Origin of the sequence: Streptomyces sp. CB00316, from assembly GCF_001905595.1 — a bacterium.
Classification (GTDB): Bacteria; Actinomycetota; Actinomycetes; order Streptomycetales; family Streptomycetaceae; genus Streptomyces.
Genome location: NZ_LIXI01000009.1, coordinates 111,960 through 166,812, shown reverse-complemented (window position 1 = coordinate 166,812; position 54,853 = coordinate 111,960). Strand labels below are relative to the sequence as shown.

At 72.2% G+C, this 54,853-nt stretch carries 54 protein-coding genes, 7 pseudogenes and 1 riboswitch (2 of these 62 only partly in view); of the genes and pseudogenes, 40 read left to right on the top strand and 21 right to left on the bottom strand.

The window, feature by feature from the left end; genetic code table 11:
- Positions 1–99: the 3' end of an NAD(P)/FAD-dependent oxidoreductase gene (locus AMK21_RS24600; RefSeq protein WP_073881349.1), read on the top strand. The gene continues 1,263 nt to the left of window position 1, outside the view; only the last 99 of its 1,362 coding nucleotides appear in the window; its start codon lies off the left edge, out of view; it ends in the stop codon at positions 97–99.
- 37 nt (positions 100–136) lie between these two features.
- On the opposite strand, the gene AMK21_RS24595 is transcribed toward AMK21_RS24600, so the two are convergent.
- Positions 137–1,672, bottom strand: a complete 1,536-nt coding sequence (locus AMK21_RS24595) for an ATP-dependent DNA ligase (RefSeq protein WP_073881348.1) — start codon at positions 1,670–1,672, stop codon at positions 137–139.
- A 56-nt stretch (positions 1,673–1,728) separates the two neighbouring features.
- A complete protein-coding gene (locus tag AMK21_RS24590; RefSeq protein ID WP_073881347.1) occupies positions 1,729–2,520 on the bottom strand; it encodes a metal-dependent hydrolase in 792 nt (263 codons plus the stop codon).
- Between the two features lie 77 nt (positions 2,521–2,597).
- Between AMK21_RS24590 and AMK21_RS24585 the strand changes: the two genes are divergently transcribed.
- The 6 genes from AMK21_RS24585 (at position 2,598) to AMK21_RS35170 (ending at position 13,112) form a co-directional block, all read left to right on the top strand.
- On the top strand, positions 2,598–5,171 hold the full coding sequence (locus AMK21_RS24585) for a DEAD/DEAH box helicase (RefSeq protein ID WP_199863279.1): 2,574 nt from the start codon (positions 2,598–2,600) through the stop codon (positions 5,169–5,171).
- Between the two features lie 34 nt (positions 5,172–5,205).
- On the top strand, positions 5,206–6,078 hold the full coding sequence (locus AMK21_RS24580; protein WP_073881346.1) for an acyl-CoA thioesterase: 873 nt from the start codon (positions 5,206–5,208) through the stop codon (positions 6,076–6,078).
- An 87-nt stretch (positions 6,079–6,165) separates the two neighbouring features.
- The gene (locus tag AMK21_RS24575) at positions 6,166–6,561 is read left to right on the top strand and encodes a CU044_2847 family protein (RefSeq protein WP_073881345.1); all 396 of its coding nucleotides are present in this window, start codon (positions 6,166–6,168) and stop codon (positions 6,559–6,561) included.
- A gap of 1 nt (position 6,562) precedes the next feature.
- Positions 6,563–8,734, top strand: coding sequence for a trypsin-like peptidase domain-containing protein (locus AMK21_RS24570; protein WP_073881344.1), 2,172 nt, complete (start codon positions 6,563–6,565; stop codon positions 8,732–8,734).
- On the top strand, positions 8,731–9,681 hold the full coding sequence (locus AMK21_RS24565) for an AAA family ATPase (protein WP_073881343.1): 951 nt from the start codon (positions 8,731–8,733) through the stop codon (positions 9,679–9,681). The genes AMK21_RS24570 and AMK21_RS24565 overlap by 4 nt, the downstream gene beginning before the upstream one ends.
- A gap of 2 nt (positions 9,682–9,683) precedes the next feature.
- The gene (locus AMK21_RS35170; RefSeq protein ID WP_073881342.1) at positions 9,684–13,112 is read left to right on the top strand and encodes an SAV_2336 N-terminal domain-related protein; all 3,429 of its coding nucleotides are present in this window, start codon (positions 9,684–9,686) and stop codon (positions 13,110–13,112) included.
- Between the two features lie 7 nt (positions 13,113–13,119).
- Here AMK21_RS35170 and AMK21_RS24555 read toward each other — a convergent pair whose 3' ends face one another.
- On the bottom strand, positions 13,120–13,368 hold the full coding sequence (locus AMK21_RS24555; RefSeq protein WP_107429984.1) for a DUF6011 domain-containing protein: 249 nt from the start codon (positions 13,366–13,368) through the stop codon (positions 13,120–13,122).
- A 199-nt stretch (positions 13,369–13,567) separates the two neighbouring features.
- On the opposite strand from AMK21_RS24555, the gene AMK21_RS24550 reads away from it, so the two are divergent.
- Together AMK21_RS24550 and AMK21_RS24545 are read left to right on the top strand one after the other, a co-directional pair.
- A complete protein-coding gene (locus AMK21_RS24550; protein WP_073881341.1) occupies positions 13,568–14,092 on the top strand; it encodes a GNAT family N-acetyltransferase in 525 nt (174 codons plus the stop codon).
- A 51-nt stretch (positions 14,093–14,143) separates the two neighbouring features.
- Positions 14,144–14,632, top strand: a complete 489-nt coding sequence (locus AMK21_RS24545; RefSeq protein ID WP_073881487.1) for a glutathione peroxidase — start codon at positions 14,144–14,146, stop codon at positions 14,630–14,632.
- A gap of 75 nt (positions 14,633–14,707) precedes the next feature.
- On the opposite strand, the gene AMK21_RS24540 is transcribed toward AMK21_RS24545, so the two are convergent.
- Complete coding sequence (locus AMK21_RS24540) at positions 14,708–15,934, bottom strand: acyl-CoA dehydrogenase family protein (protein WP_073881340.1); 1,227 nt, start codon at positions 15,932–15,934, stop codon at positions 14,708–14,710.
- 186 nt (positions 15,935–16,120) lie between these two features.
- Between AMK21_RS24540 and AMK21_RS24535 the strand changes: the two genes are divergently transcribed.
- On the top strand, positions 16,121–16,804 hold the full coding sequence (locus AMK21_RS24535; protein WP_073881339.1) for a TetR family transcriptional regulator: 684 nt from the start codon (positions 16,121–16,123) through the stop codon (positions 16,802–16,804).
- Here the strand turns inward: AMK21_RS24535 and def are convergent.
- A complete protein-coding gene (def, locus tag AMK21_RS24530; RefSeq protein WP_073881338.1) occupies positions 16,801–17,352 on the bottom strand; it encodes a peptide deformylase in 552 nt (183 codons plus the stop codon). The genes AMK21_RS24535 and def overlap by 4 nt on opposite strands.
- Before the next feature lie 114 nt (positions 17,353–17,466).
- Between def and AMK21_RS24525 the strand changes: the two genes are divergently transcribed.
- From AMK21_RS24525 to AMK21_RS24495, 7 genes are all read left to right on the top strand, one after another.
- Positions 17,467–18,705 carry a Mur ligase family protein gene (locus tag AMK21_RS24525; protein WP_073881337.1) on the top strand — a complete coding sequence of 413 codons (1,239 nt, stop codon included), beginning with the start codon at positions 17,467–17,469 and terminating at the stop codon, positions 18,703–18,705.
- 34 nt (positions 18,706–18,739) lie between these two features.
- Positions 18,740–19,468, top strand: coding sequence for a type 1 glutamine amidotransferase (locus AMK21_RS24520; RefSeq protein WP_073881336.1), 729 nt, complete (start codon positions 18,740–18,742; stop codon positions 19,466–19,468).
- A 143-nt stretch (positions 19,469–19,611) separates the two neighbouring features.
- Positions 19,612–20,637, top strand: a complete 1,026-nt coding sequence (locus tag AMK21_RS24515; RefSeq protein WP_073881335.1) for a 6-phosphofructokinase — start codon at positions 19,612–19,614, stop codon at positions 20,635–20,637.
- Positions 20,638–20,747: 110 nt separating this feature from the next.
- Complete coding sequence (locus tag AMK21_RS24510; protein ID WP_073881334.1) at positions 20,748–21,695, top strand: cytochrome c oxidase assembly protein; 948 nt, start codon at positions 20,748–20,750, stop codon at positions 21,693–21,695.
- Between the two features lie 66 nt (positions 21,696–21,761).
- Positions 21,762–21,920 carry a hypothetical protein gene (locus AMK21_RS35535; RefSeq protein ID WP_199863278.1) on the top strand — a complete coding sequence of 53 codons (159 nt, stop codon included), beginning with the start codon at positions 21,762–21,764 and terminating at the stop codon, positions 21,918–21,920.
- 172 nt (positions 21,921–22,092) lie between these two features.
- Positions 22,093–22,809: a lysophospholipid acyltransferase family protein gene (locus AMK21_RS24500; RefSeq protein WP_073881332.1), complete on the top strand. Its 717-nt coding sequence runs from the start codon at positions 22,093–22,095 to the stop codon at positions 22,807–22,809.
- An 86-nt stretch (positions 22,810–22,895) separates the two neighbouring features.
- Positions 22,896–23,927, top strand: coding sequence for an NAD-dependent epimerase/dehydratase family protein (locus AMK21_RS24495; protein ID WP_073881331.1), 1,032 nt, complete (start codon positions 22,896–22,898; stop codon positions 23,925–23,927).
- Between the two features lie 143 nt (positions 23,928–24,070).
- On the opposite strand, the gene AMK21_RS24490 is transcribed toward AMK21_RS24495, so the two are convergent.
- From AMK21_RS24490 to AMK21_RS24465, 6 genes are read right to left on the bottom strand one after another with little or no spacing between them, the layout of a single operon-like run.
- Positions 24,071–24,859 (bottom strand): urease accessory protein UreD, encoded by a 789-nt coding sequence (locus AMK21_RS24490; protein WP_073881330.1) that lies wholly within the window; start codon positions 24,857–24,859, stop codon positions 24,071–24,073.
- Positions 24,856–25,533 carry an urease accessory protein UreG gene (gene ureG / locus AMK21_RS24485; RefSeq protein ID WP_073881329.1) on the bottom strand — a complete coding sequence of 226 codons (678 nt, stop codon included), beginning with the start codon at positions 25,531–25,533 and terminating at the stop codon, positions 24,856–24,858. Before ureG ends, AMK21_RS24490 begins: the two co-directional genes overlap by 4 nt.
- A 34-nt stretch (positions 25,534–25,567) precedes the next feature.
- A complete protein-coding gene (locus tag AMK21_RS24480) occupies positions 25,568–26,230 on the bottom strand; it encodes an urease accessory protein UreF (RefSeq protein WP_073881328.1) in 663 nt (220 codons plus the stop codon).
- A 19-nt stretch (positions 26,231–26,249) separates the two neighbouring features.
- A complete protein-coding gene (locus AMK21_RS24475; RefSeq protein ID WP_073881327.1) occupies positions 26,250–27,971 on the bottom strand; it encodes an urease subunit alpha in 1,722 nt (573 codons plus the stop codon).
- Complete coding sequence (locus AMK21_RS24470) at positions 27,964–28,275, bottom strand: urease subunit beta (protein ID WP_073881326.1); 312 nt, start codon at positions 28,273–28,275, stop codon at positions 27,964–27,966. Before AMK21_RS24470 ends, AMK21_RS24475 begins: the two co-directional genes overlap by 8 nt.
- Positions 28,276–28,288: 13 nt before the next feature.
- Positions 28,289–28,591, bottom strand: coding sequence for an urease subunit gamma (locus AMK21_RS24465; protein WP_073881325.1), 303 nt, complete (start codon positions 28,589–28,591; stop codon positions 28,289–28,291).
- Positions 28,592–29,106: 515 nt separating this feature from the next.
- Between AMK21_RS24465 and AMK21_RS36930 the strand changes: the two genes are divergently transcribed.
- The gene (locus AMK21_RS36930; protein WP_073881324.1) at positions 29,107–29,370 is read left to right on the top strand and encodes a hypothetical protein; all 264 of its coding nucleotides are present in this window, start codon (positions 29,107–29,109) and stop codon (positions 29,368–29,370) included.
- A 64-nt stretch (positions 29,371–29,434) separates the two neighbouring features.
- On the opposite strand, the gene AMK21_RS24455 is transcribed toward AMK21_RS36930, so the two are convergent.
- The gene (locus AMK21_RS24455) at positions 29,435–29,728 is read right to left on the bottom strand and encodes a type II toxin-antitoxin system Phd/YefM family antitoxin (RefSeq protein WP_073881323.1); all 294 of its coding nucleotides are present in this window, start codon (positions 29,726–29,728) and stop codon (positions 29,435–29,437) included.
- Between the two features lie 202 nt (positions 29,729–29,930).
- Here AMK21_RS24455 and AMK21_RS24450 point away from each other — a divergent pair, with 202 nt between their 5' ends.
- The 4 genes from AMK21_RS24450 to AMK21_RS24435 all read left to right on the top strand — a co-directional run bounded on the left by AMK21_RS24450 (position 29,931) and on the right by AMK21_RS24435 (position 32,555).
- Positions 29,931–30,446 (top strand): excalibur calcium-binding domain-containing protein, encoded by a 516-nt coding sequence (locus AMK21_RS24450; protein ID WP_073881322.1) that lies wholly within the window; start codon positions 29,931–29,933, stop codon positions 30,444–30,446.
- Positions 30,447–30,592: 146 nt separating this feature from the next.
- Positions 30,593–31,228 carry an ATP-dependent Clp protease proteolytic subunit gene (locus tag AMK21_RS24445; protein WP_073881321.1) on the top strand — a complete coding sequence of 212 codons (636 nt, stop codon included), beginning with the start codon at positions 30,593–30,595 and terminating at the stop codon, positions 31,226–31,228.
- A 7-nt stretch (positions 31,229–31,235) separates the two neighbouring features.
- The gene (locus AMK21_RS24440) at positions 31,236–31,541 is read left to right on the top strand and encodes a hypothetical protein (protein ID WP_073881320.1); all 306 of its coding nucleotides are present in this window, start codon (positions 31,236–31,238) and stop codon (positions 31,539–31,541) included.
- Positions 31,542–31,894: 353 nt separating this feature from the next.
- A riboswitch (cyclic di-AMP (ydaO/yuaA leader) is annotated at positions 31,895–32,081 on the top strand.
- A 3-nt stretch (positions 32,082–32,084) separates the two neighbouring features.
- Entirely contained in the window at positions 32,085–32,555 is a 471-nt protein-coding gene (locus tag AMK21_RS24435) for a C40 family peptidase (RefSeq protein ID WP_073881319.1), read from the top strand.
- Positions 32,556–32,630: 75 nt separating this feature from the next.
- On the opposite strand, the pseudogene AMK21_RS24430 reads toward AMK21_RS24435, so the two are convergent.
- A pseudogene (locus tag AMK21_RS24430) lies at positions 32,631–32,825 on the bottom strand (LysE family transporter); the annotation flags it as partial.
- Between AMK21_RS24430 and AMK21_RS24425 the strand changes: the two are divergent.
- Positions 32,822–33,356 (top strand): annotated as a pseudogene (locus AMK21_RS24425) (LysR family transcriptional regulator substrate-binding protein); the annotation flags it as partial. The pseudogenes AMK21_RS24430 and AMK21_RS24425 overlap by 4 nt on opposite strands.
- 36 nt (positions 33,357–33,392) lie before the next feature.
- Here AMK21_RS24425 and AMK21_RS24420 read toward each other — a convergent pair.
- The gene (locus tag AMK21_RS24420; RefSeq protein ID WP_073881318.1) at positions 33,393–33,836 is read right to left on the bottom strand and encodes an ATP-binding protein; all 444 of its coding nucleotides are present in this window, start codon (positions 33,834–33,836) and stop codon (positions 33,393–33,395) included.
- 249 nt (positions 33,837–34,085) lie between these two features.
- On the opposite strand from AMK21_RS24420, the gene AMK21_RS24415 reads away from it, so the two are divergent.
- Positions 34,086–34,961, top strand: coding sequence for a helix-turn-helix domain-containing protein (locus tag AMK21_RS24415; protein WP_073881317.1), 876 nt, complete (start codon positions 34,086–34,088; stop codon positions 34,959–34,961).
- 27 nt (positions 34,962–34,988) lie between these two features.
- Positions 34,989–35,231 carry a DUF397 domain-containing protein gene (locus tag AMK21_RS24410; RefSeq protein ID WP_073881316.1) on the top strand — a complete coding sequence of 81 codons (243 nt, stop codon included), beginning with the start codon at positions 34,989–34,991 and terminating at the stop codon, positions 35,229–35,231.
- Here AMK21_RS24410 and AMK21_RS24405 read toward each other — a convergent pair.
- Positions 35,224–36,396, bottom strand: coding sequence for an 8-amino-7-oxononanoate synthase (locus AMK21_RS24405; RefSeq protein ID WP_073881315.1), 1,173 nt, complete (start codon positions 36,394–36,396; stop codon positions 35,224–35,226). The genes AMK21_RS24410 and AMK21_RS24405 overlap by 8 nt on opposite strands.
- A 144-nt stretch (positions 36,397–36,540) precedes the next feature.
- Here AMK21_RS24405 and bioB point away from each other — a divergent pair, with 144 nt between their 5' ends.
- The 4 genes from bioB (at position 36,541) to AMK21_RS24385 (ending at position 40,711) form a co-directional block, all read left to right on the top strand.
- Positions 36,541–37,809, top strand: coding sequence for a biotin synthase BioB (gene bioB, locus AMK21_RS24400; protein ID WP_073881314.1), 1,269 nt, complete (start codon positions 36,541–36,543; stop codon positions 37,807–37,809).
- Positions 37,802–39,145 carry an adenosylmethionine--8-amino-7-oxononanoate transaminase gene (locus tag AMK21_RS24395; RefSeq protein ID WP_073881313.1) on the top strand — a complete coding sequence of 448 codons (1,344 nt, stop codon included), beginning with the start codon at positions 37,802–37,804 and terminating at the stop codon, positions 39,143–39,145. The genes bioB and AMK21_RS24395 overlap by 8 nt, the downstream gene beginning before the upstream one ends.
- Position 39,146: 1 nt before the next feature.
- Positions 39,147–39,842 carry a dethiobiotin synthase gene (gene bioD, locus AMK21_RS24390; protein ID WP_073881312.1) on the top strand — a complete coding sequence of 232 codons (696 nt, stop codon included), beginning with the start codon at positions 39,147–39,149 and terminating at the stop codon, positions 39,840–39,842.
- A gap of 182 nt (positions 39,843–40,024) precedes the next feature.
- The gene (locus tag AMK21_RS24385; RefSeq protein ID WP_073881311.1) at positions 40,025–40,711 is read left to right on the top strand and encodes a class I SAM-dependent methyltransferase; all 687 of its coding nucleotides are present in this window, start codon (positions 40,025–40,027) and stop codon (positions 40,709–40,711) included.
- 16 nt (positions 40,712–40,727) lie between these two features.
- Here the strand turns inward: AMK21_RS24385 and AMK21_RS24380 are convergent, their stop codons facing one another.
- Positions 40,728–41,099: a fic family toxin-antitoxin system, toxin component gene (locus AMK21_RS24380; RefSeq protein WP_073881310.1), complete on the bottom strand. Its 372-nt coding sequence runs from the start codon at positions 41,097–41,099 to the stop codon at positions 40,728–40,730.
- Complete coding sequence (locus tag AMK21_RS24375) at positions 41,096–41,338, bottom strand: antitoxin (protein ID WP_073881309.1); 243 nt, start codon at positions 41,336–41,338, stop codon at positions 41,096–41,098. The genes AMK21_RS24380 and AMK21_RS24375 overlap by 4 nt, the downstream gene beginning before the upstream one ends.
- Positions 41,339–41,377: 39 nt before the next feature.
- Between AMK21_RS24375 and AMK21_RS24370 the strand changes: the two are divergent.
- From AMK21_RS24370 to mug, 6 genes and pseudogenes are all read left to right on the top strand, one after another.
- Positions 41,378–41,857 (top strand): annotated as a pseudogene (locus AMK21_RS24370) (GNAT family N-acetyltransferase); the annotation flags it as partial.
- Positions 41,858–42,025: 168 nt separating this feature from the next.
- The gene (locus AMK21_RS24365; protein WP_073881307.1) at positions 42,026–43,366 is read left to right on the top strand and encodes a hemolysin family protein; all 1,341 of its coding nucleotides are present in this window, start codon (positions 42,026–42,028) and stop codon (positions 43,364–43,366) included.
- Positions 43,363–44,382, top strand: coding sequence for a hemolysin family protein (locus tag AMK21_RS24360; RefSeq protein ID WP_073881306.1), 1,020 nt, complete (start codon positions 43,363–43,365; stop codon positions 44,380–44,382). Before AMK21_RS24365 ends, AMK21_RS24360 begins: the two co-directional genes overlap by 4 nt.
- 68 nt (positions 44,383–44,450) lie before the next feature.
- A complete protein-coding gene (locus tag AMK21_RS24355) occupies positions 44,451–45,314 on the top strand; it encodes an SGNH/GDSL hydrolase family protein (RefSeq protein ID WP_073881305.1) in 864 nt (287 codons plus the stop codon).
- Positions 45,315–45,386: 72 nt separating this feature from the next.
- Positions 45,387–46,829, top strand: coding sequence for an adenylosuccinate lyase (gene purB / locus AMK21_RS24350; RefSeq protein ID WP_199863277.1), 1,443 nt, complete (start codon positions 45,387–45,389; stop codon positions 46,827–46,829).
- Between the two features lie 19 nt (positions 46,830–46,848).
- Positions 46,849–47,406, top strand: a complete 558-nt coding sequence (gene mug, locus AMK21_RS24345; protein ID WP_073881303.1) for a G/U mismatch-specific DNA glycosylase — start codon at positions 46,849–46,851, stop codon at positions 47,404–47,406.
- Between the two features lie 34 nt (positions 47,407–47,440).
- On the opposite strand, the gene AMK21_RS24340 is transcribed toward mug, so the two are convergent.
- A complete protein-coding gene (locus tag AMK21_RS24340; protein WP_073881302.1) occupies positions 47,441–47,878 on the bottom strand; it encodes a hypothetical protein in 438 nt (145 codons plus the stop codon).
- A gap of 78 nt (positions 47,879–47,956) precedes the next feature.
- Here AMK21_RS24340 and AMK21_RS36270 point away from each other — a divergent pair.
- Positions 47,957–48,232, top strand: a pseudogene (locus tag AMK21_RS36270) (response regulator transcription factor); the annotation flags it as partial.
- Between the two features lie 100 nt (positions 48,233–48,332).
- Positions 48,333–49,490, top strand: a complete 1,158-nt coding sequence (locus tag AMK21_RS24330; protein ID WP_073881300.1) for an ROK family protein — start codon at positions 48,333–48,335, stop codon at positions 49,488–49,490.
- 200 nt (positions 49,491–49,690) lie between these two features.
- Here the strand turns inward: AMK21_RS24330 and AMK21_RS24325 are convergent, their stop codons facing one another.
- Both AMK21_RS24325 and AMK21_RS24320 read right to left on the bottom strand, forming a co-directional pair.
- On the bottom strand, positions 49,691–50,458 hold the full coding sequence (locus AMK21_RS24325) for a GntR family transcriptional regulator (RefSeq protein ID WP_073881299.1): 768 nt from the start codon (positions 50,456–50,458) through the stop codon (positions 49,691–49,693).
- 237 nt (positions 50,459–50,695) lie between these two features.
- Positions 50,696–51,329: pseudogene (locus tag AMK21_RS24320) on the bottom strand (sigma factor).
- Positions 51,330–51,451: 122 nt separating this feature from the next.
- On the opposite strand from AMK21_RS24320, the gene AMK21_RS24315 reads away from it, so the two are divergent.
- Positions 51,452–52,336 carry an alpha/beta fold hydrolase gene (locus AMK21_RS24315; protein WP_073881298.1) on the top strand — a complete coding sequence of 295 codons (885 nt, stop codon included), beginning with the start codon at positions 51,452–51,454 and terminating at the stop codon, positions 52,334–52,336.
- A 63-nt stretch (positions 52,337–52,399) separates the two neighbouring features.
- Here AMK21_RS24315 and AMK21_RS34905 read toward each other — a convergent pair.
- A pseudogene (locus AMK21_RS34905) lies at positions 52,400–52,594 on the bottom strand (EamA family transporter); the annotation flags it as partial.
- On the opposite strand from AMK21_RS34905, the pseudogene AMK21_RS24305 reads away from it, so the two are divergent.
- Positions 52,561–53,273 (top strand): annotated as a pseudogene (locus AMK21_RS24305) (hypothetical protein); the annotation flags it as partial. The pseudogenes AMK21_RS34905 and AMK21_RS24305 overlap by 34 nt on opposite strands.
- Before the next feature lie 164 nt (positions 53,274–53,437).
- Positions 53,438–54,853 carry the 5' portion of an alkaline phosphatase D family protein gene (locus tag AMK21_RS24300; RefSeq protein WP_073881295.1) on the top strand. Its footprint extends 177 nt past the window's final position, so 1,416 of the gene's 1,593 nt are visible here — the first part of the coding sequence; its start codon is at positions 53,438–53,440; the stop codon falls past the right edge of the window.

Genomic DNA, 54,853 nt, shown 5'->3' with positions numbered 1-54,853 from the left:
CGCAAACCGGCGACCCTGCGGGACTTCGAGTACACGGGCGCCTATCTGACGCCCGAGCAGATCAAGGAGCACACCGCGTCGGCGACGATCAGGCACTGACCGCCCGGTGAGCGCGCCCTGCTGCGACGGGGCGCGCTCAGCGCTGCCGTGAGAGGACCGTCTCCACCGTGTCCGCCTCCTGCGCGGTCTTGTCCTCGCGGTAGCGCAGGACCCGGGCGAACCGGAGGGTGACGCCCGCCGGGTAGCGGGTGGAACGCTGGAGCCCGTCGTAGGCGATCTCCACGACGAGTTCCGGGCGCACGGTCACGATGTGTCCGTCCTCGCCGGTCGTCAGCGCGCGCAGCTTCTCCGTCTGCCACTCCAGCAGGGCGTCGGTGAGCCCCTTGAAGGTCTTGCCGAGCATCGCGAACGTGCCGTCGGGGCGTCGGGCACCCAGGTGGAGGTTGGAGAGCTTGCCGGTGCGCCGTCCGCTCCCCCATTCGGCGGCCAGCACCACCAGGTCCAGGGTGTGCACCGGCTTGACCTTCAGCCAGGAGGCTCCCCGGCGGCCCGCGCTGTAGGCGGCGCCCAGGTCCTTGACGACGACCCCCTCGTGGCCGCGCTCCAGGGTCTCGGCGAGGAACGCCTCGGCGGCCCGGCGGGCACCGGCGTCCGCCGGGTCGGGCACGAGGGCGCGCCGGACCCGCAAGGCCTCGGGGACCAGCCGGGCCAGGGCCGCGTGGCGCTCGGCGAAGGGGAGGTCGAGCAGGTCCTCCCCGTCGGCGGAGAGGGCGTCGAAGAAGACGGGCACGATGGGTACGCCCGCGGCAGCGGCGGCCACGTCACGGCGCGAGCCCACCCGGGCGGCGGTGTCCTGGAAGGGGCGCGGCCTGCCGTCATCCCCCAGCGCGATCACCTCGCCGTCCAGGATGAAGCGCCCGGTCTCCAGGGCGGCCACGGCGGTGACCAGTTCGGGCAGCCGGTCGGTGATGTCGTCCAGGGTCCGGGTGTAGGCGCGGACCCGGTCACCGTCCCGGTGCACCTGCACGCGGATGCCGTCGAGCTTCTCCTCGACGGCGCAGGGGCCCAGCTTGTCCACGGCCTCGGTGACCGTGGCCGCGGTGTGGGCCAGCATCGGGTGGACGGGCCGCCCCACGGTGAGCCGGAAGGCGGCGAGCGCCCCGGGGCCGTCAGCGAGGAGGGTCCGGGCCACCTCCTGGAGCGATCCGGCGAGCATCACGGCCCGGCGGACGTCGGCGGGCGGTGCCTCGGCGGCCCGGGCCAGCGCGTCGGCGGCGACGGCTTCCAGGGCGCCCTGGCGGACCTCCCCGGTGAGCAGGGCCCGCAGGAAGTGCTGCTCATCGGCGGTGGCGGCGGCGAACAGGACGCGCAGCCGGTCCCGGCGCAGGGCCTGGGAGCCGGTGCCGGAGATCGCGGCCAGCGCGGTCAGCTCGGCGTCGACCCCGGTGACGGTGAGCGTGGGCTCGGCGGCGGGTTCCACCGGGTCCCCCAGGCTCCGCCAGCCGACGCCGATCCGGCCCTGGGGCAGCCGTCCGGCGAGGTACGGGATGACGACGGGGACGTCCTCGGGTCCGGCATCCCGGAAGAGTGCGGCGAGGAGCGCCACCTTCTTGGACCGGGCGGAGGTGGCGGCGACCTCCAGGGAGACCTGGGCGAGCTCGGCGAGCAGCATGCGGCCATGGTGCTACGGGCCCGGGCGGACCGCCCGTCCGCAACACGGGCGGTGCGTCATATGTAGTTGAGGGCGGCCGCCCCGCCCACTCCCCCGAGCACCATGAACGCGGGCATCAGCACCTTGATCTCCACCCAGCTGCCGGCCCGGAACCGCATGAACTTCGGAGGGCCGAGCGGGTACCAGCGCTTGCCGCCGATCGGCAGCGGCCACAGGACCGGGCAGCCGGAGACGGTCAGCGCGTCCCCGATGTCGTGGACCAGGGCGCCCAGCACGATGGGCAGCCCGAGCCACATGTACTCCTGTCCGGGGGCCTCGAAGAGCCAGCCGGCGCCGCTGCCGGGCTGGTCCAGGACACCGGCGAGGATCCAGGCGCTGGTGGCGCCGAGCAGCCAGACCAGGATGTCGCTGGAGACCCGGGCGGCGCGCCAGAGCAGGCCCTCGACGGCGAGCACCAGGTGGACGAAGAGGATCGCGAGGACTGCCCAGCGCCCGCCGGTGATGGCGGCGAAGGAGCAGCCGGCGCCCATCAGGACGGCGAAGAACCAGGTGTGGGTCAGTGTCCGGTGGCCGCCGGTGCGGCGGGGGTCGGCCTTGCTCCTGGTGGCCTTGTAGACGGCGTACGAGAGCTTGTCGGTGATCTCGCAGAGCCCCTTCGAGAGCGGGCCGAAGGCGCGCGAGATGGTGGCGGACTTGTGGTCGAGGTCGGGGGCGAGCGCGGCTCCCGCGCAGATCAGCGCCCCGACGACGAGGACGGGCCAGGGCATCGTGTGGCCGGTGGCGGCGGCCGCCGCGCCCACCCCCAGCCAGGCGGCTGCCCCTGACAGAGAGTGTGCCGGTCCCATCATGGCTTGTTCCGCCCCCAGAGCGTGGTGTGCCCATCACCGGTGCGGCGCGGGCTGGTTGAGTGCGCAGCGTATCGCCCATGATCTTCGTGATGTCCGCCGGTTCCCTCATCCGGGCGGAAGACAGGCAAGATGGGGGCGTGACCCTCATCGACCAGCTGCCCCAGACCGCCGACCCCGACGCCCTCTTCGAGGCCTTCTCGTCATGGACCGAGAGCCAGGGCATCACGCTTTATCCGGCTCAGGAGGAGGCGCTGATCGAGGTGGTGTCCGGGGCGAACGTGATCCTCTCCACCCCGACCGGCTCGGGCAAGAGCCTGGTGGCGGCGGCCGCGCACTTCACCGCGCTGGCCCAGGACAAGGTCACCTTCTACACCGCGCCGATCAAGGCGCTGGTCTCGGAGAAGTTCTTCGACCTGTGCAAGCTCTTCGGTACCGAGAACGTCGGCATGCTCACCGGTGACGCCTCGGTCAACGCGGACGCCCCGGTGATCTGCTGTACGGCCGAGGTCCTGGCCTCCATCGCGCTGCGTGACGGGAAGTACGCCGACATCGGCCAGGTCGTGATGGACGAGTTCCACTTCTACGCCGAGCCGGACCGCGGCTGGGCCTGGCAGATCCCGCTGCTGGAGCTGCCGCAGGCACAGTTCGTGCTGATGTCGGCGACGCTCGGCGACGTCGCGATGTTCGAGAAGGACCTGACCCGGCGCACCGGCCGCCCCACCTCCGTGGTGCGCTCGGCGACCCGCCCGGTGCCGCTGAGCTACGAGTACCGCTTCACGCCGATCACCGAGACGCTGACCGAGCTGCTGGACACCCGGCAGTCACCCGTCTACATCGTGCACTTCACACAGGCCGCGGCCGTGGAGCGGGCGCAGTCGCTGATGAGCATCAACATGTGCACGAAGGAGGAGAAGGAGAAGATCGCCGATCTGATCGGCAGCTTCCGCTTCACCACCAAGTTCGGCCAGAACCTCTCACGGTACGTGCGCCACGGCATCGGGGTGCACCACGCGGGGATGCTGCCCAAGTACCGCCGCCTGGTGGAGAAGCTGGCCCAGGCGGGTCTGCTGAAGGTGATCTGCGGTACGGACACGCTCGGCGTCGGCGTCAACGTACCCATCCGTACGGTGCTGTTCACGGCGCTGACCAAGTACGACGGGACCCGCGTGCGGACCCTGCGGGCGCGGGAGTTCCACCAGATCGCGGGACGCGCCGGGCGGGCCGGGTTCGACACGGCCGGATTCGTCGTGGCGCAGGCCCCCGAGCACGTCATCGAGAACGAGAAGGCCGTCAAGAAGGCGGGCGACGACCCGAAGAAGAAGCGCAAGGTGGTCCGCAAGAAGGCGCCCGAGGGGTTCGTCGCCTGGTCGGAGACCACGTTCGACAAGCTGATCCAGTCCGAGCCGGAGCCGCTGAGCTCCCGCTTCCGGGTCACGCACACGATGCTGCTCGCGGTCATCGCCCGTCCCGGTAACGCCTTCGAGGCGATGCGGCATCTGCTGGAGGACAACCACGAGCCGCGCCGGGCGCAGCTGCGCCACATCCGCCGGGCGATCGCCATCTACCGCTCGCTGCTGGACGGCGGGGTGGTGGAGCAGTTGGAGACGCCGGACGCCGAGGGCCGGATCGTGCGGCTGACGGTCGACCTCCAGCAGGACTTCGCGCTGAACCAGCCGCTGTCGACGTTCGCGCTGGCCGCGTTCGACCTGCTGGACGCCGAATCCCCGTCGTACGCGCTGGACATGGTCTCGGTGGTCGAGTCGACGCTGGACGATCCCCGGCAGATCCTGGCCGCCCAGCAGAACAAGGCGCGCGGCGAGGCCGTGGGGCAGATGAAGGCCGACGGGGTCGAGTACGAGGAGCGGATGGAGCGGCTCCAGGAGGTCACGTACCCCAAGCCGCTGAGCGAGCTGCTGTGGCACGCCTACGACGTGTACCGCACGAGCCATCCGTGGGTGAACGACCACCCGGTGTCGCCGAAGTCGGTGATCCGGGACATGTACGAACGGGCCATGACCTTCACGGAGTTCACCTCGCACTACGAGCTGGCCCGGACCGAGGGCATCGTGCTGCGGTATCTGGCGAGCGCCTACAAGGCGCTGGAGCACACGATCCCGGACGACGTGAAGTCGGAGGACCTCCAGGACCTGATCTCCTGGCTCGGCGAGATGGTGCGCCAGGTGGACTCCAGTCTGCTGGACGAGTGGGAGCAGCTGGCCAACCCCGAGGTGGAGACGGCCGAGCAGGCGCAGGAGAAGGCGGACGAGGTCAAACCGGTCACGGCGAACCCGCGCGCCTTCCGGGTGCTGGTGCGCAACGCGATGTTCCGGCGGGTGGAGCTGGCCGCGCTGGACCGGGCACGTGACCTGGGTGAGCTGGACGGCGACTCCGGGTGGGACGAGGACGCGTGGGGCGAGGCTCTGGACGCGTACTGGGACGCGCACGAGGAGATCGGCACCGGTCCTGACGCGCGCGGCCCGAAGCTGCTGAAGATCGAGGAGGACCCGGCGCACGGGCTGTGGCGGGTCTGGCAGGCGTTCGCCGACCCGGCGGACGACCACGACTGGGGCATCAAGGCCGAGGTGGACCTGGCCGCGTCCGACGAGGAGGGCCGGGCGGTCGTCCGGGTCACCGAGGTCGGCCAGCTGTGAGCGGATCCCTGACGCGGAAGTGGAGAGGTACGGCATGACGAACCCGGCCGAGCGCCTGGTCGACCTTCTCGACCTGGAGCGGATCGAGGTCAACATCTTCCGCGGCCGCAGCCCCGAGGAGTCCCTGCAACGGGTCTTCGGCGGGCAGGTCGCGGGCCAGGCGCTGGTGGCGGCGGGCCGGACGACCGACGGGGAGCGGCCGGTGCACTCGCTGCACGCCTACTTCCTGCGGCCGGGCCGCCCCGGCGTGCCGATCGTCTACCAGGTGGAGCGGGTCCGGGACGGCCGGTCCTTCACCACCCGGCGGGTCACGGCCGTCCAGGAGGGCCGGACGATCTTCAACCTGACGGCCTCCTTCCACCGCCCCGAGGAGGCGGGCTTCGAGCACCAGCTACCGCCGGCCCGGATCGTGCCGGACCCGGAGGAGCTGCCGACGGTGGCCGAGGAGGTGCGCGAGCACCTGGGCGAGCTGCCGGAGGCGCTGGAGCGGATGGCCCGGCGCCAGCCCTTCGACATCCGGTACGTCGACCGGCTGCGCTGGACGCAGGAGGAGATCAAGGACGCCGATCCGCGCAGCGCGGTGTGGATGCGGGCGGTGGGCCCGCTGGGCGACGACCCGCTGGTGCACACCTGCGCGCTGACGTACGCGAGCGACATGACGCTGCTGGACGCGGTGCGCATCCCGGTGGAGCCGCTGTGGGGCCCGCGGGGCTTCGACATGGCGTCGCTGGATCACGCTATGTGGTTCCACCGGCCGTTCCGGGCGGACGAGTGGTTCCTGTACGACCAGGAGTCGCCCATCGCGACGGGCGGGCGCGGTCTGGCCCGGGGCCGGATCTACGACCGTTCGGGGCAGCTGCTGGTGTCGGTGGTGCAGGAAGGGCTGTTCCGGCGACTGAACGGATGATTCCGCCCCACCCCACAACAGCATCTTCCTGCCGGGGAGTTGGGTGTATCCACTGACCGGCGGACGATTCCCCGGCACACTGTGGGGGTGTCGAACTATGCGGAGCTACTCCTGGCCGACGGTACGGCGGTCCGCTTCGAGCTGACCGCCCCGGAGGAGTCCCGGCCGGACCCGTCCGAAGGGTCCGGCGAGCCGGTGGACGATCTTCCCGAGGGGATGGGGCGCAGCGTTCCGGTGGCCCGGGGGCGCCGTCGCGCGGCCGTACTCGCGGCGGGCGCGCTGCGCACCGCGCTGCAGCCGCTCGGACCGCTGATCCAGGAGGTCCACGACGCCGTGCTGTCCGCGGACCGGCCGCCGCAGGAGGTCAACGTCACCTTCGGCATCCAGGTGGGCGGCGACCTGAAGCTCGGCGTCGTGACCTCCGCCGGGCAGGCCCATCTCACCGTCTCCGCCACCTGGCAGCCGGCCGGGCCCACGGGCTGACGTGGGCTGGTTCACCGCGCCCGGCCCGTCCGACTCGGCCGATCCGCAGCGCTTCGTGGTTTCGCTGCTGCGCGCCGACGACGGGAGGACGGCGGGCGCCGGTGTGATGCTGGCCGCCGGTCATCTGCTGACCTGCGCCCACGTGGTCAACGACGCGCTGGGCCGGGACATGTTCGCGGCCGGGCTGCCGGCCCGCGGGACGGTGATGGTCGTGGTGCACGGTGCCAACAGCACCCGCAGGTACGCCGGACGGGTCACCCACTGGGTGGCGCCGCGCCGGCTGGACGGGCGGGGTCCGGTCCGCGAGGACCGGGACCAGGAGTGGCTCGGCGACCTCGCGGTGCTGCGATTGGAGGTCCCGGGGTCCGAGCAGGTAGCGGTGCCCCAGCGGCGGCGGATGGCGGAGGGCCAGTCGCTGCGTGCGTGGCACGCCACCAATCTGCGGAGCTCGTTCGCCGACGTCCGGGTGAAGACCTGTGACGACGTGATCGGGTACGTGGACGGCGAGCCGATGGGCATGCCGATCGGCCCCGCCTACAGTGGCGGACCGGTCTGGTGGGGTGCGGAGCGTGCCGTCGTGGGCATCGTCGCGGCGCACATCATGCCGCCGGCCGACCCCGCCACCGGGCGCCCGTACGCCTTCAGCACCCAGGACATCGCGCGGCGGAGCTGGTGCATCCCGTGGCAGCGGGTGGAGGACGAGCTGCGGGCGGCCGGGGCCGGCCACCTGTTCGACCCCGTGGCGGGGGCGCCCGACGACGACCCGGCGGTGGAACTGCTGACGGACCTGATCGAGGCGGCCCTGCCCTCACCCGTGCTGCGCGCCGACACGGGCCGTGCGGTGGCGGAGCGTTTCGGCCTCTCCACCCCTCAGGACGGTTCGGCTCCCACGCCCGCGGAGTTCGCCCGGCAGCTGGTGGGCGAACCACGCGCGATCGCCGCGCTCACCGAGGTGCTGCGGCAGGACCCGGGCGTCGTCGCGCATCTGCTCACGGTCGGGCCGCTCTCCCCCACGTACCGCTTCCTCTCGCCACGGGAGTACCGCAAGCTGCACACGCTCCTGGACGCGCTGCCGGAGCAGCAGCTGGACCGGCTGCCGGAGACGGTCAGGGCCGCGCTGCCGCTGGCCGCGCCGCTGCCGGTGGAACCGGGTTCGGTGGGGGTCGACGCCCTTCTGGACGCCCTGGAGTGTCTGCAGGGCGACAGCCGCACCAGCGCCGACGGCGAGGACGTGCGGGTGCCCGCGCTGCTGCGGGTGGTGGAGTACGTCGCCGTGCTGGGGTCGCCCGCGCAGCGCGCCGAGCTCCGGCTGTGGAACGACGGCGTGGCCGCCCGGCTGGGGATACCGAGGTCCGCGCTGGGCGAACGGCGCTCGGACGCCGGGGACTGGGCTGCGGCGGTCGCCTCGACGGGCGGACCCGCCCGGCTGCTGGCCCATGTCGTGCGGGCCGACGGCGACCGGTTCCGGCTGCGCGTCTGGTGCGACGAGGGGGCGGGGCACCGGCAAATGCCGTCGGACGGCGGAGCCACCTATTCCGGGACGGAGGCCGCGGGCGAACTGCTGCGGGTCCTCGCATCCTTGTACCGCAACGATCAGGAGGGCCGTCGGCCGCTGGTGGAGGTCCTCGTCGACCGGGCCGGGCTCAACCTGCCGATCGACGAGTGGGAGTGCTTCGGGCCGGACGGGGTGGTGCCGGGCGTCCTGGGGGCGGAGTACCCGGTGGTCGTCAACTGCCCGGAACTCCTGCGCCGCAACGAACGTTTCCTCCCTGACTGGCGGCGCCGCTGGCGTCAGCTGGACACGGGCACGTCGCTGCGGTTCGACGACGCGGCGGCCCAGCCCCGCGAGGTCTACGGCACCCTGCTGGACCGGCTCGACGCGGTCCGGGTGTCCGTCGACGTTCCCCCTCGCCCGCGCGACGAGATCGTTCAGGTGTGTCTGGCCATGGGGGTGCCGGTCGTGGTGTGGGACAGGAGCGGGAGCGGCGGGTCCGCCGCCGTCGAGCACATCTCCCGGGTGGCGACCCGGCGGCTTCCCGAGGGCGTGCGGTCCTACCGCGCCAAGACCGTGCACGGACCCGAGCAGTTCCCCGGCCGCCCGGTGCTGGCCTGGGCCGACGCCGACCGGACCGTTCCGCAGCTTCAGCTGTCCGAACCACAGGAGACCCGATGAGCACACCGACGGCCGGGGACTGGCGGATCTTCCGGGGTGACGGCGTCCGGCGGGAGGTGGCGATGCCCGGCGCGCCGCCGTGGCGCCGGTTCGGCACGCCGGAGCTGGCCCGCGGGCCCCTTCCGTACCTCATCTCCGCCGAGCACGCCGACGTGGTCAACGCCGCCCTGCACCTGCGGCGCCCCCTGCTGGTGACCGGCCCGGCCGGCACCGGCAAGTCGTCCCTGGCGCGGGCGGTCGCCCATGAGCTGAGCCTGGGGACGCTGCTGCGCTGGCCCGTCAACAGCCGCTCCAACGTGCAGGACGCGCTCTACCAGTACGACGCGATCGGGCGGCTGCGGGAGACCACGCTGAGCCGCGACCGGGGCGAGGCGGAGCCCTCCATCGGCAGCTTCATCCGCCTCGGTCCGCTGGGTACGGCGCTGGTGCCAGGCTCCTCGCCGCGCGCCCTGCTCGTGGACGAGATGGACAAGGGCGATGTCGACCTCCCCAACGACCTGCTGACCGTCTTCGAGGAGGGCGTCTTCGACATACCCGAGCTGATCCGGCTGCCCGAGGAGCAGGCGACCGTGGAGGTGCTGACGGCCGACGGGGACGGGACCGCGACGGTGGAGCGCGGCAGGGTGCACTGCACGGAGTTCCCGGTGGTCATCATCACCAGCAACGGTGAGCGGGACTTCCCGGCGGCGTTCCTGCGCCGCTGCGTCCGTCTTGATCTGCCGGTGCCCGACGAGGAGCAGCTGCGGGCCATCGTCGCCGCGCACCTGGGCGAGGAGGCGCTGCGGGAGATCGACGACCTGCTCCAGACCTTCCTGCGGCGCCGGGCCCCGGGTGAGCTGGCCACCGACCAGTTGCTCAACGCCGTGTTCCTGCGCGGCAGCGGGGTCGACCTGGACGCCGAGGGGCTGCTGAACGCGGTGCTGCACCAGTTGTCGGGGACCGTCTGACCATGACCGGGGAGGGGATGGCCGACGGACCGGCACGGGAGGAGGACGCCGACAAACTGGCGTCCGTCCTGCGGGTGTTACGGGACGCCGGGCACGACCTCGACCCGCAGCAGGTCCTCGACGTCCTGTGGCTGGCCGGGCGGCTGCCGGCGGGCCCGGAACTTCCGCTGGCCCGGACCCTGGCCGTGGAGCGGTCCGGGTCCGCCCCCTGCGGGGAGAGGGCCGCGGCCGCCGAGCCCGCCCCGGACGGCCCGCCGGGCCCGCCGGCCGCGGAGACCGAGCAGGCGGACCGGGCCGCGCCCGAGCTGTTCGCCGCGCCGCTGCGTACGGCCGCCCGCCCGCAGCCGCCACCACCCCGGTTCGAGGCGGCCGGGTCCCGCTCCCGTGAACGGTCCGCCCTGCCCTTGCGCGTACCGGAGTTCAAGGGGCTGGCCGACGAGCTGGCCCTGGGCCGGGCGCTGCGCCCGCTGAAGCAGAAGCGGCCGAGCCGGTGGCGCCGGCAACTGGACGAGGCGGCGACCGCGGCCCTGCTGGCGGAGACGGGGCTGCCGGACGTCGTGATGCGGCCGGCCCGGGAGCGCTGGCTCGATCTGGTGCTCGTGGTCGACGACGGCCTCTCCATGTTGCTGTGGCACCGGCTGGCGGCCGAGCTGCGGACCATGATGCAGCGGCTGGGCGCGTTCCGTTCCGTGCGCTTCTTCGGCCTGGACACCCGGGGTGCCGGTCCTCCGCTGCTGACCGGCCGCCCCTTCGATCCCGGCAGCGGCCGGATGTCCGCGACGGTCGTCACCGACCCCTCGGGACAGACCCTGATCATGGTGGTCAGCGACGGGATGGGGGCGGCCTGGCGCCAGGGCTCCATGCACGATGTGCTCCAGGGCTGGGCGGAGGCCGGTCCGGTGGCCCTCGTCCACGCGCTGCCCCCGCACCTCTGGGAGGGGTCGGGGATCCAGGCGGAGCGCTGGCAGGCGACGACGCACCGGCCGGGCGGCGCGAGTGCCGCGTGGGAGATCACCGACCGGGTGCTACCCGCCGGTCTCGCGGACTTCACCGGGGTCCCCGTCCCGGTGCTCGAGCCCTCTCCGGCGGCGGCCCGGGACTGGGCCCGGCTGCTGACCTCACCGGGGACGACGGTGGAGCTGCCCCTGCTGGCGCGGCCGAGGCTCCACGCGGCGGTCGGCCTGGCCCGCACCGCGGGCGAGGTGCAGTCGTTCCGGGACGCGGCGACCCCCGGGGCGTACCGCCTCGCCGCCCATCTGGCCGCCGTCTCCCCGGTCTCCGTACCGGTCATGCGCCTGGTGCAGTCGGCCGTCCCGTGGCGGGCCGGGACGGGGGACCTGGCCGAGGTGTTCCTCGGCGGACTGCTCCGGCAGGTGGAGGCCCCGGTGACGGGGCCGCTCCCCGCCCAGCACCGGGTCTTCGACTTCGACGAGGAGGTCAGGGGGTCCTTGCTGGACACCGTGCCGCGCGCCGAGCTGCTGCGCACCAGCCGGGACATCGGGCGCTCGCTGGAGCGGCTCGCGGGACGTTCACCGGACTTCCCGGCCTGGCTGGCGCATCCGGACGGCGTGGAGCGGCTCCCCGCCGCCTTCCGCTCCTTCACGGTCGTGGAGCGGCGGCTGCTGGCCCGTTTCGGGGTGACCCTGCCGCGCCGGGCCGACCCGTCCCCGGCCCTCGGGGAGGAGCCGGCGGTGGAGGCGTCCGGGCCCGGGGACTGGGGGCCGACGCTGCCCTCCGACCCCGAACGGCTGGGCCCCTACCGGCTGCTGGGCCGGCGGCCGGGCAGCCGGACGGTGGTCTACCTCGGCCGGGACGACCAGGGCGGGACCGCGGCCGTGCGGGTGGCCCGGCCGGAGCTGCCGGCGGCCACGGCCCAGCTCCTGACGACGGAGGCGGAGGCGCTGCGGCGGCTGAACGGCCGCTACGCGCCCGCGCTGCTGGCCACCGGGCTCACGGACCGGCCCGCCTGGATCGCGGTGCAGCTGGTGGCGCCCGGCTCCGGTCAGGCGAAACCGCCGCTGCTGCGGGAGCTGGTCCGAGCGGTGCCGCCCGGACGCCAGTCCGCGCTGGACATCCTGGGCAGCCTGACGCTGGGCTGGCATCTGGCCGGCGCCCTCAGCCTGTGCCATCTGCAGGGGCTCGTGCCGGCCCGGCTCACCGCCGACACGGTGATCGTCACCGGCCGCTCGGTGCTGCTGGCCGGGCTCTCGGACTGTGCCGTGGACGGTGAGTACGCCGGCAGCGGACCGGCGCCGACGCAGGCCGACAGCGTGCGGGAGCTGGGTGAGCTGCTGCGGCTGATCAGCACCAAGAGGACGCCGGCGCTCCACACTTCGCAGGACATGCAGCTCTGGCAGGGCGATTCCTGGCAGCCGCTGCGGGACCAGGTGTTGCGCTGCCTGGATCCCGATCCCGCCCGGCGGCCCTCCGCCAGTGAGACGGCCGGTGTGCTGGCCCGCTATGTCTCCGTCGTCTCGCAGCGCATGCCCGATTCCGGCGCCACGGTTGCCGGGACGGTGGGCGCGCGCGGTGCGGCGCGCCGGCCGCCGGTCCACGAGGAGGCGTCCGCGGCGCGGTCGTCACCGCGGGCGGCCGCGCGGGCGCTCGGGCTTCCGGCACTCCGCCGCCGGGGGGAGACCCAGGAGATGCTGGAGCGCGCGGGCAGGTCCCTCACGTACAGCCGGCGGGTCACGGTCGTCGGGGCGCACCACTCCTGCGGGCGGATCACGACGACCCATGTGCTCGGCTCCGTCCTCGCCGCCGTGCGCGGCCGGCCGGTGCTGGCGCTCGACGGCGCCCCGGCCGCTGGTGAGGTGTACGCCAGGCTGGCGCGCAGGAACCCGGCCACGGTCCGCGACCTCACGACGCTTCCGGTCGACGCGCCCTACGAGGCGGTGCGGCGGTTCACCACGCCACTCCCCTCGGGCCTGGAGGTGCTGGCGCACAGCGCGTCCCATTCGAGCGCCAGTCCCGCGTACCCGGACGAGTACCGCCGTGTGCTGGACATCGCCGACCGCCACTACCCCGTCGTCCTGACGGACTGGGCCCCGGCCCGTCTGGAGGAGTCGGCGCAGGTCGTGCTGGACGCGACGGACCGGCTGGTCCTCTGCTGCACGACCGGCGCCGACTCCTTGACGGCCGCGCGCGCCACGCTGGACACCGTGGAGGAGCTGGGATATCCGGCGCTGAGCCGGAACACCGTCGTCGTAGCCACCCGGCTCAGCGGTATGGAGGCGGTGATCGCCCGGGACGGGGAGGTCAGGATGCGGTTCCCCAACGCGGGCGGCCCCGTCTTCGTGCCCTTCGATCCCCATCTGTCGAGCAGCGGTGTGGTCGATGTGGGGCGGTTGCGCTCCCGCTCGGTCAAGGCCTTCCTGGAGCTCGCCGCGCGAGTGGTGGACGAGGTGCCCGAGGACGGCCCGGACGGCTGAGCGCCGTTCAGGTGCCGGGCAGCGGGTCCTGCTCGACCTCGTGGCGGCGGGTGCGGATGTCCGGCGGCGCGGGGTGCAGTTTGGCGTCGCAGGACGGGCCGAGACCGGTGCGGCGGGAGTCCGCGCCGGTGAGGGGGCGGCCGCAGAGGCGGCAGCGGATCAGGCGGCGGAGCGGGGCGTCCTCGGCCGCCGTGTCCTGTGCGGCGGCCCCGTCGGCCCCGGGCAGCGGTTCGGGGAAGGCATCGGGAGTATCCACGCCCCGATCCTCCCAGTACGGCCCCGTGGCCGCCCGAGGGGGCGGCGGTGGCGTGGACACCTCTCCCCTGTCGACGCCTCCCGCATATCGGGGACACCATGCGGATAGGAGAGATACGGCTCAGGAGCCGGATCACGTCGGCGTCCGGCCCCGACTCCGTACCCCTCCCGACCGTTCCGCTGTGAAAGGACCCTTGCGCATGACCGAGATCGTCCACGTGTCCGGCCCCGAGCTGGTCACGTACGCCGATGAGATGGCCGAGCTGCTCGTGGAGACCGTCGAGGAGGGCTCCTCGGTGGGCTTCCTGGCCCCGCTGGACCGGGAGAAGGCCGCCGCCTGGTGGCGGGAGCGCGCGGGCGCCGTGGAGTCCGGGGAGGTCTCCATCTGGATCGCCCGGGAGGGCGGCCGGGTCGCCGGAACGATCGCCCTGATCCGGGCGCCGCTGCCGAACGCCCGCCACCGCGCCGAGGTCGCCAAGCTGATGGTCCGCCCCGCCGCCCGCGGGCAGGGGCTCGGGCGGGGCCTGCTGGACGCCGTGGAGGCGTACGCGCGGGTCGAGGGCATCAGCCTGCTGATCCTGGACACCGAGAGCGGCAGCCTGGCCGAGCAGGTCTACTGCAAGGCGGGCTGGACGGAAGTGGGCTCCGTGCCGGGATACGCGGCCGACCCGGCGGGCAGCCTCAAGCCGACCACCTTCTACTACAAGGAGCTCGCCGCCCTATGAGCGGCGGGCGGCACAATGGGCACCACGCACGCGATGATCAGGGAGAGCTTCATGACGCTGCACGACATTCCGCTGCACACCCTCGCCGGTGAGCCGACCACCCTGGGCGCCTGGAGCGGCCGGACCGTCCTGTTGGTGAACGTGGCGTCCAAGTGCGGGCTCACTCCGCAGTACGAGGGCCTGGAGCGGCTGCAGCAGACGTACGGGGACCGGGGCCTGACCGTGCTCGGTGTACCGTGCAACCAGTTCGCCGGGCAGGAGCCGGGGAGCGCCGAGGAGATCGAGACCTTCTGCTCGACGACGTACGGCGTCACCTTCCCGCTCCTGGAGAAGATCGAGGTCAACGGGGCCGGTCGGCACCCGCTGTACGCGGAGCTGACGAAGCTGGCGGACGCGGACGGGGAGGCCGGGGACGTCCAGTGGAACTTCGAGAAGTTCGTGATCTCGCCGGCCGGTGAGCCGGTGGCCCGGATCCGCCCGCGCAGCGAGCCGGAGTCGACGGAGGTCGTGGCGGCGGTCGAGGCGCAGCTGCCCGGCTGAGCGGTGGCGTGAAGGGGGGCCGTCCCAGGACGGCCCCCCTTTTTTGCGGCCTGTCCGCTTCTTGTGGCCTGTCCGCTAGCGGATCGGCATGCCCGACAGCGTGCGGGCGATCACCAGGCGCTGGATCTCGCTGGTGCCCTCGAAGATGGTGTAGATCGCGGCGTCCCGGTGCATCCGCTCCACCGGGTACTCCCGGGTGAAGCCGTTGCCGCCGAGGATCTGGATGGCCTGCGCGGTGACCTTCTTGGCTGTCTCGCTGGCGTAGAGCTTCGACATGGAGCCCTCCGCGGAGGTGAACGGCTTCCCGGTGGTCGCCATCCAGGAGGCGCGCCAGACCAGCAGCCGGGCCGCGTCGATCTGGGTGCGCATGTCGGCGAGCTGGAAGGCGATGCCCTGGTTGTCGATGATCGGGCGGCCGAACTGGCTGCGCGTCCTGGCGTAGTCGAGGGCGACCTCGTACGCCGCTCGGGCGGTGCCCACCGCCATGGCGCCGACGGCCGGGCGGGAGGCCTCGAAGGTGGCCATCGCCGCGTTCTTGACCCGCTCGCCGCCGGACTTGGCGCGCTCCCGGGCGCGGGCGAGCCGCTCGTCGAGTTTCTCCTTGCCGCCGAGCAGGCAGTGGCCGGGTACACGGACGTCCTCCAGGACCACCTCGGCGGTGTGCGAGGCCCGGATGCCGTGCTTCTTGAACTTCTGGCCCTGGGAGAGGCCGGGGGTGTCGGGCGGCACGATGAAGGAGGCGTGGCCCTTGGAGCCCAGGTCCGCGTCGACGACGGCGACCACCACGTGGACGTTGGCTATGCCGCCGTTGGTCGCCCAGGTCTTGGTCCCGTTGAGGACCCACTCGTCCTTGGCCTCGTCGTAGACCGCGCGCGTACGCATCGAGGCGACGTCGGATCCTGCGTCGGGCTCGGAGGAGCAGAAGGCGGCGACCTTCACGTCGTTCGCGTCGCCGTACATCTGCGGGATCCAGGTGCCGATCTGCTCCTCGGTGCCGTTGGCGAGGACGCCGACGGCCGCCAGGCCCGTACCGACGATGGAGAGGGCGATACCCGCGTCACCCCAGAAGAGCTCTTCCATGGCCATGGGGATGCCGAGACCCGTAGGGTCGAAGAACTGCTGGGCGTAGAAATCGAGGGAGTAGATGCCGACCTTGGCCGCCTCCTGGATGACGGGCCAGGGCGTTTCCTCACGCTCGTCCCATTCCGAGGCCGCGGGGCGGATCACATCCGCCGCGAAGCCGTGAAGCCAGTCACGGACCTGCTTCTGGTCGTCGTTGAGATCGAGCGTGAACTGGGCCATGTTCCCCTCCATGCACTGCCGTGAAAAGCATGCGTTACTTGCGGTAACCGCAGTCTGTTACCGGACAGTAGCCGCTGTCAACCGCTCCGGAGCTGATCGACAAGGGCGCCGGGCGTGGTGTTACGTTGCGCAGGCGCGAAGAAGCAGACGTGAAGAAATTGCACGGCCAGGGGTGGGAGAGACGACATGGAGAGCACACGCGGCGCCGAGCGACAGCGGACAGCGGCCGAGGCCCGCCGCCGCGAACTGCTCGAAGCAGCGGACCGGGTGGTGCTCAGGGACGGCCCGCAGGCGTCGATGAACGCGATCGCCGCCGAGGCCGGGATCACCAAGCCCATCCTCTACCGCCACTTCGGGGACAAGGGCGGCCTCTACCGCGCGCTGGCCAAACGCCACACCGACGCCCTCCTCAGCGCCCTGCGCGCGGCCCTGGACGCCCCCGCCGAGCGCCGCGCACGGGTAGAGGCCACGCTCGACACCTATCTCGCCGCGATCGAGGCCCGCCCCCAGGTCTACCGCTTCCTGATGCATCCCGCCGACGGAGCGGCCGACTCCGCCACCTCCGTGGAGGCCGCCCTCTCCACCGAGCAGGGCTTCGACGTCGGCCGCCACTCCGCCCCGCTGCTGCGCCGCCTCGGCGAGGAGCTGGGCCAGGTGATCGTCGAACGGGTGGACCTGGGGCCGGACGGCGAGCAGATGGCGCGCATCTGGGGCCACGGCATCGTCGGCATGATGCACGCGGCGGGCGACTGGTGGCTCGCCGACCGGCCCTGCTCCCGCGAGCGGCTGGTGCGCAGCCTCGCCGACCTGCTGTGGGGTCGGCTGGCGGAGGCCGGCGACCGCGACCTCAAGGGCGGCCCGGGGTTCTAGGGGGTGCCCCTGCGGGCCCACGGCGCCCGGCGCGCCGCCCGCAGCGCCCGGGACCTCCGCAGTCCGGTCAGCCGGTCGGTGTAGACCACCCCCTCCAGGTGGTCGCACTCGTGCTGGAGACACCGGGCGAACCATCCCGCCCCCACGATCCGCACCGGCTCACCCGTCATCGTGAAGCCTTCGACCACCGCGTGGTCGAAGCGTTCCGTGCCCGCTTCCAGACCCGGAAGTGACAGACAGCCCTCCGGTCCGCGTACGGTGAGTCCGTCCGCCTCGACGAGTTCGGGGTTGACGACGTGTCCCAGATGACGGATGTCGTCGTCGTCCGGGCAGTCGTAGACGAACACTCTGAGCGGGACGCCGATCTGGTTGGCGGCGAGCCCGACACCCTGCGCGGCGTACATCGTGGCGAACATGTCCTCGACCAGTCTCGCGAGCGAAGGCCCGAACTCCGTGACGTCCTCACAGGCACGGTGGAGCAACGGGTCGCCGAGCAGACTCATCTCACGGACGAGTCCGGAACTGCCGGGGATCGGGCGGTTTCGCATGGCGGCAAGCGTACGTTCCGCCACGGCCGGTGAGTTCCCGTGGTGCCGCGGTGCGGTCGCCGCGCCGGACATCGATAGGCTGGGCGCGGACCGATGCAAGGAGGATCTAGGACGATGGCAGGCAACACGGAGCCGTTGTCGCCGCGGGCCAAGCTGGCCGTGACGGCGGGCAAGGCCGCGGCGGCGGTGTCACGCGCCGCGGGGCGGGGCAGCGGATCGGTGATCGGCGGCCGGGTGGCGCTCAAACTCGACCCCGACCTGCTGGGGCGGCTGGCGCAGCACCTGGACGTGATCCTCGTGTCGGCGACGAACGGCAAGACGACGACGACCCGGCTGATCGCCGAGGCACTGGGGGCCGCGGGGCCCGTCGTGTCGAACGCGCTCGGCGCGAACATGCCGGCGGGCATCACCTCGGCGCTGGCCGGCGGCTCGGACGCGAAGTTCGGCGTGATCGAGGTCGACGAGAAGTATCTCGCCGGCGTCGCCCGGGACACCACCCCCAAGGCGATCGCGCTGCTCAACCTCTCCCGCGACCAGCTGGACCGCGCGGCGGAGACCCGGATGATGGCCGAGCACTGGCGCGAGGGCCTCTCCGGCTCCAAGGCCGTGATCATCGCCAACGCGGACGACCCGCTGGTCGTCTGGGCGGCCTCCTCCTCGCCCAACGTGGTGTGGGTGGCGGCCGGTCAGGCGTGGAAGGACGACGCCTGGTCCTGCCCGTCCTGCGGCGGTGTGATGCAGCGCCCCGGCGAGGACTGGTTCTGCGGGCAGTGCGGCTTCCGCCGCCCCGCCCCGAGCTGGGCGCTCAACGGCGACTACGTCCTCGACCCGCACGGCTCGGCCTGGCCGATCCACCTCCAGCTGCCCGGCCGTGCCAACAAGGCGAACGCCACCAGTTCGGCCGCCGTCGCCGCCGTCTTCGGTGTGCCGCCGCAGGTCGCGCTGGAGCGCATGTACCAGGTGCAGGCCGTTGCCGGACGGTACGACGTCGTCACCTTCCACAACCGCGAGCTGCGCCTGCTGCTGGCGAAGAACCCGGCCGGCTGGCTGGAGACCTTCTCGCTGATCGACCCGCCGCCGACGCCGGTGATCCTCTCCGTCAACGCCCGTGGCGCGGACGGCACGGACACGTCCTGGCTCTGGGACGTGGACTACACCCAGCTGGCCGGTCACCCCATCTTCGTACTCGGCGACCGCAAGCTGGACCTCGCGGTCCGCCTCGAAGTGGCGGGGCTCGACTTCCGGGTCTGCGAAACGCTCGACGAGGCCGTGCAGTACTCCCCGCCCGGCCGCATCGAGGTCATCGCCAACTACACCGCCTTCCAGGATCTGCGCCGTCGTGTCGGCAACTGACCCCGGCCCCGGCCACCTCCGGAGAGGACGAAGCATGAGCAACAACGGTCTGCGTCTGGTCTGGGTCTACCCCGACCTGCTCAGCACCTACGGCGACCAGGGCAACGCCCTGGTCGTGGAGCGGCGGGCCCGGCAGCGCGGTCTGGACGTGCAGCGCGTCGACGTGCGCAGCGACCAGCCGGTGCCGACGTCCGGTGACATCTATCTAATCGGCGGCGGGGAGGACCGGCCCCAGCGCCTCGCGGCGGAGCGGCTGCGCCGCGACGGCGGGCTGAGCCGGGCCGCGTCCAACGGCGCGATCATCTTCTCGGTCTGCGCGGGATACCAGATCCTCGGCCACGAGTTCGTCAACGACCTCGGTGAGCGCGAGCAGGGTCTCGGCCTCCTCGACGTGGTCTCGACCCGCGGCGAAGGCGCCCGGTGCGTCGGCGACGTACTGGCGGACATCGACCCGCACCTCGGTCTGGAGGCGCTGACCGGGTTCGAGAACCACCAGGGCGTCACCCATCTCGGCCCGACGGCACGGCCGTTCGCCCGGGTGCGGTTCGGGCGGGGCAACGGGACGGGGGACGGCACGGAGGGCGCGTACAACGACACGGTCTTCGGGACGTACATGCACGGCCCCGTTATGGCCCGCAACCCGCAGATCGCCGACCACCTGCTGAAGCTGGCGCTCGATGTGAACGCGCTGCCGCCCACGGACGACCGCTGGTACGAGGCGCTGCGCGCGGAGCGGATCGCCTCGGCGACGCAGCCCGCCTGATGAGGGGTTTTCCGCTCGGTTGAGCGGAGTCCAGCAGGCGGACGCACGGTTCGGTCCCGCCACCCTGCGCCGGTAGGGTGGCGGGGATCCAACCGGACGACGTGGTCCGGTCGTCGACTCAACGTTGCAAAGGTTTCCGGGCCATGCGCATTGGCGTACTCACCTCCGGCGGCGACTGCCCCGGCCTCAACGCCGTCATCCGTTCCGTCGTGCACCGCGCGGTGGTGGACCACGGCGACGAGGTCATCGGCTTCCACGACGGGTGGAAGGGCCTGCTGGAGGCCGACTACCGCAAGCTCGACCTCGACGCGGTCGGCGGCATCCTGGCCCGCGGCGGCACGATCCTCGGCTCCTCCCGAGTCCAGCCCGCGCATCTGCGCGACGGTGTGGAGCGGGCCCGCGGCCATGTCGCCGACCTCGGCCTGGACGCCATCATCCCGATCGGCGGCGAGGGCACGCTGAAGGCGGCCAACCTCCTCTCCGAGGCGGGGCTGCCCATCGTCGGCGTCCCCAAGACCATCGACAACGACATCGCCTCCACCGACGTCACCTTCGGCTTCGACACCGCCGTGGGTGTCGCGACCGAGGCACTGGACCGCCTCAAGACCACCGCCGAATCGCACCAGCGCGTGCTGATCGTCGAGGTCATGGGCCGTCACACCGGCTGGATCGCCCTGCACTCCGGTATGGCGGCCGGCGCCCACGCGATCGTGGTGCCCGAGCGCCCCTTCGACATCGACGAGCTGACCGAGCTGGTCGGCAAGCGCTTCTCGGCGGGCAAGAAGTTCGCCATCGTGGTGGTCGCCGAGGGCGCCAAGCCGCGTGCGGGCTCCATGCAGTTCGAGCAGGGCGTCAAGGACATCTACGGCCACGAGCGGTTCGCCGGGGTGGCCACGCAGCTCTCCGGTGAGCTGGAGCAGCGGCTCGGCAAGGAGGCCCGCCCGGTCATCCTCGGCCACGTCCAGCGCGGCGGCACGCCGACCGCGTACGACCGCGTCCTGGCTACCCGGTTCGGCTGGCACGCGGTGGAGGCGGCGCACCGGGGCGAGTTCGGGATGCTGACCGCGCTGCGCGGCACCGACATCGTGATGGTCCCGCTGGCTGAGGCCGTCGAGACGCTGAAGACGGTCCCGGCCGAGCGGTACGCCGAGGCGGAGTGCGTGCTCTAGAGACACGTCGTCGAGAACTGCCCCCGGCCGCAACCGCGGCCGGGGGCAGTTCTACGCTGTACCGGACAACCGGCACGAAACGGGGACGTGTCCCCATCGGGAGTGGACAGATGGATCACAGCGGGCACGGCATGAACATGGATCTGCCGCCGTTCACGCTGGGACGGGGGCTGGAGCTCTCGCCCGACCCGTTCTTCCTGACCGGCTGCGTCCTGGCGCTCGCCCTGTACGGGTACGGCGTGGCGCGGCTGCGTCGCCGCGGGGACGGCTGGCCGGTCAACCGGATCGTCTTCTTCACCGTGGGCGTGCTGAGCGTCGCCCTGGTGATGTGCACCAAGCTCAACGACTACGGCATGGTCATGTTCAGCGTGCACATGGTGCAGCACATGGTGATCAGCATGCTGTCGCCGATCCTGCTGCTGCTGGGCGCCCCGGTGACGCTGGCGCTGCGCGCGCTGCCGCCCGCCGCCCGCGGCCGGACCGGACCACGCGAGCTGCTCCTGAAGCTGCTGCACAGCCGGTACATGAAGATCATCACGCATCCGGCGTTCACGATTCCCCTCTTCATCGCGAGCCTGTACGCGCTGTACTTCACGCCGGTCTTCGACTTCCTCATGGGCTCCAAGCCCGGCCACATCGGGATGATGGTGCACTTCCTCGCCGTCGGCCTGGTCTTCTTCTGGCCGATCATGGGCGTCGACCCGGGCCCGCACCGGCCCGGCTACGTGATGCGGATGCTGGAGCTGTTCGCCGGAATGCCGTTCCACGCGTTCTTCGGGATCGCCCTGATGATGGCGAGCACGCCGATGGTCAGGACGTACGAGAACCCGCCCGCGTCCCTCGGCATCGACGCCCTCAGCGACCAGAACTGGGCCGGCGGCATCGCGTGGGCGTTCAGCGAGATCCCCTCGGTACTGGTGCTGATCGCGCTGGTCTACCAGTGGTACCGCTCCGAGCAGCGCACGGCCAAGCGCTCGGACCGCGCCGCCGACCGCGACGGCGACAAGGAGCTGGCGGCGTACAACGCCTATCTGGCGTCATTGCAGGCGCGACAGTAGCGCCAGGGGTGCTGTCGGGGTGACCATGGGGTGAACGGCCGCGCGGCCGACGAGGAGGGTACGCGCATGTCCGGATCGACGAAGACCATGGGATATCTGACCATCGGGGCGCTGGTCACGGTGACGGCCTACACGGTGGCCCTGGGCAGCAGTGGCTGGCTCTGGTTCGGCTGGGTGGTGCTGGGGCTCTGCACCCTCGGCATGCTGGCCACCCAGGACACCTGACCGTCGCGGCGGACACGCCTGACGGGCCCGGCGGCGGGGTACGAGGCGGGTGACCGGTTCGCCACGGTCGCACGGCGATACCGGGGACCTACACTGACGGTCCCCGGCACGACCATGACCTGGCAGAACGCAGCCCTGACGCCGGCCCGGCAGAGCGAGGTGCACCCACAAGGTGTTCTACTACATCCTGAAATATGTCGTGCTGGGGCCCGTGCTGCGGGTGCTGTTCCGCCCTCGGATCGAAGGGCTGGAGAACATCCCGGAGGACGGCGCGGCGATCGTCGCGGGAAACCATCTCTCCTTCTCCGACCACTTCCTCATGCCCGCCATCATCAAGCGGCGCATCACCTTCCTCGCGAAGGCCGAATACTTCACCGGCCCGGGAATCAAGGGCAGGCTCACCGCCACGTTCTTCCGCAGCGCGGGCCAGATCCCGGTGGACCGCTCGGGCAAGGACGTCGGCCAGGCGGCCATCCGCGAGGGCCTGGGTGTGCTGGGCAAGGGCGAGCTGCTGGGGATCTACCCCGAGGGCACCCGCTCGCATGACGGCCGGCTCTACAAGGGCAAGGTCGGGGTGGCGGTCATGGCGATCACCGCACAGGTGCCGGTGATCCCGTGCGCCATGCTCGGTACGTTCGAGATCCAGCCGCCCGGCCAGAGGCTCCCGAAGGTCAAGCAGGTCGCGATCCGGTTCGGTGAGCCGCTGGACTTCTCGCGCTACGCGGGCATGGAGAACCAGAAGGCCGCGATCCGGGCCGTGACGGACGAGATCATGTACGCGATCCTCGAGCTCTCCGGCCAGGAGTACGTCGACGAGTACGCGGCGAAGGCGAAGGCCGCCGAGCAGGAGGCCGCGCCGCCGAGGAAGTTCCCCAAGCTGCGACGCTGACGGCGGATTCGCCACCGGCAGAGCGGGCTGGTCCCCTCCGGCCCGCTCCCCCTAGCGTCGTCACCATGAACCAGGGACACGCGTGGGTGCTGGGAGCGTCGGGACAGATCGGGCGGGCCGCGGTGAGCGCGCTCGCCGGGGACGGCTGGGAGGTGACCGCCGTATCGCGCGGCGGCGGCCGGGACGAGCGGTGGGGTGACGGGGTCCGCACCCTGGCCCTCGACCGGGACGAGGAGGGCGCGCTGGAGAAGGCGCTCGGCGAGGGCTGCGACGTCCTGGTCGACATGGTGGCGTTCGACGGGACGCACGCACGGCAGTTGGCTTCGCTCACCGGGCGGGTCGGTTCGGCGGTCGTGATCTCCAGCGGCGCGGTGTACGAGGACGACCGGGGCCGCAGCTTCGACACCCAGGAACAGCCCGACGGCTTCCCCCGCTATCCGGTGCCGCTGCCGGAGAGCCAGCGCACGGTGGAGCCGGGCGAGACGACGTACGGGACCCGGAAGGTGCTGCTGGAGCGTGAGCTGCTGGCGGCGGGTGACGCGCTGCCGGTGACCCTGCTGCGGGCGGGCGCGATCCACGGCCCGTACTGCCGCACACCGCGCGAGCTGTACTTCGTGAAGCGACTGCTGGACGGGCGCCGGCGGCGCGTGCTCGCGTACGGCGGCGAGAGCCGCTTCCACCCGGTCCACGTCGCGAACGCGGCCGAGCTGATCCGGCTGGCCGCCCGCCGCCCCGGCTCACGGGTGCTCAACGCGGCGGACCCGCAGGCCCCCACGGCCGCCGAGATCGGGACGGCGATCGACGCGGTGCTCGGCCGGGGGACGGAGACGGTCCTGGTCGACGGTCCGGCGCCCGAGGGGCACGTGGGCGAGACACCGTGGAGCGGGACGCATCCCGTCGTGTACGACATGACGGCGGCAAAGCGGGCGCTCGGGTACCGGCCGGTGACGGGGTACGTGGAGTCGCTGCCGGAGACCGTCGAGTGGCTCGCCGGGGAGCTGGCGGGGCGGGACTGGCGGGAGGCCTTCCCGAAGATGGCGCGGAACTACGGGGAGGTGCTTTTCGACTATGCGGCGGAGGACGCGTGGCTGGAGGCGTACGACCGGGGCGGTCGCTGATCGCGGGCCCCGGCCGTGCGCCACATCGGTGTCCTACGGCTTCCGCGTGGGATGCGGGGGTGCACGTCACATCGCGCCGGTCGGTCTTCCCGGTGAGCAGTAGGTGTCCACCCGCTCGTTGACGCAGGGGGCGCTGAGCGGACTCAGCCGTTGCCGGCGTCCGCTTCGAGGCCGCCCAGCAGCTCGTGCATCGCCTCGTCCAGGATCTCGCGCAGCAGGCGGGCGTCGGCGGCCACCGCTGTGACGAGGACTGCGGGACCGGCGAGCGGAGTGAGGGCGGCGGTCGGTCCGAGGATGCGGGCGGGGAGCGGGGCGTCCTCGAAGGACGGTTCGGCCAGGAGGAGTTGGCCGACCGCTCGGTGGCCGCCGAGGACGGCCGGGCCGTCCCAGCCGCCGGGGGCGCCGGGTCCGTAGGCGAGTTGCTGATCCAGGAGCGGGCGGCCCGCGCGGCGGACGGTGAGGCGGGTGGTGAGGGCTCCGGTGGGTTCGTCGTGGCGGCCGAGGATCTGTTCCTCGCGGAGCAACAGGCGTGCTGCGGGGGCCAGTTCGACGTGGGTGGTCTGGTGGAGGTCGCTGCCGTGGGCGGAGATGAGCTGTTCGGGGAGCCAGCGCAGGGTGGCCTCCTCCCCCACGCTCAGGTTCACGGTGTACGTCGACGGCTCGCCACCGGTCCGCGCGCCCGGCAGCGCCACGGTGGCCGCCGCCGCGTCGACGGTGAGGTGTGCGCCGTCGGCGGCCTCCGCCTCCAGGGTCAGCCTGTCGCCGTTGAGGGGCGCGCTCATGGCGCCGACGACGGTGGCCCGGGCGTATCCGGGGAGCGGTGAGCGGGTGCGGCGAAGGGCGAGGGGTCCGGCGCTCTCCAGGAGGGGCAGGGCCGTCCCGCCGCGGCCGTCGGGGACGGCGCGGAGGCGGGCGGTGGCGCGGACGCTCATGCGGTCCAGGCGGCGAGCTGCGCCCGCACCCAGTCGGCGACCGGTCCGACGCCTTCGGCTGAGGTCAACGAGGTGAAGAGTACGGGGAGTTCGCCGCGCTGCTCCTTGGCGTCCCGGGCCATCCGCTGGAGGTCGGAGCCGACGTAGGGGGCGAGGTCGGTCTTGTTGATGACGAGGAGATCGGCGGTGGTGACGCCGGGACCGCCCTTGCGCGGGATGTCGTCGCCGCCCGCCACGTCGATGACGAAGACCTGGGCGTCGACGAGGCCCTTGGAGAAGGTGGCGGTGAGGTTGTCGCCGCCGGACTCCACCAGGACCAGGTCGAGCGGGCCCACCGCGTCCTCCAGGTCCTCGACGGCTTCGAGGTTGGCGGAGATGTCGTCACGGATCGCGGTGTGCGGGCAGGCGCCGGTCTCGACGGCCTGGATCCGCTCGGGCGGCAGGACGGCGTTGGTCAGGAGGAAGTCGGCGTCCTCGCGGGTGTAGATGTCGTTGGTGACGACGGCGATGGACAGCCGGTCGCGCAGCTCGCGGCAGAGGGCGGCGACGGTGGCCGTCTTGCCGGAGCCGACGGGGCCGCCGAGGCCGATGCGCAGGGCGCGCCGGGTGCCGTCGGGGCGGGTGGCGTCGGCGCCGACTGCGGCGGGACCGTCGTGGGTGTGGCCGAGGTGCATGGTGCTTCTCCTGTTTCTTCGGGCGGTGAGGGGGTCAGGAGGCGAAGAGGCGGACCGGCCAGGCGGCGTGCGCCTCGGCGGTGATGTCGAGGAGCGGGGCGGAGGCGGCGGGCAGGGCGTCGATGCCGTGCCGGGCGGAGGTGGCAGCCTGTGCGGCCACCTCGTCCAGCTCGGGGGCGAGGCGGGCGAGTACGGCGGTGGCGTGGAAGGGGTCGAGGGAGAGCAGCCGGACCACGGCGGTGGCCGGTCCGCTGACCGTCTCGTACGCCACGCAGTGCGCGGCGTCCTCGGGCCCCAGCCCCGCCGCCCGGGCGGTGAGGCCGAGGACGACGGGCTGGTGGGCGCCGCGCGGCCGGGCGGTGGCGAGCGCGTCGAGCTCCGGGCTCGGCCAGGTGGCGCGGGCGGCCCGCATCATCTGCCGCCCCAGCTTGCGGGCGGTGGCCCGCAAGGCGGGTGAGGGCGTACGGGCGTCGGCGGCCTCGTCGAGGGCGAGGGGGTCGAGCCCGTGGGCGGCCGCCGCGGCAAGGGCGGCGGCCGTGAGCCCGGCGGTGTGCAGGCGGCCCCGGCAGAAGGCGGCGAGGTCGTCGGCGTTGCGGATACGCCCCTGGGTGACGGCCGGTTCGGCCCCGCCGGAGTGGGCGTGGCCGCCGGCGGGGAACCGGCCGTCGGCGAGGACGAGCAGGGCTGCGCGTGACATGACTGGTGGTCCGCCCGGCTCAGAAGAGGAAGTATCGCTGGGCCATGGGCAGTTCCGCCGCCGGTGCCGGTTCGACCGGTTCGCCGTCGATGGTGACGGCGAAGCTGTCGGAGTCGACGTGGACGTGCGGCATCGCGTCGTTCTCCCGCATGTCCGCCTTGGTCACCCCCCGGGTGCTGGTGATCGGTACGAACGGCTTGTCCAGGCCGAATCGTTCGGGCAGGCCGTCCTCGATCGCCGTTTCGGTGACGAAGTTGAAGGAAGCGCGTGCGGCCGCCCGGCCCAGGGCGCCGAACATCGGCCGGGGCATGACCGGTTGGGGCGTCGGGATGGAGGCGTTGGCGTCGCCCATCTGCGCGTACGCGATCTGGCCGCCCTTGATGACCATTTGCGGCTTCACGCCGAAGAACGCCGGGTCCCAGAGCACGAGGTCGGCGAGCTTTCCGCTTTCCACCGAGCCGATCTCCCGGTCCAGGCCCTGGGCGACGGCCGGGTTGATGGTGTATTTGGCGACATAGCGACGGACCCGGTGGTTGTCGGCAGCCCCGTCCCCGGGAAGCGCTCCGCGCCGCACCTTCATGACGTGGGCGGTCTGCCAGGTCCGCAGGATCACCTCGCCGATCCGGCCCATCGCCTGCGAGTCCGACGAGATGATCGAGATGGCTCCGAGGTCGTGCAGGATGTCCTCGGCCGCGATGGTGGAGGGCCGGATCCGGGACTCCGCGAAGGCCAGGTCCTCCGGGACGGCCGGGTTGAGGTGGTGGCAGACCATCAGCATGTCGAGGTGTTCCTCGATGGTGTTGACGGTGTGCGGCCGGGTCGGGTTGGTGGAGCTCGGCAGGACGTACGGCTCCGAGACCACGGTGATGATGTCGGGCGCGTGCCCGCCGCCCGCACCCTCGGTGTGGTAGGCGTGGATGGAGCGCCCGGCGATGGCGGCGAGGGTGTCGGCGACGAACCCGGCCTCGTTGAGGGTGTCGGTGTGGATGGCGAGCTGGGCGCCGGTCTCCTCGCAGACGGTGAGACAGGCGTCGATGGCGGCCGGGGTGGCGCCCCAGTCCTCGTGGATCTTGAACCCCAGCGCACCGCCGCGCAGTTGGGAGTACATGGCGTCGCGGGAGGTGGTGTTGCCCTTGCCGAGCAGCCCGATGTTGACCGGGAAGGTCTCCAGGGCCTCGAACATCCGGGCCAGGTGCCAGGGGCCCGGGGTGATCGTGGTGGCCTTGGTGCCTTCGGCGGGTCCGGTGCCGCCGCCGACGAGGGTGGTGATGCCGCTGGAGAGCGCCTGGTCCACGAGTGTCGGTGAGATGAAGTGGACGTGCGCGTCGACCGCTCCGGCTGTCAGGAACTTGCCGTTGCCCGCGATGATCTCGGTCTCGGGTCCGATCACCAGGTCGGGGTGGACCCCATCCATGATGTCGGGGTTCCCGGCCTTGCCGATGCCGGCGATGCGGCCGTCACGGATGCCGATGTCGGCCTTGACGATGCCCCAGTGGTCGATGAGGACCGCGCCGGTGATGACGGTGTCGGGTGCGCCCTCGGCCCGGGTGGTACGGGCCTGGCCCATGGACTCCCGGATCACCTTGCCGCCGCCGAAGACCGCCTCGTCGCCCGCGTGGCCGGGGCCGCCGGAGCGGTCCTCCTCGATCTCGACGAAGAGGCTGGTGTCGGCGAGGCGGATGCGGTCGCCGGTGGTGGGCCCGAAGAGGTCCGCGTACACGGCCCTGTTGAGGTCAGGCATCGAGGGCACCTCCCATCTCGCCGCGCAGGCCGGGGACGATGCGGCGGCCGGCGAGGGGGACGAGTTCGACGTCGACGGGGATGCCGGGTTCGAAGCGGACCGCCGTACCGGCCGCGATGTGCAGCCGCAGCCCGTGGGCGGCCTGCCGGTCGAAGCGCAGCCCGGGGTTGGCCTCGGCGAAGTGGTAGTGGGAGCCGACCTGGACGGGACGGTCGGCGGCGTTGAGGACGGTGAGGCGGGTGACGGGGCGCCCCTCGTTGAGGGCGATGCCCCCGTCCCCGTACAGGATCTCTCCGGGAACCATCGGCGTGGCCCCGTCAGACGATCGGGTCGTGGACGGTGACGAGCTTGGTGCCGTCCGGGAAGGTGGCCTCGACCTGGACGTCGTGGAGCATCTCCGGGATGCCCTCCATGACGTCGTCCCGGGTGAGCACCTTGCGGCCGGAGGCCATGAGTTCGGCAACGGTACGGCCGTCGCGGGCGCCTTCGAGCAGATGGGCGGTGATCAGGGCGACGGACTCGGGGTGATTGAGCTTCAGCCCGCGCGCCCGGCGCTTCTCGGCCACGTCTGCGGCCACATGGATGAGCAGGCGTTCCTGCTCGTGCGGGGTCAGTTGCACGCTTCCACCTCATCGTCTACCACCCGGTACCGGCCTCCGGGCGCAGCGGAACCCTATCCCCGTTCAACAGTTCGTTGAACGACGGACCCGGCTCTCGCGACCAGGTACTGCACGTTAGGGCGGAAGTTTTTCCGTTGCGTTAACCGGCCTTTTGCGGACCCATGGACATCAGCCCGCGCAAGCCGTTCTCCGGCACCTCACGCCGTACGTCCCCCGAGCAGCGCCTCCCGCACGATGAAGCCGTGGGCCGTGGGCCGTGGGCCGTGGCGCGGACAGCGAGCGAGGACCGGGTCGTATACGGGGCTGTCGTCGCCGGACCGGAGGGCCCGCACGTGCTCAGCGCGACGGTCGCGAGCCCCGTGGTTCGCCCAGCCGCTGCGTGAGGCGCTGACACCGGTGGCACCGGAGGGCGCCCGAGTCCGATTCGCCGATGCGGCGGCCGCGCGCTCCGGGGACCGCGCGGCGGCGCACTCGGCGCGTGCTGCCGCCGGGACTGCGCGGGGTGCGGGCGGGCGGTGCTGACACCGGCCGGATCGGCCGCACCGGTGGGCCTCGCCGCCGCGGCCGTGGCGCACAGCGGGCTCGGCGTCGTCACCCTGCTGAAGATCCTGCTGGGCGACCCCCTCTCCGGGGTCGCCAGCGCCCCGCAGCTACTCCCCGAGCCGGTCGGTGCGCTCGGGCAGTGGCTGCCGCCGGGTGCGGGCGGCTCACTGCTGCGCTCCGTCGCGTTCTTCGACGGCGGCGCGGCGGGTGGCCCAGCCCGCACGCTCATGCTCTGACCGGCGCTCGGCCTGGCGGTGGTGCTGGTCGCGCGGCGCGTACGACCACCGCACCGGCCGGTGATCAGGCGCCCGGGTCGCCCTGACCTCGGTACTCGGCCGCGATCCCGAACCGCTGACGTTCGCCGGGGGCCGGGGCGGCGGAGCGGATCGAGGAGACCGAGCTGATCACCTGCTCCTCGGCCGCGTCCCCGTCCCCGTCGAGCCCTTCGAGCCGTTCCAGGTCGGCGGCGGAGACCAGCGCGACGAGCGGCTTGCCGTGCCGCGTCACAACGACCCGCTCACCGCCGTAGACGACGCGGTTGATCAGGTCGGCGAGCTCCGCCCGTGCTTGCGTCACCGGAATCTCGTAAGCCATGGCCCCAGCTTAAGGCGCGGGCGCAACCGCCGCGGAGCCTCGCGACAGCCGCGATGCCCGGCTTCCGGGAGACCGGCGGCGGGGACACGACCACCATTCCCCCGCACTATGGTCACAACTCCATCACCAACGGAACATCCTGCTCCCGCGGGTGCACCTGACTCACCAGCGTCATCCCTCCACGAACCACCTCGGGGGACACGTGAATTGGAACGACCCGCAGCACCTGTCACGGCAAGCGGACTGGGGGCCGGGTGTCACCGCCCCGCCGCCGAGCCCTTCCACCGGTCCGCGTTGGGCCCGTAAGCGCGTCGTCATCCCCGCCGCCGGCGTGCTGTTCCTGCTCGGCATCGGGATCGGCGCCACCGGCGAGGAGCCGGAGACCGTACAGACGGCGTCGGTGAAGGCGGAGCCGTGGCCGACGGTGACCGTCACCGTGACGGAGACGGCGAAGGTCACCGTGACGGCCGCCCCGGAGCCGGCCCCGACGGTCACGAAGATCAAGAAGGTGCGGGTGACGGTCACCGCTCCGCCGCCGGATCCCGCCGCCGAGGCGCCCGATCCGGTCTACGACGATGCCGACGACTCGGGCGGAAAATCCACGTACTACAAGAACTGCGCCGCCGCCCGTGCCGCGGGCGCCGCTCCCGTCAGGAGAGGCGACCCCGGGTACGCCTCCCACCTCGACCGCGACGGTGACGGAGTCGGCTGCGAATAGGCGTTTACCGCCCTCTCCTGGATCTCGCGAACGCGGAAGCCCTTCCTCTCTTCTGTACGTCCTGTACATTTTTGACAGGGCGTGAGCGCAGGGCGGACCTGCGCCGCCCATGCGTTCCGCCACGCACCCAGGAGAGAGGCTCCGCCGTGATCCGACCCGACTCCCGTCACGTACTGCCCGAATTCACCGAGCGCACCACGACCGGGCCCCGGACCCAGGACCCGTACTCCAAGCTCCTGTCCGAGCGGATCGTCTTCCTCGGAAGTCCGATCGACGACACCGCGGCGAGCGATCTGATCGCGCAGCTCATGTACGTGGAGCACGCCGCCCCAAACCGGCCCCTGTCGCTCTACATCAACTGCCCCGGAGGCTCGTTCGGGGCGATGGCAGCGGTCTACGACACGATGCGGTTTCTGACATGCGAGGTGGAGACCTTCTGTCTGGGGCAGGCCGGCTCCTACGCGGCCGCCCTTCTGGCGGCCGGGGCTCCGGGGCGGCGACATGCCCTGCCCGGCGCGCGGGTAGTCATTCAGCAACCCGCACTGACCGAGCCGTTGCGGGGCCAGCCGTCCGACCTGGAGATCCACGCGCGCGAACTGGTGCGCACCCGCGAGCTGTTCACGGACATGCTCGTCCGGCACACGGGCCGGACCGCCGAGCGGGTCACCGCCGACATCGAGCGCGACACCATCCTCGACGCGGCGGCCGCTCGCGCCTACGGGCTGGTGGACCACATCGTGGAGAACCGCACGCTCTCCCAGCCGCCGCACGACGTGAGGTGAACCGCCCATGGAACCCCCGGAGTTCCCACCCCTGCCCGCACTGACCCGCGCCGAGGGTGAAGTCATCGACTGCTACCTGGCGGTCCTCGACCAGGTGGGCCGCATCAACCCGGCTCACGGCAGCGACACCTACAGCGCCCTGAGAGCCGCGCAGGCCCTGGTCTCCCGGGCCACGGCCCTTCGCGACGCCCTGGCCCTGATGCACGAGCGCGGCGAGCGGCAGATCCACGCGGCGACGCTGGCGCGGGCCCTGCGAGTGCTGGACGGCGAACGGCGGGCGGGCCGGGTCGCCGTGCCGCCGACCCCGAACTGAGCCGCTCCACGCGCCCGGAGCGCATTACGGGAGCGGGCCGGTCGTCCTGCCGTGCGACACGCCCGGTCCCGCGATCAATTTTCCTCGCTCGTTCGGCGTAGGCGATCACCCGCGCGAGCGACGGCTCAACTTGCGTTCGACGCGCGCCCCGTACTCGAATTGCACCCTTTCGTCGCTGGTGCGAGGGCATGCGCCGGGCTCGTCGACGGGCGCGAATTGGTCCCGTCCACCCGAACGGTTCAGTGGTGAGGAGACTCACAAATCCTTGTTTCGGCTCGGAAGTCCGGCACTTCGTGAGTCAAGATCCCTGGGACGACAAGCCCCCGCCACCGCGGCGGGGCGGTCCGGGTGGACGCCGAGTCCTGCCGCTTCCCGGATGACTGGTCGACAGGAGTGGATCGGCAGGAGTGGAGGACCCGAGCACAACGGGCCGACCGGGAGACCGGGAAGCCCTCGGGGTGAAGCCGCGTCAAGCGGCCGGGCAACTTCGCCAGCCCGAACCCGACAGGTCATCCTTCACAGGCGGCTGACGAAGGGTTGCGCATGTCTGCGCAGGTTCATGTCCCGTCTCTGTTCGCCCGGGTCGGTACGGCCTCCGTACTCACCCTGGCCGTGACGTCCTCGATGCTCGCGCCAGGTCTGGTCGACGATGCCGAGGCCGCCACCCATTCGACCAAGGCGCTCAAGATCGCCGCGTCGAAGAAGGGGGCTCCTTACAAGTACGGGGCCGCGGGTCCCAGCCGGTTCGACTGCTCGGGGCTGACTCTCTACTCGTTCAAGAAGGCCGGGAAGAAACTTCCCCGCACAGCACAGCAGCAGTACAACAAGACCAGCCGTATCTCCTCGTCGAAGCGGAAACCCGGCGACCTGGTCTTCTTCCATTCCGGCCGCAGCGTCTACCACGTGGGCATCTACGCCGGGGGCGGGAAGATCTGGCACTCCCCCAAATCCGGGGATGTGGTGCGCAAGGCGAAAATCTGGTCCAAGAGCGTCTGGTACGGACGGGTCCGCTGACCCACCTGCCGGACGCTCTTCCCCTGCGGGCGGATGATCTTCCCCTGCGGGCGGCACGGGCCCCCTCGGCGCACCTCAGCGCAGGAGGGGCCCGGTCACCAGCGCCAGTCCCAGTCCGGTGAGCGCCACGCCGCTGCCGCCCTCGATCGCCCGGGCGGTACGCGGCCGGCGCAGCCACCGCCCCAGCCGGTCCGCGAGCAGGGCGAGGGCCGCGAACCAGACGAGGGCGAAGGCGACCACGAGGGCGGCGAGCAGGAGGGGCCTGGGCAGCGACCGAGTACGGGCCGCCGGGCGGGATCGCGGCGGTCACCGCGGGCGAGGTGGACCTGGCTCTGACCCACACCTACGAACCGGCGGTGGCCGACCCGCCGCCGCCCGGCGTCACCGTCGAGCCCCTGCTGGTGGAGGAGCTGGTGCTGGCGACCGCGGTCGGGCACCGGCTCGCCGAAGGGTCCGGACGGCTGCCGGTCGCCGAGCTGGCGGGCCGGCCGCTGATCAGGGCTCCGGCGCGTCCGCCCCGGCGCGGAGTGGAGAGCGCACTGGCGGCGGCGGGCGCCACCCCGGCGGTGGTGTGCGAGTCACCCGGCTACGCACTGGTGTGCGCGCTGGTCAGCGCGGGGCTCGGCGTGGCGGTGGTGCCGGAGATGGTCGCGTCGCTGTCGTCCGCGCCGTTGGCCGTCCGGCGGCTGGAGCCCGCGGAGTTCCGCCGGACGATCTCCGATGTGCACCGCGGCGACCGCCGCGGCGTCGACGCTGCTCGCCCTGCTGCGGAGCGGTTTCGCGCGGGTAGCGGCACCCTGAACCGTGGCGGCCCTCCCGACACTCTCTGCCCTGTCGTCAGCCCTGGAACGAGCCCTGGACCGGTACCGCCCAGGGCAACGCGATCCAGACCGTCTTGCCGCCCTCGGCCGTCGGGACGACCGTGAGCCGTCCCCCGTACTCCTTGGCCAGCGCCCGGATGATCACCATGCCCCGCCCGTTGTCCTGCCGTACGGCGGCGGGCAGCCGCTGGGGCCACCTGGGGTGACTGTCCGTCACCCCGAGGCGCAGTTCCTCGTCGCGTTCGAGGCGCAGATCGACGGTGAAGGTGGGCGACTGGCCGAAGGTGTGCTGGACCGAGTTGGTGGCCAGTTCGGAGATGATCAGCCGGATGGTGTCGGCCAGCTCCGTGTCCTCGGAGAGGCCCCATTCGGCCAACGTCCTGGCCACGAATCTGCGGGCCGAGGCGACCGAGACCGGATCGCTCGGCAGGGTGACGGTTGCTTCCTGATGGTCTGCCATGGCGACGCCGTCCCTTTCGCGCCCCGGCCGACCGGCAGTCGGCCAGGAGGATGCTTTGCGCCAGACTGCCACTGTTGAAGCTCGCTGTAACGACGTTCGACCAAGATATGCATATATCTGTCGCTCGAAGCGGTGAATTCGGGTCCCGCACAACCCGGACGAAGGGCACACTGACCTTCCTGCGGGCCCGACCTTGCGGTGCGGGTCGGACCCGTCCCGTTCCGTACCGCACAGCGCAAGGAGACCCGGATGCCGCACGGCCCCGTCGTCCGACGGCGGAAGCTCGGCGAGGAGTTGCGAAGTCTGCGGCACGTCTCCGGACTGACCAGCCGGGACGCGGCGCGCCTGCTCGGCTGGAACCAGTCGAAGGTGAGCCGTATCGAGACCGGCGCCAGCGGGGTCAGCCCCGAGGACGTGACACGTCTGCTCGACGTCTACGCGGTGCGCGACGGGCAGCTGCGCGCCCTGCTCGAAGTGCTCGCCGGGTCGGCGGGTGGCGGCGGCTCGGGGTGGTGGCACGCCTACCGGGGCCTGATCCCGCCCCAGTACCGCGACTTCATCAGCCTGGAGTCCCAGGCCAGTACGGTGCGGACCCTGGAGACCTCGGTGGTGCCGGGGCTGCTCCAGACGGCCGGTTACGCGCGGGCGGTCACCCGCGCCTCGCTGGACGGCCTGCCGGCTGACCGCCTCGACTCCCTGGTCGAGGTGCGGCTGACCCGTCAGAGGGTGCTGCGCGCGAAGCCGCCGCTGCGGTTCACCGCCGTGCTGGACGAGGCGGTGCTGCACCGGGAGGTGGGCGGGCCCGAGGTGATGCGGGACCAGCTGCACCACCTGACGCAGGTGGCCCAACTCCCCCATGTGGAGCTTCAGTTACTTCCGTTCTCCGTCGGCGGGCATGTCGGACTCACCTGCCCTTTCGTTATCTTCTCCTTTCCGAACATTTCTGATCTGGATGTGGTCGTTCTTGACCACTTGACGAGTAGTCTCTATCTGGAGCGGAAAGAAGACCTCGAGGCGTACAGCTCGGCCTTCCGCACCTTGCAGGCGCACGCACTGACGCCGGACCGCTCGCTGGAGCTCGTCGCCGCGATCCGCCGCGGCTTGCGCCAGTCCGAGGACCCGTAGGACGTCCGACTGCCCGAGGGGGCATCCATGTCCGACCGTCTCGCACCGCACGCGCCATCCCCCGGCCAGGCGCCACTCCGGTGGCGCCGCAGCAGCCGCTCCACCGGAATGAACAACTGCGTGGAGACCGCGCGGATCGGCGGCCAGGAGTCCGGCGGCGCACTGCTGGCCGTACGCGACTCCAAGGACGTGGAGCGGCCGCCGCTGCGCTTCTCCGCTACGGCCTGGACCACCTTCGTGGCCGGACTGGACGCGCGACAGGTCAGCTGAGCGGAACCAGGGCCTCCCGGGGGGCGGTGGTGACGATCGTGGCCACCGCGGCTTTGATCTGCTCCTCGGTGAGGTCCGCCCGTGCGGTCAGCCGCAGCCGGGAGATACCGTCCGGCACCGACGGCGGCCGGAAGCACCCGACCGCCACCCCGGCCGCCCGGCAGTCGGCCGCCCACCGCACCGCCGTGTCGGCGGAGGGCGCCCGGACGGAGACGACCGCCGCGTCGGGCCGGACCGCGGTCAACCCGGCGGCGGTGAGCCGCCCGTACAGAGCGGTGGCGACCTCGCGGGCCCTGGCCGCCCGTTCCGGTTCCCGCCGCAGCAGCCGGAGCGCGCCCAGCGCGCCGCCCGCCGCGGCCGGGGCGAGGCCGGTGTCGAAGATGAACGTACGGGCCGTGTTGACCAGGTGGTCGATGACCCGGGCCGGCCCGAGCACCGCGCCGCCCTGGCTGCCCAAGGACTTGGAGAGGGTGAGCGTGGCGACGGTCCCCCCGCCGCCCGCCAGGCCTGCGGCGGCGAGCGCGCCGCGTCCGCCGTCGCCGAGGACGCCGAGGCCATGGGCGTCGTCCACGACGAGCGCGGCGTTCGCGGCGCGGCAGACCTCGGCCAGGGCGGACAGGGGTGCCGCGTCCCCGTCGACCGAGAAGACCGAGTCGGTGACGGCGAGCGTCCGCCCCTCGTGGGCCTGGAGTGCCTTGGCGACCGCGTCCGGATCGGCGTGCGGGACGACGGCGGTCTCCGCGCGGGAGAGCCGGCAGCCGTCCACGATGGAGGCGTGGTTGCCGGCGTCGGAGACGATGAGCGAACCGCGCCCGGACAGTGCCGTCAGGGCCGCCAGGTTGGCCGCGTAGCCGGAGGAGAGGACGAGGGCCGCCTCGAACCCGCAGAAGTCGGCGAGTTCCCGTTCGAGTTCGGCGTGCAGCGCGGTGGAGCCGGTGACCAGCCGGGATCCCGTCGCGCCCGCACCCCAGCGGTGGGCGGCACCGGCCGCGGCGGCGGTGACCTCGGGATGCCGGGTGAGGCCCAGGTAGTCGTTGCTCGCGAGGTCGAGGAGCTCGGCTTCCGGACTCCTCGGGCGCAGGGCCCGGACCAGTCCGGCGGCGGCCCGGCGGCGGGCCTCGTCGTCGATCCAGTCGAACGGGGATGAGGGCGGGGCGAAGGACATAGGACGGTCCCCTTTGTAGGCAGCTCACAGACCCTAGCGGGGGGCGCAGCAGGTCAGGGTGTGGCAATACACACACCCTCACCCACGTCTCCTGTCTGGTTCCTCCTTGGCTGGAGGCGGTGCCGTAAGCCAGGATCATCTTTCATGGACCTGCTGAACACGCTGGTGGACAAGGGGCTGCGGCGCGAACTGCCGACCCGCGAAGAAGCGCTCGCCGTGCTGGCGACCTCCGACGACGACCTGCTCGACGTGGTGGCCGCGGCCGGCAAGGTACGCCGCCAGTGGTTCGGGCGGCGCGTCAAACTCAACTACCTGGTCAACCTGAAGTCCGGGCTCTGCCCCGAGGACTGCTCGTACTGCTCGCAGCGGCTCGGTTCCACGGCCGGGATCCTCAAGTACACCTGGCTGAAGCCGGACGAGGCATCCAAGGCGGCCGCCGCCGGGGTCGCGGGCGGGGCCAAGCGGGTCTGCCTGGTGGCGAGCGGACGCGGGCCGACGGACCGGGACGTGGACCGGGTCACCAAGACCATCGAGGCCATCAAGGAACGACACGAAGGCGTCGAGGTCTGCGCCTGTCTCGGTCTGCTCTCCGACGGACAGGCCGACCGGCTGCGTTCGGCGGGCGCCGACGCGTACAACCACAACCTCAACACCTCCGAGGAGACGTACGGGGCGATCACGACCACCCACACGTACGCGGACCGGGTGGAGACCGTCCAGCAGGCGCAGGCCGCCGGGCTTTCGGCGTGCTCCGGGCTGATCGCCGGGATGGGCGAGAGCGACAAGGACCTGGTCGACGTCGTCTTCGCGCTGCGGGACCTGGACCCGGACTCGGTGCCGGTGAACTTCCTCATCCCGTTCGAGGGCACGCCGCTGGCCAAGGAGTGGAACCTCACCCCGCAGCGCTGCCTGCGCATCCTCGCCATGGTCCGCTTCGTCTGCCCGGACGTCGAGGTCCGGCTCGCGGGCGGCCGCGAGGTGCATCTGCGGTCGATGCAGCCCCTGGCGCTGCACCTGGTGAACTCGATCTTCCTCGGTGACTACCTGACCAGCGAGGGCCAGGCGGGCCAGACCGATCTGGACATGATCGCGGACGCCGGTTTCGAGGTGGAGGGCCAGGGCACGACGACGCTTCCGCGCCACCGGGCCGACGCGCTGAGCGGGGGCGGTCGCGGTTCGCGGGCAGCCGCTCCGGAGGCGGTCGGCGCCACCGGCTGCGGTTCGCACGGCGGCGGGGGCTGTGGCTCGCACGAAGCGTCCGGCGGCGGCTGCGGGCCGTGCGGTGGTCATGACGAGCCGGACCCCTCGACCGCTGCCGACGCAGGGGAGAGTGTCCCGGCCGGGGCGGCGCGTACGGATCTGGTGGCGGTCCGCCGCCGCGGTGCGGGGACGGATCTCGCGCCCAATGCCTGAGCCGTACGACAGCGAACTCGGCGGGCCTGCCGCTCCGAAGCCCTACTCCCCCGAGGAACTGCGGGCACTCGACCGCGCGCACGTCTGGCACCCCTACGGTCCCATGCCCGGCCGGCAGGAGCCGCTGATCGTGGAGTCGGCCTCCGGGGTACGGCTCCGGCTCGCCGAACCCGTCGAGGGGCGGAGCGAGTTGGTGGACGGCATGTCGTCCTGGTGGTCGGCGGTGCACGGCTACAACCACCCGGTCCTCAACGAGGCCGCGCGCGGCCAGCTGGACCGGATGAGTCATGTGATGTTCGGCGGGCTCACCCATGAGCCCGCCGTCCGGCTGGCCACCCGGCTGGTGGAGATCACCCCTGAGCCGCTCCAGCACGTCTTCCTCGCGGACTCGGGGTCCGTCTCGGTCGAGGTCGCGATCAAGATGTGCCTCCAGTTCTGGCGTTCGGCCGGGCGCCCGGAGAAGCGCCGGCTGCTGACCTGGCGCGGCGGCTACCACGGCGACACCTGGCAGCCGATGTCGGTGTGCGACCCGGACGGCGGGATGCACGAGCTGTGGTCGGGGGCGCTGCCCCGGCAGGTCTTCGCCGACGCCCCGCCGGACGGCTTCGACGCGGAGCCGGACCCCGCCTACGTCAACCATCTGCGGGAGCTGATCGCCGCGCACGCCGACGAGCTGGCGGCGGTCATCGTCGAGCCGGTGGTGCAGGGAGCGGGCGGGATGCGGTTCCACTCCCCCGCCTATCTGCGGGTGCTGCGCGAGGCGTGCGACGAGCTGGACGTCCTGCTGGTGTTCGACGAGATCGCGACGGGTTTCGGCCGGACGGGCACGCTGTTCGCCGCCGGGCACGCCGGTGTCTCGCCGGACGTCATGTGCGTGGGCAAGGCGCTGACCGGCGGTTATCTCACGATGGCGGCGACGCTGTGCACCTCGCGGGTGGCCGAGGGGATCTCGCGCGGCGAGGTGCCGGTGCTGGCGCACGGCCCGACGTTCATGGGCAACCCGCTGGCCGCCTCGATCGCCTCGGCCTCGGTGGACCTGCTGCTCGGACAGGACTGGGAGGGCGAGGTCTCGCGGATCGGCGCGGGGCTGCGCTCCGGTCTGGCGCCCGCGTCGGACCTCCCCGGCGTCGTGGACGTACGCGTCCTGGGGGCGATCGGGGTCGTCCAGCTCGACCACGAGGTGGACATGGCGGCGGCGACCCGGGCGGCCGTGCGCGAGGGCGTGTGGCTGCGGCCGTTCCGCGACCTGGTGTACACCATGCCGCCGTACGTCACCGGGGACGACGACGTGCAACGGATCTGCCGGGCCGTGCGCGCCGCGGCTCGGGAGGGCTGACATGACGATCCTGGTGGTGACCGGTACGGGCACGGAGATCGGCAAGACGGTGGTGACCGCCGCGGTGGCGGCCGCCGCGCGGGGGCGCCGGGTCGCGGTGCTCAAGCCCGCGCAGACCGGGCTCGTGCCCGGGGAGCCGGGAGACGCGGCGGAGGTTGCGCGGCTGGCGGGCGGCCATGTGACGCCGGTCGAACTGGCCCGGTTCCCCGAGCCGTTGGCCCCGGCCACGGCGGCACGACGGGCGGGGCTCGCGCCGGTGCGGCCGCACGAGGTGGCCGAGGCGGCGGAGAAGCTGGCCACCGAGCACGATCTGGTGCTGGTGGAGGGGGCGGGCGGGCTGCTCGTCCGATTCGACGACGAGGGCGGCACGCTCGCGGACGCGGCGCGACTGCTGTCCGCACCCGTGCTGGTGGTGGCGCCTGCGGGCCTGGGCACGCTGAACGCCACGGCCCTGACGGCCGAGGCGCTGCGGGCGCGGGGGCTGGAGTGCCTGGGCGTCGTGGTGGGCAGCATGCCGGACCGGCCTGATCTGGCCTCCCGGTGCAACATCGAGGACCTGCCGGTGGTGGCCGGCGCCCCGCTGCTGGGAGCCGTGCCGACCGGGGCGGGGGCGCTGGCGAGCGCCGACTTCGCGGCGAGGGCGCCGGGTTGGCTGGCCCCGGAGCTCGGGGGGGCCTGGACCGTGCCGACGCTGTGAGGCGGGGGCCGCCCCGGCGTCGTACGGACGTGTCGGCCTCGGGGCCGTGCTGACATGGTTCGGCCCGGTGCCGTACATACATGCCCGGCCTCGGTGCCGTACGGACATGCCTGTACCGGTCCGTACGGGGGAGAATCGGTGAGGAGAGCCGTACGTCCTCCTCTCCCTCCCGGAGGTCCGTCATGCAGTTGCGCAGCAGGAAGCTCCCGCGGGACGCCGTGCACCACCCGGTCTTCGCCCGCTTCTACGCCCGGATGAGTGTGGCGGCCGACCTCAAGGGCGGAGTCGCCGCGTACCGCGAGGAGTTGCTGGCAGGACTCTCCGGCCGCGTCATCGAGATCGGTGCGGGCAACGGGCTGAACTTCGCCCACTACCCGGGGGCCGTCTCGGAGGTCGTGGCGCTGGAGCCGGAGCGCTCGTTGCGGCAGCTCGCCGTCCGCTCAGGACTGCGTGCCGAGGTGCCGGTGGACGTGGTGCCGGGGGCGGCCGAGGCCCTCCCGGTCAAGAGCGAGGCCTTCGACGCGGCGGTGGCCTCACTGGTGCTGTGCACCGTACGGGACCTGCCGAAGGCGCTCGCCGAGATCCGGCGGGTCCTGCGCCCGGGCGGTGAACTGCGGTTCTTCGAACACGGACTGGCGCCGGGCAGAGCTCTGGCGGCCGCACAGCGCACGGCGGACCGGACGGTGTGGCCCCTCCTCTTCGGCGGCTGTCACACGGCGCGGGATCCGCTGGCCGCGATCGAGGCGGCGGGCTTCGAGCTGGGGACGTACCGCAGGCTGCGGATCCCGGAGAAGGGTCCGCGGTTCCCCACGTCCCCCTGCGTCCTGGGCGTGGCCCGCAAACCGTTCGCCTCGGAGCCTTCGAGCTGAGGGTGCTCGGTGTGCCTCATACGCTCCACTGGCGCAGCTCGTCCGCGATGGCTCGCACGTCCGCCTTGCCCTGCTTGACCAGGAGGGCCAGATCACGCACCTGCTCGGGTGAGGTGATGACCTTCAGCCCGGAGGCGATCAGATAGCCGTACGCGACGGCCGAGGCGAACATCGCGTTGGAACGTTCGAGGGCGGGCACATGCAGGAGCAGCTGCAACAGGGCGGCCGCCCGCGTGTGCGGGTCGCTGTAGACGGCGCTGCCGAAGATCTCCGCCTCGTGGCGGGCGACCGCGGCGACCAGCGCGCCCCAGTCGACGACCTGCGGGTCACCGGGCGTCTTGTGCTCGGCGACCATGAGCAGCCAGGAAAGGTCGATCCGAAGGTTCAACGGGTGCCTTCGCGCCGGGGGCCTTCGCGTTCCGGGCCGAACTCCTCGGCGAAGACCGACTCGTACTGCTTCATGAAGTCGGCGGCGGCCTCGACGAAGGTGTGTCCCACCTCGCCGGCGTCCTGTTTGACGAGCTCCTCTATATAGCGGTTCACGCTCATCCCCCTCTGGAGCGCGCGCTGACGCGCGGCCTCGGCGGTGGCCTCGTCCACTCGAACGTTCAGCTGAGTCTTGGGCACCCTCCCAAGCTAGCGCGGGCGCGCTAGCACCGGCAAGGGGAGCCCCGGGAGAGCAGTAGACGTCCGAGGCGGGCGGGTGGTGGGATGGCCGCCATGGACGATCTTTCGATACGGTCCGCGACCGCGGCAGACCTGGACAAGGTGCTGGCGTTCTGGAAGGTGTCCGCGGAGGGCACCAGCATCAGCGACGACGGCGACGGGGTCGCGCGACTGGTGGAACGGGACCCGGCCGCCCTGATCCTCGCGGAGCGGGACGGAACGCTGGTGGGCACGGTGATCGCGGGCTTCGACGGCTGGCGCTGCCATCTCTACCGGCTCGCGGTCCATCCGGAGCAGCGCCGCAGGGGTGTGGGCGGCGCCCTTCTCGCGGCGGCGGAGGACCGGTTCGCGGCCCTCGGCGGACGCCGCTCCGACGCGATGGTGCTGGACCGCAACGACTTGGCGCAGCGCGCCTGGCGGGCGGCGGGGTACGGGCAGCAGCCGCAGTGGAGCCGGTGGGTGAAGCACCTCACGGACTGACGCGGTAGGGCAGGGTGCGGCTGGGCAGACGCTCTACGATGAGCCCTTCCTCCGTCCCCCACCCGGTACTCCCGAAAGGTGTGAGCGTCCGCCCATGGGCGAGCCTCCCAGTAGCCGACACCGCGCGATCATTCCGCCGCTGCCTGATCATGGGACGGAGGTGAACCGATGATCGAAGTGCTTCTGCTGCTCGTCGCCCTTCTGCTCTGTGTCGCGTGCGGCGCCTTCGTCGCGGCCGAGTTCTCCCTGACCACGGTGGAGCGCGGAGAGCTGGAGCGGGCCGTCGAGCGGGGTGACCGGGGGGCCGCGAGCGCCCTGAAGGCCGTACGCAGCCTGACCTTCCAGCTCTCGGGCGCGCAGCTCGGGATCACCGTCACCAATCTGGTGATCGGCATGCTCTCGGAGCCGTCCATCGCCAAGCTCATCCGCAGCCCGGTGGAGGCCGCCGGCCTGCCTCCCACCGCGGCGTCCACGCTGGCCCTCGTCATCGGTACGGCGCTGTCCACGGTGGTCCTGATGGTGGTCGGCGAGCTGGTGCCGAAGAACTGGGCGATCTCCTCGCCGCTGTCCGTGGCCAAGGCGGTCGCCACCCCGCAGCGGGTGTTCACCGCGGTGTTCCGGCCCTTCATCAGCCACCTCAACAAGACGGCGAACCGGATCGTGCGCCGCTTCGGCCTGGAGCCGACCGAGGAGCTGGCCTCCGCACGCAGCCCCCAGGAGCTGGTCGCGCTGGCGCGGCACTCCGCGAAGGAGGGTGCGCTGGAGGCGGACACCGCCGAACTCTTCGTACGTACCCTGAATCTGGCTGAGCTGACCGCGGAGAACGTGATGACCCCTCGGGTCCAGGTGACCGCGCTGGAGGTGCGGGCGACGGCCGAGGACGTGGCCAACGCGACCCGCGCCACCGGCCTCTCCCGCTTCCCCGTCTACCGCGGCAGTCTGGACACCGTGGTCGGCGTGGCCCACATCAAGGACGTGCTGGCGGTCCCGGCCGACGAGCGCCCCCGTAGGCGGGTATCGGAGATGCTGCGTGAACCCCTCCTCGTGCCGGAGACGCTCACCGTCGACCGGCTGCTGGACCAGCTGTCCGGCAAGCTCGCCATGGCGGTGGTGATCGACGAGTACGGCGGTACGGCGGGGGTCGTGACGTTGGAGGACATCGTGGAGGAGGTCGTCGGCGAGGTCCGCGACGAGCACGACCCGCACGAGACGCCCGACCTGGCGCCCGCCGGTGAGGACGCCGGCGGCCGCACCCTGTGGTCGGCCGACGGCGCGGCCCGCACCGACCAGCTGAGCCGGATCGGGCTGCGGGTCCCCGACGGGCCCTACGAGACGCTGGCCGGGCTGATCGCCGCCGAACTCGGACGGATCCCGACGGTGGACGACACCGTCGAGCTGTCGGGGTGGCGGATCGACGTGGTGGACGCCACGGGCCGACGGGCCGCGCGGGCGCTGCTGCACGCGCCGCTGCCCGGCGCCGGGGAGCAGACGGAGGAGGAGGGCCGGTGATCGTCCTTCAGCTGTTCATCGGTCTGCTGACCCTGGTGGTCAACGCCTTCTTCGTGGGCGCCGAGTTCGCCCTGATCTCCGTACGCCGCAGCCAGATCGAACCGCGGGCCGAGGCCGGCGACCGGCAGGCCCGCAGTGTCATCTGGGGGCTGGAGCACGTGTCGGCGCTGCTGGCCGCCGCCCAGCTCGGCATCACCCTCTGCACACTGGTGCTGGGCATCGTGGCCGAGCCCGCCATCGCCCATCTGCTGGAGCCGGTCTTCGACGCGGTGGGGGTGCCGCACGGGCTGGTGCACCCGCTCTCCTTCGCGATCGCGCTGAGCGTGGCGACGTATCTGCACATGCTGCTGGGCGAGATGGTGCCGAAGAACATCGCGCTGGCAGAACCGGCGCGCAGCGCGCTGCTCCTGGGTCCGCCGCTGGTAGCGGTGGCCCGTGCGCTGCGTCCGGTGATCTTCGCGATCAACGCCTTCGCCAACGCCCTGCTCAAGCTTCTGCGGGTGGAGACGAAGGACGAGGTGTCCGCGACGTTCTCGGACGACGAACTGGCCCGGCTGGTGAAGGACGCCGGCGACGCGGGGCTGGTCGACGACCGCTCGGCCGAGCGGCTGCGGCACGCCCTGGAGCTGGGCCGGCGTCCGGTACGGGATGTGGTCATGCCGGTGGACCGGGTGCTGTACACCCGGGTCGGCACCACACCCGAGGAGCTGGAGCGACTCTCGCACGAGTCCGGGTTCTCCCGCTTCCCGGTGATGGACAGCGAGGGCCGCATCCTGGGCTACCTCCATGTGAAGGACGCCCTGGACGCCACGCCCCGGGACGCGCCGTTCCCGGTGGCCGCTCTGCGGCCGATCGCCCGGGTCCGGGCGGCGACTCCGCTGGACGACGTGCTGACCGCGCTGCGGCGCAGCCGGACCCATCTCGCGGCGGTCCTCGACGACGGGGACCGACTGGTCGGCATGGTCACGATGGAGGACGTCCTGCGCGAGCTCGTCGGCAGGGCCCAGTCCCGCTGAACGCCTGCGCGACGGCTCCCGTACCGGCCGGACGGTATGGGAGCCGTACGCGATAGAATCACCGGGCCATGGAATTGAATGTCTCCTACACCAGTCTCGTCGCGGTCGGCGACTCCTTCACCGAGGGCATGTCGGACCAGCTCCCCGACGGCACCTACCGGGGCTGGGCCGATGTCCTGGCCTCCCGGCTCGCGTCCCGGTCCCCCGGATTCCGGTACGCCAACCTCGCCGTACGCGGAAAGCTCATCAGCCAGATCGTCGACGAGCAGGTGGGCGCGGCGGCGGCGATGCAGGCCGATGTGGTGACCCTCGTCGGCGGGCTGAACGACACGCTGCGCCCGAAGTGCGACATGGGCATGGTCAGGGGGCGACTGGAAGAGGCCGTGGAACGCCTGGCCCCGTCCTGCAAGCAGCTGGTGCTGATGCGCAGCCCCGGGCGCAACGGCCCGGTGTTCGACCGGTTCCGCCCTCGGATGGAGGCGCTGTTCGCTCTGATCGACGACCTGGCCGGCCGGCACGGAGCCGCGGTGGTCGACCTCTACTCCGCGCGCTCGCTCAGCGACCCGCGCATGTGGGACGCCGACCGGCTGCACCTCGCGGCCGAGGGGCACCGGCGGGTGGCGGAGGCGGTCTGGCAGACACTGGGGCTCCCGCCTGAGCTCGACTGGCAGGCGCCGGTCCCCGCCTCACTGCCGCCGCGCTGGGCGGACCGGCGGGCCGACGACATCCGCTTCGCCCGCCGCCACCTGGGTCCCTGGATCGGCCGCCGGCTGACCGGCAGGTCCTCCGGCGACGGCCGGTGGGGCGCCCAGTTCGACCCGGGGACGACCTCGGGCTTCTGGATCACGCCCGCGGACGCCGGGGCCCCGGGCCCGGTGACGGGCTGGCGCCGGGCCTCTCCCGAGGAGGGCGCGTCCCCCGCGTCCTCGTAGCCGGTCCTCGTAGCAAGCCACAAAGAGGCCCGCGGCGCTGGCCTGCAGAAACCGACAGTAGAATCCCTTCACGTGACTGCTGTGTCTGCGAAGCCTCGCATCCCCAATGTCCTGGCCGGCCGCTACGCCTCAACGGAGCTGGCCGTCCTCTGGTCCCCCGAGCAGAAGGTGAAGCTGGAGCGTCAGCTGTGGCTGGCGGTGCTGCGCGCTCAGAAGGACCTCGGGATCGAGGTGCCGGATGAAGCACTGGCCGACTACGAGCGCGTGCTCGACCAGGTCGACCTGGCGTCGATCGCCGAGCGCGAGAAGATCACCCGGCATGACGTGAAGGCCCGGATCGAGGAGTTCAACGCTCTAGCGGGTCACGAGCAGGTCCACAAGGGCATGACCTCCCGGGATCTGACGGAGAACGTCGAGCAGCTGCAGATCCGCCTCTCGCTGGAGCTGATGCGCGACCGCACCGTGGCCGTGCTGGCCCGGCTCGGCAAGCTCGCGGCGGAGTACCGCGAGCTCGTGATCGCCGGCCGCTCGCACAATGTCGCCGCGCAGGCGACGACGCTCGGCAAGCGCTTCGCGACCGCGGCCGACGAGCTGCTGGTGGCCTACGGCCGGCTGGAGGACCTCCTCTCCCGTTACCCGCTGCGCGGGATCAAGGGCCCGGTCGGTACGGCGCAGGACATGCTGGACCTCCTGGGCGGTGACGCCGACAAGCTCGCCGACCTGGAACAGCGCATCGCCGGACACCTCGGTTTCGCCGAGGCGTTCACCTCGGTCGGCCAGGTCTACCCCCGCTCGCTCGACTACGACGTGGTGACCGCTCTGGTGCAGCTCGCCGCGGCGCCCTCGTCGGTGGCGAAGACGATCCGGCTGATGGCCGGGCACGAGCTGGTGACGGAGGGCTTCAAGCCCGGCCAGGTCGGCTCGTCCGCGATGCCGCACAAGATGAACACGCGCTCCTGCGAGCGGGTCAACGGCCTGATGGTGATCCTGCGGGGTTACGCCTCGATGACGGGTGAGCTGGCGGGTGACCAGTGGAACGAGGGCGACGTGTCCTGTTCCGTGGTCCGCCGGGTGGCGCTGCCGGACGCGTTCTTCGCGTTCGACGGCCTGCTGGAGACCTTCCTGACGGTGCTGGACGAGTTCGGCGCGTTCCCCGCGGTCGTTGCTCGTGAGCTGGACCGCTACCTTCCCTTCCTGGCGACGACCAAGGTCCTCATGGGTGCCGTGCGGGCCGGGGTGGGCCGCGAGGTGGCCCACGAGGCGATCAAGGAGAACGCGGTCGCCTCCGCACTGGCGATGCGGGAGCAGGGTGCCGAGCGCAACGAGCTGCTCGACAAGCTGGCCGCCGACGAGCGCATCCCGCTGGACCGTGCGGAGCTGGACGCGCTGATGGCGGACAAGCTCTCGTTCACGGGCGCCGCGGGTGACCAGGTGGCGGTGCTGGTGTCCCGGATCGAGGAGATCACCAAGCAGCACCCCCGGGCCGCGGCCTACGCCCCGGGCTCGATCCTCTGACCGGCACCGCCCGCACCGCGTGACCCCCGAGGAGCTTCGCGCCGCCCGCGACCGCATCGTCCCCGATGTGGCCGCGGGCGGTCTGCGCGTGCTCTTCTGTGGTATCAATCCGAGCCTGAAGACCGCTGCCACGGGCCATCACTTCGCCCACCCCGGCAACCGGTTCTGGCCGGTCCTCCACCGTTCGGGCTTCACGCCCCGGCAACTGCTGCCTTCGGAACAGTCCGAACTTCTGCCCCTCGGCCTCGGCATCACCAATGTGGTGGCCCGGGCGACGGCTCGTGCGGACGAGCTCGGCGCGGAAGAGTTCCGGGAGGGCGGGGCTGCGCTCACCGAGAGGGTCGAGCGGCTCGCGCCGGCGTGGCTCGCGGTCGTCGGAATCACCGCCTACCGCACGGCCTTCGGGGAGCCCCGCGCACGGATCGGCCGGCAGGTGCGCACGATCGGCGGTGCCCACGTGTGGGCTCTGCCCAACCCCAGCGGCCTCAACGCCCATTGGACGATCGACGCGATGGCCGAGGAGTACGCCCGCCTCCGTGAGGCCCTCCCGTCATCAGCACCGGACTCTCCCGGCTGAGGCCCTCGCCGACCGCCGGTCCCTTCCGTCCGGATCAGGGTGGGTCGATGACCGTCACCAGCACCGTCAGCTCGCAGCCCGGCCCCTCTTCTTCCAGGACCAGCCCGATGGCGAGCCACCGCTCCTCGACCTGCCAGAGTCGGACGAATTCGCATCCGGCCACCGGGTCCGCCCAGGGGGCCGGTATCACTTCGCCCGCCAGCATCCGCTCCTGGGCGCTCCACAGGCTCATCACCTGGGGTTCGCCCCAGCGCGCGGTGAGGAGCGTGAGCAGCGCGTCGTGCTCCGCCAGGCATTGGGCCCGGTGCTCCGGGCCGGGCGGTTCGTCGTCTTCCCATGGTTCATGGCCGGTGCGCAGGAATGCCGTGTGATAGCCGGGTCCGCTGACTCCCGAGACCGACGGCGTGCGCTCCTGGGGGAAGTCCCCGGTGCACATCCCGTCGATGAGGCGGAGATGGTGTGCGGTCGTCATGACGTCAGTAAACCGTCCGGCACTGACGGCCGATGCCCTGGCCCCGGGCTCAGGCGTCGCACCGACGCACCGCCCACCAACGACGAGTACGTCTACGAGACGTTGCGGGGAGGGTCCGAAGGCACGAACGAGGCGCGGGTGGCTCTGGAGTGGGCCGCGCCCACCGACCGGGAGGAGGAAGTGCTCCGGTTGGTGGCCCGGGACCTGTTCGAACGCGGAGATCTCCTCCGGGCTGACCGCCGGGGTCGAGACGGTGAAGCCCATGTCCGTTCGATTCTCGCGAAGTTGGGTGCCCGGGACCGTACCCAGGCGGTCATCGCGGCGTACGAGTCCGGTTCCCTGGCTCCGAGCTGACGCAGGTTGCGGCTCGATACCGGCTTGCGGAGCCGCTCGCAGGCCCTGCGAGCAGCGAGTACGATCCGGCAGACATGCGCACGAGCTGGGAGGACACACCGTGAGCCGGCTGACCGGGGGAGATCCGTCGCTGCTGCGGCGGATCAATTCAGCGGTGGTACTGCACGCCCTGAGAGGGGCCGGCTCGCCGACGCTGACGGATCTGACCCGGATCACGGGTCTCTCCCGTCCGACGGTCGAAGGCGTGGTCGAGGGGCTGTTCGAGGCAGGACTGGTGGTCGAGGCCCTGCCCGACGAGAGTGAGGCGCGGCGCCAGGGACGGCCTGCCCGCCGGTTCCGCTTCCGTGCCGAGGCCGGACATCTGCTGGGCGTCGAGATCGGCCCGCACCGGGTTTCGGCGCTCCTGTCGGGGCTCGACGGCCGGGTGACCGGGGCGGGTTCCCGCACGGTGTCGGAGACGGCCGGTGCGGACGAGCGGCTCGACCAGGTGAGAGCCGTGATCGCGGACCTGCTGCGCCGTACGGGGGTGGCCCGGAGCAGTCTGCGTGCCGTCGGCGTCGGCAGCCCCGGCATCGTGGAGGCCGATGGGACCGTTCGGCTCGGCACGGCGCTGCCGGGGTGGACGGGGCTCCCGCTCGGGGAGCGGCTGCGCCGTTCGTTCCGCTGCCCGGTCCTCGTCGAGAACGACGCCAACGCAGCCGCCGTCGCCGAGCACTGGAAGGGCGCGGCCACCGAGTCCGACGACGTCGTCTTCGTCCTGGCGGGGCTGAGTCCGGGGGCCGGTTCACTGATCGGCGGGCGCCTGCACCGGGGGTTCGGCGGGGCGGCCGGGGAGATCGGCGCTCTGCACCTGCTGGGCAGGGACGTGACTCCGGAGCATCTGCTGTCGACCACGGGCACCCCGCTGGAGCCGCTGGACGAGCAGGCGGTGGCGGTGGTGTTCGCCAAGGCACGGCAGGGCGATGCGGAGGCGCAGGCGGCCGTCGAGCGGTTCCTCCAGCGGCTCGTGCACGATGTGGCGGCCCTGGCGCTGGCGCTCGACCCGGAGCTGGTGGTGGTCGGTGGCTGGGCCGCCGGCCTGGACGGGGTGCTGGAGCCGCTGCGCGAAGAGCTGGCCCGCTACTGTCTGCGCCCGCCACGGGTGACGTTGTCGTTGCTCGGGGAGGCCGCGGTCGCGACGGGGGCCCTGCGGCTGGCGCTGGACCACGTCGAGGAGCAGTTGTTCGCCGTGGAGGGCGCGGTGACGGCCCGACGCTGATCGCGGACGGGCCGGATGACGTGCGGGGGCCGGGCCCGACGCGCGCCGGCTGCGGGAGCTCGGCGGGACAACAGACGCGCCGATGGCGGCCCGGCCGGCTTCCCGGCGGACCGCCATCAGGTGGCGCTGGTCACGGAAGGCCCGGATCTTCTGCGGCCTTCCGGGCTGCGGCGGCCCGCAGGCTCCCGGCGCGCGAGGCGTCAGGAAGCCTGGCGATCCCGCTGCCCGTCGTGGCTGATCTCCAGGGCGCCGGAGTCCCCGAAGGTGAGTCGGCAGGTGTCCGCCCGGTAGGTGGCGATGGACACCGCGGCCGTACCGCCCGCGGCGAAGTACCGGGTGGTGACGACGAGGACGGGTGCGCCGGGGAGCCGGTCGAGCTCCTTGGCGTCGTCCGCGCGCGCCGATCCGAGCTCCACGGAACGGTCCTGCCCCTCCAGGCCCAGCCGGTGCAGTTCGCGCAGGACGGCCCGGGCGCGGACGGTGCCGGACGGGGCGTCGATCGCGGAGAGGTCGGGCACCGAGGAGGCAGGCACGTACAGAAGCTCGGCCGCCACCGCCTGGCCATGCGTGTCGCGGATACGCCGCACCACGTGCACGGGCTCGGTTCCGGTGCCGAGCATGGCGGCCACAGCGCTCGGGGCCGCCTCGCTCGCGCAGCCGACGGGCTGCCATGCCTCGCCGGTCGCACCGCCCGTCCACTCGTGCTGGGCGGTGGAGACGGCGACGCCCACGCGCGGCGGGGCGACGGTCGTACCGACGCCCCGGCGGCGCTGCAGTCTGCCTTCGAGTTCGAGCTGCTCCAGAGCCTGCCGGAGCGTGGCACGCGCGACGCCGAACCGTGCCGCGAGGTCCCGCTCGTTGGGCAGGATCTCACCCACCGCGAAGTCCGAGTCGAGTGCCTCACTGAGCACGGTCTTGAGGTGCCAGTACTTCGGCTCCTGCACCGATTCCAGCTGCGTGGTCCCCACCAAGTCCTCCGCAATCGCCCAGCGGCTTTTCCGCGACGCTATTTATTAAAGGTTCCTGTCTTAAGGTGACCTTAGGATGGCGCACCCCCTTGGTCAAGACCAATCCTTATTCCGTAACGGAACGAAACGGGACTTTGGCGCAGAGCGTTCACAAGACGTTCGCGGTGCCGTGAGCCGCGCACAGCATGAAGCCCCATCACCGGGCCGGTGGCGGGGCTTTCGCAAGTCGACCGCGGGTCATCCGCGGGAGGAGGATCGTCCGGATCTCCCCTGGCCGGAAAACTCGACCGGCCACACGGCGGACAGCCCGACGAGCTTGTCCGCATTACGAACGATATAGATGCATTGAATGGCGCCACCCCGGACCTCGATCTGGAAGAAAGTGTCCGGTCTCCCTCCGACAAAGCACGCCACAGCGGGTCCGCCGTCGAACTCCGCGACGCGCGCGTCCCGGTCCGGCCCCACCTCCTGGCCGACCGCGGCGAGGAACCGGCCGACCTCGTCGGCGGTCTCGATGACGCGCAGCGCGGCCTTCGCCCTGCCACCCGGGTCGCTGACGACCCGGACGTCCGGTGCCAGGAGAGCCATCAGCCGCTCGATGGAACCGCCGGACGCGGCGGCCAGGAACCGCTCGGCGAGGTCCCGGCGCGACTTCAGGTGACGCAGCCGGTCGATGGCCAGCCGTGTGGTGATCCGCACGAGGAAGGCTCTCGGCTCGCGGACGCCTTGCCGGGCCGCGGACGACCACCTCAGCCATGCCTCCTGCACGACGTCCTCGGCATCGGCGACAGGGCCGAGCACGCGGTGGGCGACGCCGGTGCGGACGGGGCCGGTGCTCTTCGAAGACGTCGGTCGCGGGGTCGGCCGCCACCGGCCCATCCCGGCCGACACGCCGGGCGGTGTCCAGCGGGAATCGCCGGAGCCCTTGAACTGCCGGCTACCGGACGGTAATTGTTGTTGACGCGATGTCTACCCAGTCCAGGGAGCAGCTCCATGACCACCACGGTCTCCTTCACCGTCGATTCGGCGCACGGCCCCCGTCCGGTCTCGGTGGAGTACGAACGGACCGGTGCGGGAGAGCCGTTGGTCCTGCTCCACGGCATCGGCCATCACCACCAGGCCTGGGACCCGGTGACGCGGATCCTGGCCGCCGAGCGCGAGGTGATAGCCCTCGACCTGCCCGGCTTCGGCGCGTCCCCGGGGCTGCCGGACGGAGTCCCGTACACGCTGGAGGCGGTCACCCCGGTCCTCGGGGCCCTCTTCGGGGCGCTGGGCCTCGACCGCCCGCATGTGGCCGGCAACTCCCTCGGGGGCCTCTTCGCCCTTGAGCTGGGGCGCACGGAGCTGGTCCGCTCGGTGACCGCCCTGTCGCCCGCGGGATTCTGGAACGAGCCGGAGCGCCGCTACGCCTTCACGACCCTGCGGGCGATGCGCCGCGCCGCGCTGGCCCTCCCGGAGCCCGCGATCAAGCGGCTCTCCCGCAGCGCGGCCGGTCGTACGGTGCTGACCAGCACGATCTACGCTCGGCCCGGCAGGCGTTCACCCGAGGCCGTCGCCGCCGAGACCCTGGCCCTGCGGGGAGCGACCGGTTTCCACCAGACGCTGGCCGCCGGCGGGAGCGTCTCCTTCACCGACGATGTGAAGGGCATCCCCGTCACCGTCGCCTGGGGCACCCGCGACCGCATCCTGCTCCGGAGGCAGGGCATCCGCGCCAAGCACGTGATCCCGGAGGCCAGGCTCGTGCGGCTGCCCGGCTGCGGGCACGTCCCGATGAACGACGACCCGGCCCTGGTGGCCCGCGTCATCCTCGACACCAGCCGCGGAGGGGACGGGGCGCTTCATCGGCCCGGCCGTCTCGCGGCGCCCCAGGACGCCTGAGCCGAGCGCCACCCCGGCGCCGACGAGCAAGCTCCCCACGCCCTGCGCCAGGCCGTACGTCCCCGCGCCGACGAGCGGCGCCGTCAGCGCGGCGGAGACCGGGATGAGGCCGGAGAAGGGGGTGGCGCGTTCGGCCCCGATGCGCTGCAGGCCGATGTACCGGCAGACGAAGCCGATCACGGTCACGACGACGGCCTGCCAGAGCAGGGCCGTCGCCTCGGCCGGTGTCGGCACCCGCGGGAACGCGCTGCCGTCCATCACCAGCCCGAGCAGCACGGACTGTACGGCGGCGACGGCGCACACCGTCGCCGCGCCGGGAACTCTCCGCAGATCTCGGGGTGTCACGCGGGCTGGTCACCGAGGCGTACGAACAGCTGACCGCCGAGAGCTATCTGCGCAGCGGGCAGGGCGCGGGGACCTGGGTGAGCGACGGAGTGCGCGCGGCGGCGCACCAGTTCCCCCCGGAATCGCCTACTCCGCCGAGCGCCGCCGTGAGTTGCTCGACTGGGCGCGCGAGGCGGACTATGGACCTGGGAAACCCCGCCATCGACCAGGCGGTTCTGGCCGACTTCATCGTCCGCGGCGCCTACGACCGGCAGCTGCGCCGCTGCCAGCGCGCCTATCGGGAGCGCCGGGACGCGCTGGTGGCCGCCCTCGGTGAGCACTTCCCGGGTACGGCGGTCAGCGGCATCGCCGCCGGGCTGCACATCATCGCGCGGCTGCCCGAACGGTACGGTCCCGAAGGCGCGTTCCTGAGCCGCGCGGACCGGGCGGGCATCGCGCTGCGGCCGCTGAGCGACTGCGGGGAGGCCGGGCCGCAGGACGGCACGGTGGCGCTCGTGCTCGGCTCGGCTACGCCCATCTGGGGGCGGGGGACATCTCCCGGGGCGTCGGGATGCTCGCGGCCGCGCGGGGACCCGGGCGCGGGTGCTCGGGCCTGACGGCTCATCGGACCGACCCCGTTCACCTGGCGTTGGGACAGCGGTTTCCGCGGCCCACTAGGCATGGGGGCGGAGACCGGCTCAGGTCCGGCGGAGCGCTGCGGCCGCCCCGGCCCGGTTTCCGCCCGTCCGTTCCGCCCACCGTCCTGGAGGCGCTTCGATGCCGCACCGTCCGCACATCCCCTCGCCGGCCCGCCGTACCGTTCTGCGGGGCTCGCTGCTCGTCCCGGCCGCGGCCGCCATGACCACGGCCGTCGGCGCGGCTCCCGCCCTGGCGCTGGCGGGACGGCCGGAGGCGGCGTGGGGCGTGCAGGTGGGGAGCGTCACCGCCTCGTCCGCGCTGGTGTGGGTGCGGTCGGACCGGCCCGCCCGGATGCTGGTGGAGACCGCGTCGACCGAGTCCTTCCGCCGGGCCCGGACCTGGTACGGGCCGCTGATCGGCCCGGGGTCGGACTTCACCGGCACCACTCCCCTGTACGGCCTTCCGGCGGGCGAGCAGGTGCACTACCGCGTCACGCTGGCCGACCCCGGCGATCCGCGCCGTACGGGTAAACCGGTGTACGGAACCTTCCGTACCGCTCCGGCCCGGCGCCATGACGGGGTGCGCTTCCTGTGGTCCGGGGACATCGCGGGGCAGGGGTGGGGCATCAACCCGGACATCGGCGGCTACCGCGTCTACGAGGAGATGCGCCGCCTCGACCCGGACTTCTTCCTGTGCAGCGGCGACACCGTCTACGCGGACGGGCCGCTCCAGCCGAGCGTGACCCTGCCCGACGGCAGGACCTGGCACAACGTCATGACCGAGGAGAAGGCCAAGGTCGCCGAGACGCTGGACGAGTACCGGGGGAACTTCCGCTACAACCTGCTCGACCGCAACGTCCGGCGGTTCAACGCGCAGGTCCCCTCCGTCGTCCAGTGGGACGACCACGAGGTACGCAACAACTGGTACCCCGGCCAGATCCTCGACGACACGCGCTACACCGAGAAGAACGTCGACATCCTCGCGGCCCGCTCCGCGCGCGCCTTCCACGAGTACTTTCCCGTATCGGCGCCGAACAGCTCGTACGGCGCCTCCTCGCGGCGCTCCCGCATGTACCGGGTCGTCCACCACGGACCGCTGCTGGACGTCTTCGTCCTCGACATGCGCTCGCACCGCAACCGCAACTCCCCCGGCCGGCAGGCCGACGACACGACCGGCATCCTCGGTGCCGAGCAGCTGCGCTGGCTCAAACGCTCCCTTGCCGAGTCCCGCGCGGTGTGGAAGGTGATCGCGGCCGACATGCCGCTCGGCCTGGTGGTACCGGACGGGGCGACGGACTTCGAGGCGGTGGCACAGGGCGATCCGGGGGCTCCGCTCGGGCGTGAGCTGCAGATCGCCGAGCTGCTGCGGTTCATCAAGCACCGCAAGGTCACCGGCACCCTGTGGCTGACGGCCGACGTGCACTACACCTCGGCGCAGCACTACGCCCCCGAGCGGGCGGCGTTCAAGGATTTCGCACCGTTCTGGGAGTTCGTCTCGGGCCCGCTGGCCGCTGGGGGATTTCCGGCCAACGCACTGGACGGCACCTTCGGACCC

Bases quoted from the DNA above. Each gene is read 5' to 3' on its own strand.
- AMK21_RS24580 (WP_073881346.1), top strand. From the start codon at position 5,206: ATGACGAACCCGGCCGAGCGCCTGGTCGACCTTCTCGACCTGGAGCGG.
- AMK21_RS24585 (WP_199863279.1), top strand. From the start codon at position 2,598: ATGATCTTCGTGATGTCCGCCGGTTCCCTCATCCGGGCGGAAGACAGG.
- AMK21_RS35535 (WP_199863278.1), top strand. From the start codon at position 21,762: ATGTCCGGATCGACGAAGACCATGGGATATCTGACCATCGGGGCGCTG.
- AMK21_RS24595 (WP_073881348.1), bottom strand. From the start codon at position 1,672: ATGCTGCTCGCCGAGCTCGCCCAGGTCTCCCTGGAGGTCGCCGCCACC.
- AMK21_RS24415 (WP_073881317.1), top strand. From the start codon at position 34,086: ATGCCGCACGGCCCCGTCGTCCGACGGCGGAAGCTCGGCGAGGAGTTG.
- AMK21_RS24510 (WP_073881334.1), top strand. From the start codon at position 20,748: ATGGATCACAGCGGGCACGGCATGAACATGGATCTGCCGCCGTTCACG.
- AMK21_RS24535 (WP_073881339.1), top strand. From the start codon at position 16,121: ATGGAGAGCACACGCGGCGCCGAGCGACAGCGGACAGCGGCCGAGGCC.
- AMK21_RS24540 (WP_073881340.1), bottom strand. From the start codon at position 15,934: ATGGCCCAGTTCACGCTCGATCTCAACGACGACCAGAAGCAGGTCCGT.
- AMK21_RS24410 (WP_073881316.1), top strand. From the start codon at position 34,989: ATGTCCGACCGTCTCGCACCGCACGCGCCATCCCCCGGCCAGGCGCCA.
- ureG (WP_073881329.1), bottom strand. From the start codon at position 25,533: ATGCACCTCGGCCACACCCACGACGGTCCCGCCGCAGTCGGCGCCGAC.
- AMK21_RS24395 (WP_073881313.1), top strand. From the start codon at position 37,802: ATGCCTGAGCCGTACGACAGCGAACTCGGCGGGCCTGCCGCTCCGAAG.
- AMK21_RS24385 (WP_073881311.1), top strand. From the start codon at position 40,025: ATGCAGTTGCGCAGCAGGAAGCTCCCGCGGGACGCCGTGCACCACCCG.
- AMK21_RS24565 (WP_073881343.1), top strand. From the start codon at position 8,731: ATGAGCACACCGACGGCCGGGGACTGGCGGATCTTCCGGGGTGACGGC.
- AMK21_RS24490 (WP_073881330.1), bottom strand. From the start codon at position 24,859: ATGAGCGTCCGCGCCACCGCCCGCCTCCGCGCCGTCCCCGACGGCCGC.
- AMK21_RS24435 (WP_073881319.1), top strand. From the start codon at position 32,085: ATGTCTGCGCAGGTTCATGTCCCGTCTCTGTTCGCCCGGGTCGGTACG.
- AMK21_RS24515 (WP_073881335.1), top strand. From the start codon at position 19,612: ATGCGCATTGGCGTACTCACCTCCGGCGGCGACTGCCCCGGCCTCAAC.
- AMK21_RS24405 (WP_073881315.1), bottom strand. From the start codon at position 36,396: ATGTCCTTCGCCCCGCCCTCATCCCCGTTCGACTGGATCGACGACGAG.
- AMK21_RS24420 (WP_073881318.1), bottom strand. From the start codon at position 33,836: ATGGCAGACCATCAGGAAGCAACCGTCACCCTGCCGAGCGATCCGGTC.
- AMK21_RS24315 (WP_073881298.1), top strand. From the start codon at position 51,452: ATGACCACCACGGTCTCCTTCACCGTCGATTCGGCGCACGGCCCCCGT.
- AMK21_RS24455 (WP_073881323.1), bottom strand. From the start codon at position 29,728: ATGGCTTACGAGATTCCGGTGACGCAAGCACGGGCGGAGCTCGCCGAC.
- AMK21_RS24480 (WP_073881328.1), bottom strand. From the start codon at position 26,230: ATGTCACGCGCAGCCCTGCTCGTCCTCGCCGACGGCCGGTTCCCCGCC.
- AMK21_RS24340 (WP_073881302.1), bottom strand. From the start codon at position 47,878: ATGACGACCGCACACCATCTCCGCCTCATCGACGGGATGTGCACCGGG.
- AMK21_RS24475 (WP_073881327.1), bottom strand. From the start codon at position 27,971: ATGCCTGACCTCAACAGGGCCGTGTACGCGGACCTCTTCGGGCCCACC.
- bioB (WP_073881314.1), top strand. From the start codon at position 36,541: ATGGACCTGCTGAACACGCTGGTGGACAAGGGGCTGCGGCGCGAACTG.
- AMK21_RS35170 (WP_073881342.1), top strand. From the start codon at position 9,684: ATGACCGGGGAGGGGATGGCCGACGGACCGGCACGGGAGGAGGACGCC.
- AMK21_RS24470 (WP_073881326.1), bottom strand. From the start codon at position 28,275: ATGGTTCCCGGAGAGATCCTGTACGGGGACGGGGGCATCGCCCTCAAC.
- AMK21_RS24590 (WP_073881347.1), bottom strand. From the start codon at position 2,520: ATGATGGGACCGGCACACTCTCTGTCAGGGGCAGCCGCCTGGCTGGGG.
- def (WP_073881338.1), bottom strand. From the start codon at position 17,352: ATGCGAAACCGCCCGATCCCCGGCAGTTCCGGACTCGTCCGTGAGATG.
- AMK21_RS24440 (WP_073881320.1), top strand. From the start codon at position 31,236: ATGGAACCCCCGGAGTTCCCACCCCTGCCCGCACTGACCCGCGCCGAG.
- AMK21_RS24355 (WP_073881305.1), top strand. From the start codon at position 44,451: ATGGAATTGAATGTCTCCTACACCAGTCTCGTCGCGGTCGGCGACTCC.
- bioD (WP_073881312.1), top strand. From the start codon at position 39,147: ATGACGATCCTGGTGGTGACCGGTACGGGCACGGAGATCGGCAAGACG.
- AMK21_RS24550 (WP_073881341.1), top strand. From the start codon at position 13,568: ATGACCGAGATCGTCCACGTGTCCGGCCCCGAGCTGGTCACGTACGCC.
- AMK21_RS24520 (WP_073881336.1), top strand. From the start codon at position 18,740: ATGAGCAACAACGGTCTGCGTCTGGTCTGGGTCTACCCCGACCTGCTC.
- AMK21_RS24525 (WP_073881337.1), top strand. From the start codon at position 17,467: ATGGCAGGCAACACGGAGCCGTTGTCGCCGCGGGCCAAGCTGGCCGTG.
- AMK21_RS24365 (WP_073881307.1), top strand. From the start codon at position 42,026: ATGATCGAAGTGCTTCTGCTGCTCGTCGCCCTTCTGCTCTGTGTCGCG.
- AMK21_RS24545 (WP_073881487.1), top strand. From the start codon at position 14,144: ATGACGCTGCACGACATTCCGCTGCACACCCTCGCCGGTGAGCCGACC.